Below are 54,368 nucleotides of genomic sequence, written 5' to 3' on the forward strand. Positions count from 1 at the left end.
TGCCGACACCAAGCGCAGCTTCCGCGGGCCCGCCGCCCGGCACGGCTCCTCCGGCGGAGGGGTGCGCGTCAAGGCGGTCTGCGATTGCGGGCGCAATGTGCGGGTGGTCCCGTCCGTACTGGCCCAGGCGCCGATCGTGTGCGGCGGCTGCATGAAGCCGTTCCGCATCCCCGAGGCCGCGGTCCCGGCCCTGGCTTCCTGAGCGGGCCGCACGGACCGGACAGGGAACGGCAGGGCGCCGAGGGGGCGTACGGGCCGCAGGGGCGTGCGGGCATGCCCCTGCTCGCCCTCCCCGCGTGAAGCGCTGCAGGCATGTGGCACAATGGCAAGCTGTACTCGACAGTCGCACAGGACCCCTCTCTCCTCCGGCTGACGCGTCCATCGGGCACCCGAGTACCGCAACCCCACGTGGCATCTCATGTGCCCAACCACGTCAAGTTCAGGAGACACCACTCCAGTGGCAGTCAAGATCAAGCTCAAGCGCCTCGGCAAGATTCGCCAGCCGCACTACCGCATCGTCGTCGCCGACGCCCGCACCCGCCGGGACGGTCGCGCGATCGAGGAGATCGGTATCTACCAGCCGACCTACAACCCGTCGCGCATCGAGGTCAACGCCGAGCGTGCGCAGTACTGGCTGTCCGTCGGCGCCCAGCCCACCGAGGCTGTGCTCGCCATCCTGAAGCTGACCGGTGACTGGCAGGCGCACAAGGGCCTCCCGGCCCCCGCGCCGCTGCTGCAGCCGGCGACGAAGGAAGACAAGCGTCGCTCCTTCGACGAGTTCGCCAAGGCCCTTGAGGGCGTCGGCGAGGGCAAGGGCGAGGCCATCACGCAGAAGAAGAAGGCCGACAAGAAGGCGGACGAGGCTGAGGCCACCGCCGAGTCGACCGAGGCCTGAGCATGCTCGAGGAGGCTCTTGAGCACCTCGTGAAGGGCATTGTGGACAACCCCGACGACGTGCAGGTCGCCTCGCGCAACCTGCGTCGCGGGCAGGTGCTTGAGGTCCGGGTCCACCCCGACGACCTCGGAAAGGTGATCGGCCGCAACGGCCGCACCGCACGTGCCCTGCGTACCGTCGTGGGCGCCATCGGCGGCCGGGGGATCCGCGTCGACCTCGTCGACGTGGACCAGGTCCGCTGAGCAGTTGAATCACCGGCACGGGCCGGGGAGGGCATACGTGCCCGCCCCGGCCCGTCGTCGTCTGAACAGGAGAGACATGCAGCTGGTAGTCGCGCGGATCGGCCGCGCCCACGGGATCAAGGGTGAGGTCACCGTCGAGGTGCGGACCGACGAGCCGGAGCTGCGGCTCGGGCCCGGCGCCGTACTCCAGACCGAGCCGGCTTCGGCGGGACCGCTGACCATCGAGACCGGCCGGGTCCACAGCGGCCGGCTCCTGCTCCGCTTCGAGGGCGTCAAGGACCGCACCGCCGCCGAGGCGCTGCGCAACACCCTGCTCATCGCCGAGGTGGACCCCTCGGAGCTGCCGGAGGAGGAGGACGAGTACTACGACCACCAGCTGATGGACCTGGACGTGGTACTGGAGGACGGCACCGAGATCGGCCGGATCACCGAGATCTCCCACCTCCCCTCGCAGGACCTCTTCATCGTCGAACGGCCGGACGGCACCGAGGTGATGATCCCCTTCGTCGAGGAGATCGTCGCCGAGATCGACCTGGAGGAGCAGCGCTGTGTCATCACCCCGCCGCCGGGGCTGATCGACGACCGTGCCGAGATCGTGTCCACGCGTGACAACGGGGCCGAGGCCGGGGAAGAAGCCTGATGCGTCTCGACGTCGTCACGATCTTCCCCGAGTACCTGGAGCCGCTGGACGTCTCCCTCGTCGGCAAGGCAAGGGCCCGCGGGCAGCTCGACGTACACGTCCACGACCTGCGGGACTGGACCTACGACCGGCACAACACGGTCGACGACACCCCGTACGGCGGCGGGCCCGGCATGGTAATGAAGACCGGGCCCTGGGGCGAGGCCCTCGACGAGGCGCTGGCCGACGGCTACGAGTCCGGCGCGCACGGGCCGGTCATGGTCGTCCCCACGCCCAGCGGCCGCCCGTTCACCCAGGAACTGGCCGTCGAACTCTCCGAGCGGCCCTGGCTCATCTTCACGCCGGCCCGGTACGAGGGCATCGACCGCCGGGTCATGGACGAGTACGCCACGCGGATGCCCGTCTACGAGGTCTCCATCGGCGACTACGTGCTGGCGGGCGGCGAGGCCGCCGTCCTGGTGATCACCGAGGCCGTGGCCCGGCTGCTGCCCGGAGTGCTCGGCAACGCCGATTCGCACCGCGACGACTCCTTCGCGCCCGGCGAGATGGAGAACCTGCTGGAGGGGCCGGTCTACACGAAGCCCCCGGAGTGGCGCGGCCGGGGCATCCCCGAGGTGCTGCTCAGCGGCCACCACGGGAAGATCGCCCGCTGGCGCCGGGACGAGGCCTTTCGCCGGACCGCGCAGAACCGTCCCGACCTGATCGAGCGCTGCGAGGCCTCCGCCTTCGACAAGAAGGACCGGGAGATGCTGAGCATCCTGGGCTGGAAGCCGACCGCCGACGGCCGATTTTGGCGCAGGCCCGACGCCGTGGAAGAATAGGCGGCTGCTGTGTGCTCGCGTACGCCCCTGCCACAGGGGGACCGTCGTACGCGGAGTGGCCCAGCTCCCGAATTCTCTACGGAAATCCGCACCGGCGACCTGTGGCGTCGTGCGAAGAAAGCAGACGAAGAACATGTCTCACCTGCTCGATGGCGTCAACGCCGCCTCGATCCGCTCCGACGTCCCGGCCTTCCGCCCGGGTGACACCGTCAACGTGCACGTCCGCGTGATCGAGGGCAACCGCTCCCGTATCCAGCAGTTCAAGGGCGTTGTCATCCGTCGCCAGGGCTCTGGCGTCTCCGAGACCTTCACCGTTCGCAAGGTCTCCTTCAGCGTCGGCGTGGAGCGCACCTTCCCGGTCAACTCCCCGATCTTCGAGAAGATCGAGCTCGTCACCCGCGGTGACGTGCGTCGCGCCAAGCTGTACTTCCTCCGTGAGCTCCGCGGCAAGGCCGCGAAGATCAAGGAGAAGCGCGACCGCTGATCTCCTCTCCGGTTCCCGGGGTCGGCCGGATAGGCTCGCCCCCGATGGACACCGAAGCAGAGCTCACACAGCGCGGCCACTCCTCTCCCGGCACGGGGGAGGGGCGGCCGCGTTTCGCTTTTTCCGGGCTGCGGGGGTTCATGACCTGGCGGCGGGCCGGCGTGCTCGGCGTCGTCTGCACGGCCTTCTTGCTGTTGTTCAGCAATTTCGTGGTGCAGCCCTTCCTGATCCCCAGCCGGTCGATGGAGCCGACGCTGAAGGTGGGGGACCGGGTGCTCGTGAACAAGCTGGCGTACCGTTTCGGCAGCCAGCCGGCGCGCGGCGACGTGGTGGTCTTCGACGGCACGGGCTCCTTCGTCCCGGAGCGGGCCGGCTCGGGCGCCAACCCGGTCGCCGGGGTCTTGGAGGGCGTGGGTTCGGCCTTCGGGCTCGGCGAGCCCTCGGACACCGACTTCGTGAAGCGGGTCGTGGGCGTCGGCGGCGACGACATCGTCTGCTGTGACGCAGGGGGCCGCATCAAGGTCAACGGGGTGGCGCTGGCCGAGCCGTACCTGTACCCCGGCGACGCCCCCTCGAAAGTGCCCTTCCGGATCGTCGTACCCCTGGGCACGCTGTGGGTGATGGGTGATCATCGTTCCCAGTCCCGGGACTCCCGGGACCACCTGGGGGAGCCGGGCGGGGGGATGGTGCCGGTGGAGAAGGTGATCGGGCGGGCCGACTGGGTCGGCTGGCCGGTCTCGCGCTGGGGTACGACGCGTCAGGGCGCGGCGGCCGCCGCCGGTCTCGGCGGCGGGCATGGGTAGCCGGGGCCGCCCGCGCGGCGGGCGGGAGCCGTTGCCCGAGCCGGAGCCCGAGCCGGTTCCGCCGGTGGCCGCGGTGGAGGGCGGCGGGCGGGCCGAGCGGCGCCGACTGGCCCGCCGGGTGCGGCGGCGCAGGCGTACCCGCCGGGTGGGCGAGGTGCCGCTGCTGGTGGTGGTGGCCCTGTGCATCGCCCTCCTCCTCAAGACCTTCCTGGTGCAGGCCTTCTTCATCCCGTCCGGGTCCATGGAGCAGACGATCCGGATCGGCGACCGGGTGCTGGTGGACAAGCTGACCCCCTGGTTCGGCTCCAAGGTGCAGCGCGGCGACGTGGTCGTGTTCAAGGACCCGGGCGGCTGGCTCAAGGGGGAGGCGGCGCGTCCCGCCTCCGACCCGGTCGGCGTCAAGCAGGTCAAGCAGACGCTGACCTTCATCGGCCTGCTGCCCTCGGCCGACGAACAGGACCTGATCAAGCGGGTCATCGGGGTCGGCGGCGACACCGTCCGGTGCTGCGACGCCAAGGGCCGTGTGACCGTCAACGGCTCGCCGCTGGACGAGCCGTACGTCAATCCCGGCAACTCGCCCTCCGACATCCGCTTCGAGGTGCAGGTGCCGGCCAGGCGGCTGTTCGTCATGGGCGACCACCGGGCCAACTCGGCGGACTCGCGCTTCCACCTCGACGAGCCCTTCCAGGGCACCATCGACGAGAAGGGCGTGGTGGGTCAGGCGGTGGTGATCGCATGGCCGTTCGACCACTGGCGGCGGCTGGATCAGCCCGCGACCTTCCGTACGGTGCCCGATCAGGCACGCAGTGGGCGACGCGGCCGCCGGGCGCGCCGCCGGACCGCGCCGTTCGCATAGTGTGTCCTGGGTCTCCCGCGCCTTAGGGAACTCCCGCTCGTTAGGGGAGGGGAGGGCCCGTGTCCGATCGGCGCGGGCGGCGATTCCGAGTGAGGAGTGGATGTGGGGGATGTGGCGGTAGGCGCGCGATCCGGACGCGACGAAGGCGAGGAGCGGCCGGACGATGCCGTCGAGCGCGAGACCGGGAAGGACGGCGAGGAAGCCGCGGCGCGCCCGCACCGGTCCTTCTGGAAGGAGCTCCCGCTCCTCGTCGGTATCGCCCTGCTGCTGGCCCTGCTGATCAAGACCTTCCTGGTCCAGGCGTTCTCGATCCCGTCCGAGTCGATGCAGAACACCCTGCAGCGCGGCGACCGGGTGCTGGTGGACAAGCTGACCCCGTGGTTCGGCTCGGAGCCCGAGCGCGGTGAGGTCGTGGTCTTCCACGACCCGGCGAACTGGCTGTCCGGTGAGCCCACCCCGGAGCCGAACTTCGCGCAGCAGATCCTCAGCAAGATCGGCCTGATGCCGTCGGCCGACGAGAAGGACCTGATCAAGCGGACCATCGCCATCGGCGGTGACACGGTCGAGTGCAAGAAGGGGGGACCGGTCGTCGTCAACGGCAAGCCGCTCGACGAGCCGTACATCTTCCCCGGCAACACTCCCTGTGACGACGCCCCCTTCGGCCCGATCACCGTCCCCAAGGGCAAGATCTGGGTCATGGGCGACCACCGGCAGAACTCGCAGGACTCCCGCTACCACATGCAGGACTCCACCCAGGGCTTCGTGCCGGTCGACAAGGTGGTCGGGCGGGCCGTGGTGGTCGCGTGGCCGGTCACCCGCTGGGCGACCCTGCCCGTCCCGGAGACCTTCGACCAGCCGGGCATCGGCCACCAGGCCGCGGCCGCGGCCCTCGGCCTGGGGGCCTCGGGCCTGGCTCCGGTCGGGCTCGGTCCTGCCGCACTGGGGCTGACCGGCGCCGTGCCGCTCGTGATGTGGCGCAGGCGGAGGCTGACCTCCGGGCGTACCGGCAGGTAGGGTGCCGCCCAGGTCGTCGATCCCGAAAGTGTGGGGGCGCTGCAATGGGTGGAACGCAAGACAGCGGTACGGAGCACATACGCAGGGCCAAGGGTGGCCGCGGCGGTCTCGGCAACGTGATGTCGGGAGTTGCCGTGGCCATCGGCTTCGTGCTCTTCCTGGGCGGCTTCGTGTGGGGCGCGTTCGTGTACCAGCCGTACACCGTGCCCACCGACTCGATGATGCCGACCGTCAAGCCCGGCGACCGGGTCCTCGCCCAGCGGATCGACGGCGGCGAGGTGCGCCGCGGGGACGTGGTCATCTTTACTGATGCCATGTGGAGTGACTCGCCCATGGTCAAGCGGGTCGTCGGCATCGGCGGGGACACCGTGAAGTGCTGCGGCCAGGGCGGCAGGCTGACGGTCAACGGCAAGGAGCTCGACGAGCCGTACATCGAGCACACGCCGAAGCCGGAGCCTGGGGCCGAGGGTACGGCGGCGGGGATCCCCGGGGCGGCCTCGAACACCCCGTTCGAGGTGACGGTGCCCGAGGGCAACCTGTTCCTGCTGGGCGACCGGCGTTCCGCCTCCCTGGACTCCCGGGCGCACCTGCAGGAGGCCGGCCAGGGGACGGTGGCCCGCTCGACGGTGCATGCCCGCGTCGACGCCCTGGCCTGGCCCTCGATGAGCATGCTCGAACGCCCCGGGACGTACGCCGCCCTGCCCGGCGGGACCTCGCGGCCCGGACCGCTGCGGCTCCAGCTCGCGGCCGTGGCCGCCGGGGCCGCGCTGGTGGTGCTGGGAGCGGCGTACGGCCCCCTCGTACGGGTCCTGGGGCGCGGGCGGCGGGGGGCGCGGGCCGGTGCCCGCTGACCCGGCCGCGGCGGGCGGCCCCCGCAAGGTGTCCCGGGTGATCCTCCTGGACCCCGAGGACCGGATCCTCCTGCTGCACGGCTTCGAACCGGACGACCCGGCCGACACGTGGTGGTTCACCCCGGGCGGAGGGCTGGAGGGCGGGGAGACCCGGGAACAGGCCGCCCTGAGGGAGCTCGCCGAGGAAACCGGGATCACCGAGGTGGAGCTGGGGCCGCTGCTGTGGCGCCGGTACTGCTCCTTCCCCTTCGACGGGCGGCGCTGGGAGCAGGACGAGTGGTACTACCTGGCCAGAACGACCCAGACGCGCACCGAGATGGGCGGGCTGACCGAGCTGGAGAGGCGCAGCATGGCCGGGGCGAGATGGTGGACTTCCGAGGAACTTCTCGCGGCCCGTGAGACGGTGTACCCGACCAGACTCGCCGAGCTGCTCCGGACGCTGCTCGACAACGGCCCTCCTGGTGCGCCGGTGGTCCTGGCCCCGGAAATCGCTTAGGGGCGAACGGGCCTGGCGCACAATAGGGGGACGCACGGCTGAAGGGGAACATGCCATGAGCGCCGAGGACCTCGAAAAGTACGAGACCGAGATGGAGCTGAAGCTCTATCGGGAGTACCGCGACGTCGTCGGGCTGTTCAAGTACGTGATCGAGACGGAACGTCGTTTCTACCTGACGAACGACTACGAGATGCAGGTGCACTCGGTCCAGGGGGAGGTGTTCTTCGAGGTCACCATGGCCGACGCCTGGGTGTGGGACATGTACCGGCCGGCCCGCTTCGTCAAGCAGGTGCGGGTGCTGACCTTCAAGGACGTGAACATCGAGGAGCTCAACAAGACCGATCTGGAGCTCCCGGGCAGCTGATCCGCGGCGCGCGGCCGCTCACCCCAGGGGTCCGTCCCCCGCAGGAGTGAGCGGGTTGTCCACAATGGCCCGGCTGTCCACCAAGATCCACTCGGTGGACGGCCGCGCGGCATCGTCGGTGCCGGAGGTGGTGCCGGATGAACGCGAAGGGCGTGGCACAGCAGGCATTGGGGCGGTACGGCGAGGAGCTCGCGGCCCGGCGGCTCACCGAGGCCGGGATGACGGTGATCGCCAGGAACTGGCGGTGCCGCAGCGGGGAGATCGACATCGTCGCGCGGGACGGGGACGCCCTCGTCGTGTGCGAGGTCAAGACCCGCCGGGCGGGTGACTTCGAGCACCCCATGGCCGCCGTCCGCCCGGGCAAGGCCGAGCGGTTACGCCGACTCGCCGGCCGCTGGCTCGCCGACCACGGCGGGCCGCCCGCGGGCGGGGTGCGCATCGACCTGGTGGGGGTCCTGCTGCCGCGGCGCGGTGCGCCCGTGGTGGAGCACGTCAGGGGGGTGGCCTGATGGGGTTCGCGCGGGCCTGCTCGGTGGCCCTGGTGGGCGTCGACGGCGTGGTGGTCGAGGTCCAGGCCGATCTGGAGCCCGGGGTCGCCGCTTTCACCCTGGTGGGACTGCCCGACAAGACCCTGGTCGAGAGCCGGGACCGGGTGCGGGCCGCCATCGTGAACTCGGGGGCGGCGTGGCCGCAGAAGAAGCTGACGGTCGGGCTCAGCCCCGCCTCCGTGCCGAAAGCGGGTGCGGGCTTCGATCTGGCGGTGGCGGTGGCCGTGCTGGGCGCCGCCGAGGTGCTCGACCCCGGGGTGATCGCCGACCTGGTGCTCATCGGGGAGCTGGGGCTGGACGGCCGGGTGCGTCCGGTGCGGGGCATCCTCCCGGCGGTTCTCGCCGCCGCCGACGCGGGGTACCGCCATGTGGTCGTGCCCCAGCAGTGCGCCGCCGAGGCCATGCTCGTCCCGGACGTCTCCGTGCTCGGGGTGCGCAGCCTGCGCCAGCTGATCGCGGTCCTGACCGACACGGCCGTACCGGAGGAGGATCCGCCGGAGCCGCCGGGGCGCCCGGACCCGATGCTGGCGGGCCTGGTGGTCCCGGGTGCGGGACTCGGGACGGGGATCACCCGCGAGCGGGCCGCGGGCGGGGGCGCGCCGGACTTCCCCGACCTCGCGGACGTCGCCGGTCAGTACGGCGCCCGCAGGGCCCTGGAGGTGGCCGCTTCAGGGGGCCACCACCTCTTCCTCAGCGGGCCCCCGGGCGCGGGCAAGACGATGCTGGCCGAGCGGATCCCCTGGGTCATGCCGCCGCTCACCCGCCAGGACTCCCTGGAGGTCACGGCCGTCCACTCGGTCGCGGGAATCCTGCCGCCCGGCGAACCCCTCGTCGCGCGGCCCCCGTACTGCGCGCCCCACCACTCGGCCACCATGCAGTCCCTGGTCGGCGGCGGGGCCGGGGTGCCGAGGCCGGGGGCGGTCTCCCTGGCTCACCGGGGGGTGCTCTTCCTCGACGAGGCCGCGGAGTTCAGTGCCAAAGCGCTGGACGCGCTGCGCCAGCCCCTCGAATCGGGGCACGTGGTCATCGCCCGGGCCGCCGGGGTGGTGCGGCTGCCGGCCGCCTTCCTGCTGGTGCTCGCGGCGAACCCCTGCCCGTGCGTGCGGCACACCCTGCACGGCACCGGATGCGACTGCCCGCCCTCGGTGGTCCGGCGCTACCAGGCCAGGCTGTCGGGCCCGCTGCTCGACCGGGTCGACCTGCGGGTGGCGGTCGAGCCCGTCACCCGCGCCGACCTGCTCGGACGCGGCGGGCGGGGGGAGGACACCGCCGCCGTCGCCGAGCGGGTGCGGGAGGCGCGTGACCGGGCCGCCTCCCGGCTCGCCGACACTCCCTGGCGGCTCAACGCCGAGGTGCCCGGGCACGAGCTGCGGACCCGCTGGCAGGCCGCCCCGGGCGCGCTGGCCCAGGCCGAGCGGGACATGGAGCGCGGGCTGCTCACCGCCCGCGGCCTGGACCGGGTCCTCCGGGTCGCCTGGACGGTGGCCGACCTGCGCGGGCGGGACCGGCCCGACGCGCTGGACGTGGCGGTCGCCCTGGAACTGCGGACCGGTGTGGCCCGCGGGGCGGCCCTGGCCACGGGACCCGGGTCATGACCGGCCGCAGCCCCGGCCGGCGCGCGGCTGCCCCGGGCGGTCCCGGGCCCGGGGGAGGGCAGCCGCTCGGAGCGCCCGGGATGCCGGTCGGTTCGGGCGGTGCGCGGGCCGCGGCCGGGCCGGGCGCCGCTGCGGAGGACGAGAGGGAGGCCCGGGCCGCGCTGACCCGGGTGCTGGAGCCCGGCGAGGAACACGGCGGGCGCTGGCTGCGCGAGCACGGCGCCGTCGGGCTGATACGGCTGCTGACCGGCCCCGAACCGGAGGTGCTGACCGGGGTGGGCAGGCAGCGGCTCGCGGGATACCGCAGACGGGCGGCGCTGGCGGACCCCGGCCGGGACCTCGCGTCCGCCGCCGAGTGGGGCGGCCGGTTCATCTGCCCCGGCTCCCCGCAGTGGCCGTCCCAGCTGGACGACCTCGGCGACGCCCGGCCCGTCGGCCTCTGGGTGCGGGGCCGCCCCGACCTGCGGACCTGGGCGCTGCGCTCGGTCGCCCTCGTCGGGGCCCGCGCGTGCACGCCGTACGGGGCGCACATGGCCCAGACCCTGGCCGCGGGCCTCGCCGAGCGGGGCTGGGTGGTGGTGTCCGGGGCGGCGTACGGGATCGACGCCGCCGCCCACCGCGGGGCGCTCGCCTCCGGCGGAGCCACCGCCGCGGTGCTGGCCTGCGGGGTGGACGTGGCCTACCCCCGCGGGCACACCGAGCTCCTCGGCCGGATCGCCGGGCAGGGGCTGGTGCTCGGGGAGCTGCCGCCGGGCAGCCACCCGACCCCCAGCCGGTTCGTCCTGCGCAACCGGGTCATCGCCGCCCTCACCCGGGGCACCGTCGTGGTGGAGGCGGCGCACCGCAGCGGGTCCCTGGTCACCGCCCGGCGGGCCGCGCAGCTCGGCCGCTTCACCATGGGCGTGCCCGGGCCGGCCACCAGCGGGCTCTCCGCGGGGGTGCACGAGCTGCTGCGCGGGGAGGCGGTGCTCATCACGGACGCCGCCGAGGTGGTCGAACTGGTGGGCGGCATGGGCGAGCTGGCCCCCGAGCGGCGCGGCCCCGTCCTCGCGCGCGACCTGCTGCACCGGGACACCGCGCGCGTACTGGAGGCGCTGCCGGCCGGCCGCCCCGCGCAGCTGGAGGAGCTCGCCCTCGCCGCGGGCACCGACACCGATGAAGTCATCGGCAGACTGTACGAACTTCACTCTCTGGGGTTCGTCGAACGGCAGGGCGACGGGTGGCGGTTGACCCCGCGCCCGCACGAGGCAGGCACACGAACCGGTGGCATCCGGCGAGGCGGTCATTGACCTGGGGTGTTCCGGTGAAAGAGTGAAGCCGATGAGAGACGCGGTCTTCCAGGTGGCAGCCGCCGGGACCGAGCGCCAGGCGCCGGTCCCGGGCCGCCCGCGCGAGCCGGACGGCCCGGTGGGCCCCGTGCGATCCCGTACTCTTCGCGCACCGCGACACTTCCGTCACGCTACGCTCCCAAGGAATCCGGCTCCGGCAAAGGCGAAGCATGCCCCAGCACACCTCAGGGTCTGACCGCGCAGCGGTGCCCCCCGCTGCCCGCGGCAGCGTGCGGTCCACCGCGCTCTCGTCCCTGGAGGCGCTGTGGCGCTCGTACAAGGACACGGGCGACGAACGGCTGCGGGAGCAGCTGATCCTGCACTACTCGCCGCTCGTGAAGTACGTGGCCGGCCGCGTCAGCGTGGGGCTGCCGCCCAACGTGGAGCAGGCCGACTTCGTCTCCTCCGGGGTGTTCGGACTGATCGACGCCATCGAGAAGTTCGACATCGACCGGTCCATCAAGTTCGAGACGTACGCGATCACCCGGATCCGCGGGGCGATGATCGACGAGCTGCGGGCGCTGGACTGGATCCCCCGCTCGGTCCGGCAGAAGGCCCGGGCCGTGGAGCGGGCGTACGCCACGCTCGAAGCCCAGTTGAGGCGCACCCCGACCGAGCACGAGGTCGCGGGCGAGATGGGCATCGGGGTGGAGGAACTCCACACGATCTTCAGCCAGTTGTCGCTGGCGAACGTGGTCGCCCTTGAGGAGCTGCTGCACGTAGGCGGAGAGGGCGGCGACCGCCTGTCGCTGATGGACACCCTGGAGGACACCGCCGCCGACGACCCGGTGGAAATCGCCGAGGACCGCGAGCTGCGCCGGCTGCTGGCCCGGGCCATCAACACGCTGCCCGAGCGGGAGAAGACCGTCGTGACCCTCTACTACTACGAGGGCCTGACGCTCGCCGAGATCGGCAATGTCCTCGGTGTGACCGAGAGCCGCGTCAGCCAGATCCACACCAAGTCGGTGCTCCAACTCCGCGCGAAACTGGCGGATGTCGGGCGGTGACCTTGCGGGACATCCGTAGAGTGGACGCGTGCCCAGGATTCGAGCGGCCTCCGTGGCCGAGCACCGGTCGATGCAGCGCGGCGCCCTGCTGGACGCCGCGCGCGCCCTGCTGTCCGAAGGCGGGACGGAAGCGCTGACCTTCCCCGCCCTGGCGGAGCGGACGGGCCTGGCCCGCTCCTCCGTGTACGAGTACTTCCGCTCCCGTGCCGCCGTGGTCGAAGAGCTGTGCGCGGTGGACTTCCCCGTCTGGGCCGCCGAGATCGAGGCCGCCATGGCGGCGGCGCCGACGCCGGAGGCGAAGATCGAGGCGTACGTGCGCAGCCAGCTGGAACTGGTGGGGGACCGGCGCCACCGGGCGGTGGTGGCCATCTCGGCCAGCGAGCTGGACGCGGGCGCCCGGCAGAAGATCCGCGCCGCGCACGGGCAGCTGGTGGAGATGATCGTGGAGGCTCTCGCGGCCCTCGGCCAGCAGCAGCCCCGGCTTGCCGCGATGCTGCTCCAGGGCGTGGTCGACGCGGCGGTGCGGCGGATCGAACGGGGCGCCGCCGAGAACCCGGACCAAGTGGCGGAGGCGGCGGTCTCCATGGCCCTGCGGGGCGTCCGGGGCTAACCCCGGCCCGCCGCCGGCAGCAGTCTCGGCGTCGGGCGGGGCAGGAGGGACAACGGGTTCAGGTAGGCCTCGCCCGACAGCAGGCCCCAGTGCAGGCACGGCTCCCCGCAGTGGGAGCCCTCCGTCAGTACGGCCACCACCTGGCCCGCCGTGACCTGCTCGCCCTCCGACACGAGCGGCCGGACCGGTTCGTACGTCGTGCGCAGGCCGCCCGGGAGGGTCAGAGACAGCACCCCGCGCCCGGCGACCAGCCCCGCGTAGTGGACCCGGCCCGGGCCCACCGCGCGGAGCTCCGCCCCCACCGGGGCGGCCAGATCCACCCCGCGGTGGCCCGCCGCGTACGGGGTCGGCGGCGGGTCCCACCAGCGGGCCACCACCAGTGGGGGCGGCAGCGGGCGGGCCCCCGGCGCGAGCGCCTGTGCCAAGGTCAGCAGCAGCGTGAGCAACAGAGTCGTCATGGTCCGAAGCATCCCGCGCACCTGCGCGGCGGGGCCCGGGGCTGTGGACGGAAGGCCGGGTGTGGACAACGGCGTCACCTGGCATACCGCCCGGTCCCGTACACTTCTTGTGGCGATCCGGGTCACCGGGTCGACTTCGCACGCCCCAGCACCAGCCGCTCAGGCAGGGTGCGAGCGCCTCTCGGTCCCCTTTCGGGGGCAGGGCGCGTCGGGGCGTCAGGAACCAGAACCGAGAAAACCAAGGAGATGGCCATGGCCGTCGTAACGATGCGGGAGCTGCTGGAGAGCGGCGTCCACTTCGGTCACCAGACCCGTCGCTGGAACCCGAAGATGAAGCGCTTCATCTTCACCGAGCGCAACGGCATCTACATCATCGACCTGCTCCAGTCGCTGTCGTACATCGACCGCGCCTACGAGTTCGTCAAGGAGACCGTTGCCCACGGCGGCTCCATCATGTTCGTCGGTACGAAGAAGCAGGCCCAGGAGGCCATCGCCGAGCAGGCGACGCGCGTCGGCATGCCGTACGTCAACCAGCGCTGGCTGGGTGGCATGCTCACCAACTTCTCCACCGTCTACAAGCGCCTCCAGCGTCTGAAGGAGCTTGAGGCGATCGACTTCGAGGACGTCGCCGCCTCGGGTCTCACCAAGAAGGAGCTCCTGGTCCTCTCCCGCGAGAAGGCCAAGCTGGAGAAGACCCTCGGTGGTATCCGCGAGATGTCGAAGGTCCCCAGCGCCGTCTGGATCGTCGACACCAAGAAGGAGCACATCGCCGTCGGTGAGGCGCGCAAGCTCCACATCCCGGTCGTCGCGATCCTCGACACCAACTGCGACCCCGACGAGGTCGACTACAAGATCCCGGGCAACGACGACGCGATCCGCTCCGTCACCCTGCTCACCCGCGTGATCGCCGACGCCGTCGCCGAGGGCCTCATCGCCCGCTCCGGCGCTGCGACCGGTGACTCGAAGCCGGGCGAGAAGGCCGCCGCCGAGCCGCTCGCCGAGTGGGAGCGCGACCTGCTTGAGGGCGAGAAGAAGGCCGACGCCGAGGCCGCCCCGGCCGAGGCTGCTGCCGAGGCTTCCGCTGCCGAGGCTTCCGCTGCCGAGGCTCCCGCCGCCGAGGCGCCGGCCGCCGACGCCGAGCAGGCCTGACCCACTGAGAGCGCCCGGCGTTCACGCGCCGGGCACTCGCAGCACGGACGATGACGGCGGGGGAGCCGCGCCACGAGCGCGCCTCCTCCGCCGTTCACCCGTAGATCTACGACTTCGAGAGAGAATCACAGACTCATGGCGAACTACACCGCCGCTGACGTCAAGAAGCTCCGCGAGCTCACCGGCGCCGGCATGCTGGACTGCAAGAACGCGCTGGTCGAGGCCGACGGTGACGTCGAGAAGGCCCAGGAAGCCCTCCGCATCAAGGGTCAGAAGGGCGTCGCCAAGCGCGAGGGCCGTTCTGCCGAGAACGGTGCCGTCGTCTCCCTGATCGCCGACGACAACACCTCCGGTGTCATCGTCGAGCTGAAGTGCGAGACGGACTTCGTCGCCAAGGGCGAGAAGTTCCTGGCCGTCGCCAACCAGCTGGCCGCGCACGTCGCCGCCACCTCCCCGGCCGACATCGAGGCGCTGCTCGCCTCCGAGATCGAGCCCGGCAAGACCGTCACCGCCTTCGTCGACGAGGCGAACGCCAACCTCGGCGAGAAGATCGTCCTGGACCGCTTCGCGCAGTTCACCGGCGGTTACGTCACGGCGTACATGCACCGCACCATGCCCGACCTGCCGTTCCAGATCGGTGTCCTGGTCGAGCTCGACAAGGAGAACGCCGAGGTCGCCCGCGGCGTCGCGCAGCACATCGCCGCGTTCGCCCCGCAGTGGCTCTCCGCCGAGGACGTCCCGGCCGAGAAGGTCGAGTCCGAGCGCCGCATCGCCGAAGAGGTCACCCGCGCGGAGGGCAAGCCCGAGGCTGCCATCGCCAAGATCGTCGAGGGTCGCGTCAACGGCTTCTTCAAGGAGGCCACCCTCCTCGGCCAGCCGTACGCCCTGGACAACAAGAAGTCCGTCCAGAAGGTCCTGGACGAGGCCGGCGTCACCCTGAAGCGCTTCTCGCGCATCAAGGTCGGCATCTGAGTCCGTCCGTACAACGACGGACACCGGACCCCGGTAGGGTCTGAAGCAGTCGTCCGCGTGCGCGCGGAACGACCGCAGATCTGACGAGGAGGCCATTGCCGCAGAGGGAACCGCGAGGACCCACCGGCAATGGCCTTCTTCGTATGTGCACGAGGAGATCTCCATGAATCAGGGCGTGGACCCCCACACCGCTTCCGACGACAAGAGCGACCACGACAAGAAGGGCCGCCGCTTCATGCTGAAGCTGTCCGGCGAGGCCTTCTCCGGCGGCGGAGGACTGGGCGTCGACCCCGACGTCGTCCATGCCATCGCCCGCGAGATCGCCGCGGTGGTCCGCGACGGCGCGGAGATCGCCGTCGTGATCGGCGGCGGCAACTTCTTCCGCGGCGCCGAACTCCAGCAGCGCGGCATGGACCGCGCCCGGTCCGACTACATGGGCATGCTCGGCACCGTCATGAACTGCCTCGCCCTCCAGGACTTCCTGGAGAAGGAAGGCATCGACTCCCGTGTGCAGACGGCCATCACCATGGGCCAGGTCGCGGAGCCGTACATCCCGCTGCGCGCCGTGCGCCACCTGGAGAAGGGCCGCGTCGTCATCTTCGGCGCCGGTATGGGCATGCCGTACTTCTCCACCGACACCACGGCTGCCCAGCGCGCCCTGGAGATCGACGCCGAGGCCCTGCTCATGGGCAAGAACGGCGTCGACGGCGTTTACGACTCCGACCCCAAGAAGAACCCCGACGCGGTGAAGTTCGACGCGCTGGAGTACAGCGAGGTGCTCTCCCGCGACCTCAAGGTCGCCGACGCCACCGCGATCACGCTGTGCCGTGACAACAAGCTGCCGATCCTCGTCTTCGAACTGCTCGCCGAGGGCAATATCGCCCGCGCCGTCAAGGGTGAGAAGATCGGCACGCTCGTCAGCGACCAGGGAACCCGGGCCTGAGCAGTCCGCCGCCGGGCCCGGCCCTGCGCGGCCGGGCCCGCCCCGCCCGCCTGAACCATCCATTCAAGACATGCAGGAGCACGTGGTGATCGAAGAAATCCTCCTCGAAGCCGAGGAGAAGATGGAGAAGGCCGTCGTCGTCGCCAAGGAAGACTTCGCCGCGATCCGCACCGGTCGTGCGCACCCGGCGATGTTCAACAAGATCGTGGCGGACTACTACGGCGCCATCACCCCCATCAACCAGCTCGCGTCCTTCTCGGTGCCCGAGCCGCGCATGGCCGTGGTCACCCCGTTCGACAAGAGCGCCCTGCGCAACATCGAGCAGGCCATCCGCGACTCCGACCTGGGGGTCAACCCCAGCAACGACGGCAACATCATCCGGGTGACCTTCCCCGAGCTGACGCAGGACCGCCGCAAGGAGTACATCAAGGTCGCGCGGACCAAGGCCGAGGACTCCAAGGTCTCCATCCGCTCCATCCGCCGCAAGGCGAAGGACGCCCTCGACAAGCTCGTCAAGGACAAGGAGTCCGGCGAGGACGAGGTGCGCCGCGCGGAGAAGGAGCTCGACGACACCACCGCGAAGTACGTCGCGCAGGTGGACGAGCTGCTGAAGCACAAGGAAGCCGAGCTCCTCGAAGTCTGATGAACGACTCTCCCTGGGCCACGGAGCCGGTTCCGGCGGGTCCCGCATACGATGCGCTGGTGGGCCAGCACACTCGGCCCATGCCCATCGTTCCCGATGCCGCCGGCCGTGACTTCGACGACCGGGAAGCACGCGACCGGGGGGCCGCCGCCGACGGCGGCCCCCCGTTCCGCGCCGAGACGCCGCCGCAGGAGCCCATGCCCAGCCCCCCGCCTCCGCCTTCGCAGGCACCGCACAGTGACTCCCCGCCGCCGAAGAAGCGGGCGGGGCGGGATCTGCGTGCCGCCATAGGGGTCGGCGTCGGCCTCGGCGCGGTGATCGCCGCTTCGCTGTTCATCGTCAAGGCCGTCTTCGTCGGCGTCATCGTCGTGGCGGTCGTCGTGGGCCTGTGGGAGCTCACCTCCCGGCTCCAGGAGAAGAAGGGCATCAAGGCGCCGCTCGTCCCGCTGGCCATCGGCGGCGCCGCCATGGTCATCGCCGGGTACGTCCGCGGGGCCGAGGGCGCCTGGGTGGCCATGGCCCTGACCGCGCTGGCGGTCCTGGTCTGGCGGATGACGGAGCCGCCGGAGGACTACCTCAAGGACGTCACGGCGGGCGTCTTCGCGGCGTTCTACGTGCCGTTCCTGGCCACCTTCGTCGCGATGCTCCTCACCGCGGAGGACGGCCCGCAGCGGGTGATCACCTTCCTGCTGCTGACCGTGGTCAGCGACACCGGGGCCTACGCGGTGGGCTGGCGCTTCGGCAAGACCAAGCTCGCGCCGCGCATCAGCCCCGGGAAGACCCGCGAGGGTCTGTTCGGCGCGGTGACCTTCGCGATGGCGGCCGGCGCCCTGTGCATGGAGTTCCTGATCGACGGCGGCGCCTGGTGGCAGGGCCTGCTGCTGGGGCTCGCCGTCGCGGTGAGCGCCACCCTCGGCGACCTCGGCGAGTCGATGATCAAGCGGGACCTGGGCATCAAGGACATGGGCACCCTGCTGCCGGGCCACGGAGGCATCATGGACCGGCTCGACTCCCTGCTGCCGACCGCCCCGGTGGTGTGGCTGCTGCTGGCGGCCTTCGTCGGCACCGGCTGAACCCCGGCGGGGCGGTTACCCTTGAAAGGCGCGCTGCTTCTGCGGCGCGCCTTTCGTCTTACGAGGAGTACCTGCCATGGCCCGCCCCGTCCCGGGAGAGCTCACCTTCGTCGCCCCCCGTGGAGCCAAGAAGCCGCCCCGGCATCTCGCCGACCTCACCCCCGAGGAGCGGCGCGAGGCGGTCGCCGCGATCGGTGAGAAGCCGTTCCGGGCCAAGCAGCTCTCGCAGCACTACTTCGCCCGCTACGCGCACGACCCGGCGCAGTGGACGGACATCCCCGCGGGTTCCCGCGAGAAGCTCCAGCAGGAGCTGCTGCCCGAGCTGATGAACGTGGTGCGGCACATCTCGTGCGACGACGACACCACCCGCAAGACCCTGTGGAAGCTGCACGACGGCACGCTCGTCGAGTCGGTGCTGATGCGCTACCCCGACCGGGTCACCATGTGCATCTCCTCGCAGGCCGGCTGCGGTATGAACTGCCCGTTCTGCGCCACCGGCCAGGCCGGCCTGGACCGCAACCTCTCCACCGCGGAGATCGTCCACCAGATCGTCGACGGCATGCGCGCCCTGCGCGACGGGGAGGTCCCCGGTGGCCCGGCCCGGCTGTCGAACATCGTCTTCATGGGCATGGGCGAGCCGCTGGCCAACTACAAGCGGGTCGTCGGCGCCATCCGCCGCCTGACCGACCCGGAGCCCGACGGCCTGGGCCTGTCGCAGCGCGGCATCACCGTCTCCACCGTCGGCCTGGTCCCGGCGATGCTCCGCTTCGCCGACGAGGGCTTCAAGTGCCGCCTCGCGGTCTCGTTGCACGCCCCGGACGACGAGCTGCGCGACACCCTCGTCCCGGTGAACACCCGCTGGAAGGTCCGCGAGGTCCTCGACGCGGCCTGGGAGTACGCCGAGAAGTCGGGCCGCCGGATCTCGATCGAGTACGCCCTCATCCGCGACATCAACGACCAGGCCTGGCGGGGCGACCTGCTCGGCCGGCTGCTCAAGGGCAAGCGCGTCCACGTCAACCTGATCCCGCTGAACCCGACGCCCGGCTCGAAGTGGACGGCCTCCCGTCCCGAGGACGAGAAGGCCTTCGTGGAGGCCATCGCCCGCCACGGCGTGCCGGTGACCGTCCGTGACACCCGCGGTCAGGAGATCGACGGCGCCTGCGGCCAGCTCGCGGCCTCGGAGCGCTGACCGGACCGGAGCTGACCGGAGCCTTGCGTTCCGGCTCCGGTCGCCCGGAATCGGCCACGGGGTACCCTGTGGCCGAACCAATTGCATATTCCGACAGGGGAGCGCCACAGCGCTGAGAGTGCGGTAACCGTCATCCGCAGACCCTCTGAACCTCGCCCCGGTCATTCGGGGTAGGAAGTTCGGTCATCACTCAAGCTGTTGCGCCCTGCCCGGCGTCCGCTCGACAGAGCGCCGGGCAGGGCCGCGTCTTCTCCTGGTCATCCCAGGAGGAATACACCAGTGAGCACCACCAGGAAGATCGCGGGCACCGTGCTCGCGGCCGCGCTCGGCGTCACGGCGCTCAGCGCCTGCGGCAGCGACGCGAAGGACGAGCCGGCGGCCGGCGGCACGAGCAGCGCGCCGAAGTCCAAGACCGTCACCCTCGTCTCGCACGACTCCTTCAACGTGACCGAAGCGGTCCTCAAGGAGTTCGAGCAGCAGAGCGGCTACACCGTGAAGGTCCTGAAGTCGGGGGACGCGGGCGCGGCGCTCAACCAGGAGATCCTGACCAAGGGCTCCCCGCGCGGCGACGTCTTCTTCGGCGTCGACAACACGCTGCTCTCGCGGGCGCTCGACAACGGCATCTTCACCCCGTACGAGGCCAGGGGCCTGGGCGAGGTCAAGCCGGAGTACGTGCTCGACAAGGAGCACCGGGTCACCCCGGTGGACTCCGGCGACATCTGCGTCAATTACGACAAGGCGTACTTCGCCGACAAGAAGATCGCCCCGCCGCAGACGCTGGACGACCTGGTCAAGCCGGAGTACAAGAACCTGCTGGTCACCGAGAACGCGGCGACCTCCTCGCCCGGGCTCGGCTTCCTGCTCGCCTCCGTCGGCAAGTACGGCGAAGACGGCTGGAAGGACTACTGGAGCAAGCTCAAGGCCAACGGCGTCGAGGTCGTCGACGGCTGGGAGCAGGCCTACAACGAGCGCTTCTCGGGCTCCGCGGGCGGCAAGAAGGCCAAGGGCGACCGCCCGCTGGTCGTCTCCTACGCCTCCAGCCCGCCGGTCGAGGTCCTCTACTCCGACCCGCAGCCGGCCGAGGCCCCGACGGGCGTGGCGACCGGCACCTGCTTCCGCCAGGTCGAGTTCGCCGGCCTGCTGAAGGGAGCGAAGAACGAGGAGGGCGGCAAGGCGCTCATCGACTTCCTCGTCGGCAAGAAGTTCCAGGAGGACATGCCGCTCCAGATGTTCGTGAACCCGGTGGTCAAGGACGCGAAGCTGCCGGAGCTGTTCACGAAGCACGGCGTGGTGGTCGAGAAGCCGGAGAACGTCGCTCCGGACACCATCGCCAAGAACCGTGAGCAGTGGGTCAGGACATGGTCCTCGCTGGTCGTGAAGTAGGGCGCGAGAGCGCTCCTGCACAGGAGGGCGTACGCGGTACGGCCGTCAGGCTCGCCCTGATGGCCGTGCCCCTCGTCTTCTTCGGCCTGTTCTTCGCCTATCCCGTGGTCGCGATCGTCGGCCGCGGGATCAAGACCGACGAGGGCTGGCAGTTCGGCCGGATCGGCGAGGTGCTGGCCCGGCCCGACATCGCCGACGTGCTCTGGTTCACCACCTGGCAGGCGCTCGCGTCCACGGCCCTCACGCTGCTGGTCGCGCTCCCCGGCGCGTACGTCTTCGCACGCTTCGAGTTCCCCGGCAAACAGCTGCTGCGGGCGCTGGTCACCGTCCCGTTCGTGCTGCCGACCGTGGTCGTCGGCACGGCCTTCCTGGCGCTGGTCGGGCGGGGCGGGCTGCTGGACGAACTGTGGGGCGTCCGGCTGGACACCACGGTCTGGGCGATCCTGCTCGCCCACGTCTTCTTCAACTACGCCGTCGTCGTCCGGACGGTGGGCGGGCTGTGGGCGCAGCTCGACCCGCGCCAGGAGGAGGCCGCCCGGGTGCTGGGCGCCGGCCGGTTCACGGCCTGGCGGCAGGTGACGCTGCCCGCGCTGGGGCCCGCCGTGGCCGCCGCCGCGCTCATGGTCTTCCTGTTCACCTTCACCTCCTTCGGCGTCGTGCAGATCCTGGGCGGCCCCTCGTACTCCACGCTGGAGGTGGAGGTCTACCGGCAGACGGCGCAGCTGCTGGACCTGCCCACGGCCGCCGTCCTGACGATGGTGCAGTTCGCGGCGGTCGGGGCCGTCCTCGCCGTGCACGCCTGGACCGTGCGCAGACGGGAGACGGCCCTGCGGATGGTGGACCCGGCGCGGACCGCGCACCGCCCCCGCGGCCTGGCGCAGCGGGCGCTGCTGGGCGCCGTGCTGGCGACGGTGGCGCTGCTGATCGTGCTGCCGCTGGGCGTGCTGGTCGAGCGGTCCTTCGACGCGCCCGGCGGGTACGGGACGGGCTTCTACCGGGCGCTGCAGGACGCGAGCGGCGGCACCTTCCTCGTCCCGCCGCTGGAGGCGATCGGGAACTCCCTCCAGTACGCGCTGGCCGCCACCGCCATCGCCGTGCTGATCGGGGGGCTCGCGGCGGCGGCGCTCACCCGGCGCGGAGGCCGGTTCGTGCGCGGGTTCGACGCGCTGCTGATGCTGCCCCTCGGGGTGTCCGCGGTGACGGTGGGCTTCGGGTTCCTGATCACCTTGGACGAGCCGCCGCTCGATCTGCGGACCTCGTGGATCCTGGTGCCGCTCGCGCAGGCGCTGGTGGGGGTGCCGTTCGTCGTACGGACCATGCTGCCCGTGCTGCGTGCCGTGGACGTGCGGCTGCGCGAGGCCGCCGCCGTGCTCGGGGCGTCCCCGCTGCGGGCCTGGCGGGAGGTGGACCTGCCGCTGGTGCGGCGGGCGCTGCTGATCGCGGCCGGGTTCGCCTTCGCGGTCTCGCTGGGGGAGTTCGGGGCGACCGTGTTCATCGCCCGGCCGGACCGTCCGACCCTGCCGGTGGCCGTGGCGCGGCTGCTGGGGCGCGCCGGTGAGCTGAACTACGGGCAGGCGATGGCCCTGAGCACGATTCTGATGCTGGTGTGTGCGGTGTCGCTGCTGGTGCTGGAGCGGCTGCGACCCGACAAGACCTCGACCGCAGGGGAGTTCTGATGACGTTGCTCGAACTGGCCGGGGTCACGGTCCGCTTCGGCGAGCGCGCCGTCGTCGACTCCGTGGACCTCCAGGTCGCCGAGCACGAGACCGTGTGCGTGCTGGGGCCGAGCGGCAGCGGCAAGTCCACGCTGCTGCGGGTCGTCGCCGGGCTCCAGCCGGTATCGGCCGGTCGGGTCCTGCTCGGCGGAACGGACCAGGAGCGGGTGCCGGTGCACCGGCGCGGGGTCGGGCTCATGTTCCAGGACCACCAGTTGTTCCCCCACCGCGACGTCGCCGGGAACGTGGCGTTCGGCCTGCGGATGCGGGGCTCGGCACGCGCCGCCGCATACGGGGACCGGGTCGCCGAGCTGCTGGAGCTGGTCGGCCTGCCCGGAGCCCAGCGCCGGTCGGTGTCCTCGCTGTCGGGCGGTGAGCAGCAGCGGGTCGCCCTGGCACGGGCGCTGGCCCCCTCGCCGCGGCTGCTGATGCTGGACGAACCGCTGGGGCAGCTGGACCGGGGGCTGCGCGAGCGGCTGGTGGTGGAGCTGCGGGAGCTGTTCTCCCGGCTGGGGACCACGGTGCTGGCCGTCACACACGACCAGGGGGAGGCGTTCGCCCTGGCCGACCGGGTGGTGGTGATGCGGGACGGGCGGATCGCCCAGGCGGGGACCCCGCTGGAGGTCTGGCAGCGGCCGGCTTCGGAGTTCGTGGCCCGGTTCCTGGGCTTCGAGAACGTGGTCCCGGCGACGGTGTCGGGCGGCGCCGCGGATACCGCCTGGGGCAAGGTCCCGGTTCCGGCGGGAGCCCCCGAGGGGGAGCGGCGACTTCTGGTCCGCCCGGCCGGGGTCGTCCTCGTCAGCGACGGCCTGCCCTGCGAGGTGCTGTCCCGCACCTTCCGCGGCACCCACGTCGCGCTGCGCCTGCGGCCGGAGTCGGGCCCGGAGCTGGAGGCCGAGTGCGGGCTGGACGGCGCCCCGGCGGTGGGTGAGCGGGTGGCGGTGTCCTTCACCCCGTCCGAGGTGGTCGTCCTCCCGCCGCCGTAGCCGCGGGGGCGGGTCGGCGGCGCAGGGCTCCCAGGTAGACCCCGGCGAGGATCAGCGGGGTTCCCAGCAGCAGCGTGGGCGTGAGCGGTTCGTCGTCCAGCCAGGCCGAGGCCACGATCGTGACGACCGGGACCACCACGAAGGCGTACGCGGCCCGTGAGGCGCCCCAGCGCTGGATCACCAGCAGGTAGCTCACGAACACCAGGATCGAGCCCGCCACCACCAGATAGGCCAGCGACCACCAGGTGGTGGCCCGCTCCGGCAGCACCCAGCGGTCGCCCGCGAGGCGGGAGCCCGCGAACAGGGCGACGGCGCCCGCCGCCATTCCGACGGCGTTCATCGACACCGGATGGACCTTCGGGAGCCGCTCCACCAGGACGGCCGCCTCGGCGAAGCACAGCACGGCGCCGAGCAGGGCCAGGAACGCGGACGGCGGAGCCGAGCCCTGAAGCGGAGCCCGGGAGATCACCGCGACCCCGGCGACGGCGCACAGCGTGCCGAAGAGTGCCACCGCGCGCAGCCGCTCCTGCCCCTGCAGTACGGAGAGCAGCAGGGTGACCAGCGGCACCAGGGCGAGCACCGTCTGGCCCAGCCCCGCGTGGATGTCCTCCAGGGCGTAGTAGGTCAGCGCGAAGGTGAGGCCGAAGTTCAGCAGCCCGAAGAGCACCGCCCCGGCCAGTGCCCTCCCGCGCGGCCACGGGAGGCGCCGCGCGGTCATGACCAGGGCCAGCAGCAGGGCCGCCGCGCCGAACCGCAGGGCGGCGCTCCACAGGGCGTCGAGCTCGCGGACGCAGAGCCGGATGCCGACGGCGTTGCCCCCGGCGAGCACGGAGCCCGCCACGAAGCAGACCGTCGGCACCCGGTCGCGGCGGGAGTCCATGCCCCCACCGTAGGCGGCCCCGCGGGGGCCCGCCGCGCGGCGCCCGCCGACCGGAAAACGGTGAGGGGGCTAGCGGACGGACACCGGCTCGGGCGCCGGGGCGGCCTCGGGGGCTTCGTGGTTCCCGTACCAGGCCACGGCGACGGCCCCGGCCACGGCGAGGACGAAGCCGAGTACGGCCAGCCAGGCGAGGCCCGGCCGGGAGGCGTCGCCCAGCCAGAGGACGCCGATCGCGCCCGGCAGGACGGTCTCGCCGACGACCAGTGCGGCCGTTGCCCCGTTCACCGAGCCGATCTGCAGGGCCACCGTGTGCAGGTACATGCCGCCGACACCGGCCAGCAGGATGGCGTAGAGGGCCGGGTCCGCGAGCAGGGTGCCGAGGTCGAAGGGGTCGATGCCGTCCAGGATCCGGACCCCGACGCCCAGTGCGCCGAATGCCAGGCCCGACAGCAGACCCGCCAGGATGGCGGCCCGGCCGCCCAGCAGCCGCACGGCCACCGTACCGCCCGCGATGATCAGCAGGGTCACGGCGAACAGCCACCAGTGCGTGGCCGCGGGGGCGTGGTGTCCGCCCTCGTGGCCCGCCGCCGTCGCCAGCAGCACCAGCGCCGCGCACACCGTCCCGATCGAGGCCCACTCCTTGCGGGTGAGCCGGATGCCCAGCATCCTGACGCTGAGCACGGCCGTGATCACCAGGTTGGCGCTGATCACCGTCTGGGAGAGGAACAGCGGCAGCAGCCGGGCCGCCAGGGCGCCCAGCCCGAAGCCCACGAAGTCCAAGACGGTGCCGACGATGAACTCCCAGGTCAGCGCGGCCTTCGCGGTGGAGGACAGGTTCGGGCCGCCGTGCGCGGTCATCCCGGCGTCGGCCGGGGTCGCCCGGGCGGCCCTGCGCGAGCCCACGGCTTGCAGGACGGATCCCGTGCCGTAGCAGATGGACGCCGCGACAGCGGTCAGCAGGCCTATGAGCACCGGGGGCTCCGTTCACGTCTGGTAATGCGTTACCTCTGCCAGACGCGAGAACGACGCCGGACGTTGCCTGGAGATGCCGGCGTATTGCCCGCAGGTGCGTCAGCCCATGGCGGCGAGCGCCGCCGGGACCTCGTCCACCGAGTCGACCAGCGCGATCCGCGACTCCATCGCACGGCCGCGCGCCAGCGCCCGGAGCAGGGGCCAGGCGGGCAGGTGCTCGGTCCAGTGCGTCCGTCCGACCAGCACCATCGGGGTCGGCTCGCCGCGCGAGGCGTAGTAGTTCGGCGTCGCGTCGTCGAAGATCTCCTGCACGGTGCCGGCCGCGCCCGGCAGGAAGACCACGCCCGCCGTGGACCGGGCGAGCAGCCCGTCCTCCCGGGTGGCGTTCGCGAAGTACTTGGCGATGTGGCCCGCGAAGGCGTTCGGCGGCTCGTGCCCGTAGAACCAGGTCGGGATCCCCACCGAGTCGCCGCCCGCCGGCCAGCGCTCGCGTACCGCGAACGCCGCCCGCGCCCAGTCGGAGACGGAGGGCGCGAAGGAGGGCGCCTTGGACAGCAGCTCCAGTGCCTCGGGCAGGGCGTCGTCCGGGGCGGGGGCCAGGTACGCGCCGAGGTTGGCCGCCTCCATCGCGCCCGGGCCGCCGCCGGTGGCCACCGTGAGCCCGGAGCGGGACAGCGCCCGGCCCAACTCTGCCGCGCCCCGGTACTCGGCGCCGCCGCGGGCCATGGCGTGGCCGCCCATGACACCGACGACCCGGACGCCGGCGAGGTGCTCGTCGAGGGCGTCGGAGATGGCGTCGTCGTGCACCGAGCGCAGCATCGAGGAGAAGACGTCGCCGTCCGCCTTGGTCTCCTGGAACCAGGCGTACGTCTGGGCGTCCGACGTGGCCTCGTAGCCGGCGGAGAGCCCGGCGAACAGCTCGTCGGCCGTGTAGAGCAGTCCCCGGTACGGGTTGAACGGCAGGTCCGGGACCGGCGGGAAGACCAGGGCGCCGTCCGCACGCACCTTCACCGCGGCGTCGGGCTCCATCGCGCAGCCCAGGAAGACGGCGGCGGAGGTGTCGGCCGACAGCAGGGCGAAGGTGCGCTCCAGCAGGTTGACCGACTGGATCCGGAAGCCGCTGAGCGAGCCGCGGGCCACGACCTGGTCGAATTCGGCGAGCGTCTCGATCTCGATGTCTGCGTTGACCATTCGGCCCACCCTAAGGGCTGGCCGGGTCAGCGGGTCAGCGCCAGCGACGTCAGCTCCGCCACACCCCAGCTGAACGGCACGCACACGGCCAGCAGCGCCGACGCCCGCAACACGGCCGCCGTACGCAGGAGTCCGCCTGCCGTCCCCAGGTCGAGGAGGGCCGCCCGGGTGGCGGCCCGGGCCTCGCGCACGTCCACCGCCGCTGTGAGGAGAGTCGCAGCCGCGCACAGCACCACCAGCGCCGCGGCGGCCCCGGTCAGCGGACCGAGCGGGGCGGGGCCGTCGCCCGCCGCGCGCAGGGCCGAGGCGGTGAGGGCGCCCGCCCCCACCGCGCACAGCACCCCGAGGGGACGGCCGATCCGGGACGCCTCCTCCTGGAGGGCCCGCCCGGCCAGCAGCCGCAGCGCCCCCGGGCGGACGGCCTGGAGGGCGGTCCCGCAGGCGTAGGCCAGACCGGGTCCGGCGAAGGCGAGCCCGACGGCGGTCAGTGCCCAGCCGGCCGCCATGCCGAGACCGCCCGGGCCCGCGTACGCCTCGACGGCGAGCCCGCAGGCGGTGAGGGCGATGCCCCACGGCAGCCCGCTCTGCGGGGGCTGCGGGGTGCGCGGGCGCAGGGCCAGGACGGTGGCGGCCGCAGTGGTCAGGGGGACCAGGGCCAGCAGGGTGAGGGCACCGGCCAGCGGCAGCGGCTGCCCGGCGTGCAGCAGCCGGGCTCCGGCCCCGTCGAAGGGAAGCCCGGCGAGCTCGCCCCGCAGGTGCAGGAAGACGGCCAGGGCCAGGGCGCTGCCGAGCGTCCCGGAGACGGCGGTGGAGACGGCCGCGACGAGGGTGAGCCGTACGGGTCCCAGTCCGACGGCGTCCATGCCCTCCCGGGGCCGCGTGGCCGGGTCGGCCTTGGCGACGGCGACCGCGAACTGCACGGTGACGGCGAGCGGCACCAGGGCCCACACCAGCCGCGGGAACGATCCGGCGGGCCGGTCGACGGCTTCGGCGAGCACGTACAGCAGCAGGAAGCCGACACCGGCGCAGGCGCCCGCCACCAGCAGCCTGCGCAGCTGGACGAGCGGGCGGGAGCCGCGGGCTAGGCGGAGAGCGAGCACGCGGCCTGGCCCTCCGAGGTGTCGTCGGGCGGGCCGCCGAGGCCCGTGAGGGCGCTGACGGCGGCCGCAGTCCCCGCGGAGCGTCCGTCGAGGAGGGCGATGCGGCGGTCGGCGACGGCCGCGGTCTCCTCGTCGTGGGTGGCCAGCAGGACGGTGATGTCGTGGGAGCGGGCCGCGGTGGTGAGCGTACGCAGCAGCAGGGCGCGCTCGGCCCGGTGCAGCGGGGCGGTCGGCTCGTCGGCGAAGACCACCGCCGGCTCGTTGACCAGGGCCCGGGCGAGGGCGACCCTCTGGGACTCGGCGCGGGTGAGCGCGCCGGGGCGCCTGCGGGCCAGACCACTGATGTCCAGGCGGTCCAGCCAGGCGCAGGCGGCGCGTTTGGCGGTGCGGTGCGAGGCCCCGGTCAGCAGCAGGGGCAGGGCCGCGTTCTCCCACACGGTGAGCTCCGGCAGCAGCCGGGGCTCGGGGCCGATCCATCCGAAGCGGTCGCGGCGCAGCCGTTCGCGGGCCAGGGCCCCCATGGTGTGGATGGGCACGCTGTTGAACCAGACCTCGCCCTGCTCGGGCACCAGCTGCCCTGTCAGACACCTCAGCAAGGTCGTCTTCCCGCTGCCGCGCGGACCGGTCAGGGCCAGGATCTCGCCCTGGCGGACGCCGACCGAGACCCCGATGAGGCCCGGAGAACCTCCCCCAGACTTCGTCCGGGGGGACCCTCTGTGGGAGTAGTGAACGGACCGGGCCCAGAGGACGTCGTTGTCCGGTGGGGCGTTGTCCGGTGGAGCCACCATGGCGTACACCTCCGTCCGGGGGAACGAAGCGGAGCCCGCTGAAGTCACTGGGGCCGCACTGAGATGTAAAGAGACAAACGTCCCGGAGGCGGACGGCGCGCGGCCCGGACCCCTCGTTCTCACCTGAACGGAGGATCCGGGCCACGTGGTGGGGCGATTGCAGCGGCGGACGCTTTAGAGCTTGGTCCACGCCTCGGTGAGCACCGAGCGCAGGATGCCTTCGATCTCGTCGAAGGTGCCCTGGTCCGCGATCAGCGGCGGGGCCAGCTGGATGACCGGGTCGCCTCGGTCGTCGGCCCGGCAGTACAGGCCGTTGTCGAAGAGCGCCTTGGACAGGAAGCCGTAGAGCACGCGCTCGGTCTCCTCGTCCGTGAAGGACTCCTTGGTGACCTTGTCCTTGACGAGCTCGATGCCGTAGAAGAAGCCGTTGCCGCGGACGTCGCCGACGATCGGCAGGTCGTGCAGCTTCTGCAGCGTCTTGAAGAAGGCGTCCTCGTTGTCCAGCACGTGCTGGTTGAGGCCTTCCTTGTCGAAGATGTCGAGGTTGGCGATCGCCACCGCGGAGGACACCGGGTGTCCGCCGAAGGTGTAGCCGTGCAGGAAGGTGTTGTCGCCCTTGTAGAACGGCTCGGCGATGCGGTCCGAGACGATGCAGGCACCGATCGGGGAATAGCCCGAGGTCATGCCCTTGGCGCAGGTGATCATGTCCGGGACGTAGCCGAACTTGTCACAGGCGAACATCGTGCCGAGGCGGCCGAAGGCGCAGATCGTCTCGTCGGAGACGAGGAGCACGTCGTACTCGTCGCAGATCTCGCGGACCCGCTGGAAGTACCCGGGCGGCGGCGGGAAGCAGCCGCCGGCGTTCTGCACCGGCTCCAGGAAGACGGCGGCGACGGTGTCGGCGCCCTCGAAGAGGATCTGCTGCTCGATCTGGTCGGCGCACCAGCGGCCGAAGGCCTCGGGGTCGTCGCCGTGGATCGGGGCGCGGTAGATGTTGGTGTTCGGCACCTTGTGCGCGCCGGGGACCAGCGGCTCGAAGGGGGCCTTCAGAGCCGGCAGGCCGGTGATGGACAGGGCACCCTGCGGGGTGCCGTGGTAGGCGACCGCCCGCGAGATGACCTTGTACTTGGTGTGCTTGCCCTGCAGCTTGAAGTACTGCTTGGCGAGCTTCCACGCGGTCTCCACGGCCTCGCCGCCGCCGGTGGTGAAGAAGACCTTGTTCAGGTCACCGGGGGCGTAGTCGGCGAGGCGCTCGGCCAGCTCGACGGCCTTGGGGTGCGCGTACGACCACACGGGGAAGAACGCGAGCTCCTGGGCCTGCTTGTAGGCGACCTCGGCCAGTTCCTTACGGCCGTGACCTGCGTTGACCACGAACAGTCCGGCGAGACCGTCCAGGTAGCGCTTGCCCTTGTCGTCGAAGATGTAGGTGCCCTCGCCCCGCACGATGGTGGGGACGGGGGAGTTCTCGTACGACGACATGCGGGTGAAGTGCATCCACAGGTGGTCGTACGCGGTCTTGGAGAGGTCCTGGCTCACGGGCTATCGAGTTCCCCACATGTAGGTCTGCTTCTTCAGCTTCAGGTAAACGAAGCTTTCGGTGGATCGCACGCCGGGGAGCGCGCGGATCTTCTTGTTGATCGTCTCCAGCAGGTGGTCGTCGTCCTCGCAGACGATCTCCACCATCAGGTCGAACGAGCCCGCGGTCATGACCACGTACTCGCATTCGGCCATCTGGGTCAGTGCGTCGGCCACCGGATCGAGGTCTCCCTCGACGTTGATGCCGACCATGGCCTGGCGTCGCAGGCCCACGGTGAGCGGGTCGGTGACGGCGACGATCTGCATGACGCCCTGGTCGAGCAGCTTCTGCACGCGCTGGCGCACTGCTGCTTCCGACAGGCCCACGGCCTTGCCGATCGCCGCGTAGGGACGGCGCCCGTCCTCCTGCAGTTGCTCGATGATCGCCAGGGACACAGCATCGACCGAAGGGGACGGTTGTCTGTTCCTGGAATCTGCGCTTCGACTGACCACGACTTCACTGTGCACGAGGAGTCGTCTGTTCCGCAAGACGGAATCGATGAAATCCGTTGTCTGGACATGTGGATCTCACTGATTTCGTAGTTCGTGGCGTCTGGCCCTGTCGAAAGCGTCCGCCGAGAGGCTAGGCTTGGGATTCGTCTCAATCGTTGGACATGTGATCAGGAGTGTGGCTGTAGTGACCACCGAACTGCGTCGTCTGCGCAACTACATCGGCGGAGAGTTCAAGGACGCCGCCGACGGGCGGACCACCGAGGTGGTCAACCCCGCCACCGGCGAGGTGTACGCCACCGCCCCGCTCTCCGGCCAGGCAGACGTCGACGCCGCCATGGCGGCGGCAGCGGCGGCCTTCCCGGGCTGGCGCGACACCACCCCGGCCGAGCGGCAGAAGGCCCTGCTGAAGATCGCGGACGCCTTCGAGGCGCGCGCGGACGAGCTCGTGGCCGCCGAGTCGGAGAACACGGGCAAGCCGCTGGGCCTGACGGCCAGCGAGGAGCTGCCCCCGATGGTGGACCAGATCCGCTTCTTCGCCGGTGCGGCCCGCCTCCTGGAGGGCCGCTCGGCCGGCGAGTACATGGACGGGATGACCTCGATCATCCGCCGTGAGCCGGTCGGCGTATGCGCCCAGGTGGCGCCGTGGAACTACCCGATGATGATGGCCGTGTGGAAGTTCGCCCCCGCCATCGCCGCGGGCAACACCGTGGTGCTCAAGCCCTCGGACACCACCCCGGCCTCCACCGTCCTGATGGCGGAGATCATCGACTCGATCCTGCCCAAGGGCGTCTTCAACGTCATCTGCGGTGACCGCGAGACCGGCAAGGCCATGGTCGAGCACCGCACCCCGGCGATGGCCTCCATCACCGGCTCCGTGCGCGCGGGCATGCAGGTCGCCGAGAGCGCCTCGAAGGACGTCAAGCGCGTCCACCTGGAGCTCGGCGGCAAGGCCCCCGTCGTGGTCTTCGAGGACGCCGACATCGCCAAGGCCGTCGAGGACATCGCGGTTGCGGGCTACTTCAACGCCGGCCAGGACTGCACCGCCGCAACCCGCGTGCTCGTGCACGAGTCCATCCACGACGAGTTCGTCTCCGCGCTCGCCAAGGCCGCCGCGGACACCAAGACGGGCCAGCCGGACGACGAGGACGTGCTGTACGGCCCGCTGAACAACCCGAACCAGCTCAAGCAGGTCGCGGGCTTCATCGAGCGCCTCCCCGCGCACGCCAAGGTCGAGGCGGGCGGCCACCAGGTCGGCGAGAAGGGCTACTTCTACGCCCCGACCGTGGTCTCCGGCCTGAAGCAGGACGACGAGATCATCCAGAACGAGGTCTTCGGCCCCGTCATCACCGTCCAGTCCTTCGCCGACGAGGCCCAGGCCCTGGAGTACGCGAACGGCGTCGAGTTCGCCCTCGCCTCCTCCGTGTGGACCAAGGACCACGGCCGCGCGATGCGCATGTCCAAGAACCTCGACTTCGGCTGCGTGTGGATCAACACCCACATTCCGCTCGTCGCCGAGATGCCCCACGGCGGCTTCAAGAAGTCCGGCTACGGCAAGGACCTCTCCGCCTACGGCTTCGAGGACTACACCCGCATCAAGCACGTGATGACCTCGCTCGACGGCTGATCCCCCTCCCGGGCGGCCGCACCGGGCGCCCGAGGATCTTGAAGGGGCGGGCAGTAGACACTGTGTCTGTTGCCCGTCCCTTCGTGTGTACCCGAGGCTCTCCCCATGCCTGAACTCGCCTTTTCCCGCCGCGCGGTGCTGCGCGGCCTCGGTGTCGCGGGCCTGACGGCCGCATCCCTCACCGGCTGCGGTGTGCCCGCCGCCTATGTCCCCGAGGGCCGACGGGGAGGGCCGGACCGCTCCGACCGGGAGCGGAGCGTCTCCTTCTCCAACTGGCCGCTCTACATCGACACCGACGAGGAGGACGAGCAGCGCCGCCCGACGCTGGCCGCCTTCACGGAACGCACCGGGATCGAGGTCCGGTACACCGAGGAGATCAACGACAACGACGAGTTCTTCGGCAAGGTCAGCCCGGCGCTGATGAACCACCAGGACACCGGCCACGACCTGGTGGTGGTCAGCGACTGGATGGCCGCCCGCTTCGTGCACCTCGGCTGGGCGCAGAAGATGGACCGTGCGGCACAGCCGAACGTGGCCGAGCACCTCGACCCGCAGCTGCGCGCGCCCGCCTTCGACGAGGGCCGCGTGCACACCGTGCCCTGGCAGTCCGGGATCACCGGGATCGCCTACAACCGCAAGGCCCTGGGCCGGGAGATCAAGTCGGTGGGCGACCTGTGGCATCCGGACCTGGCCGGCAAGGTCACGCTGTTCTCCGGTCTCGACGAGTCCTTCGCCCTGCTGATGCAGGGCAACGGCGTGGACGTCACCCGGTGGACCGAGTCCGACTTCCACAAGATGTGCGACCAGGTGGAGCGCATGGTGAAGAAGAAGCACATCCGCCGCTTCACCGGCAACGACTACACCTCCGATCTGAGCAAGGGTGACGTGCTGGCCTGCCAGGCCTACTCCGGTGACGCCGTCCAGCTCCAGGCCGACAACCCCGACATAGAGTTCGTCGTTCCCGAGGAGGGCGGCGAGCTGTGGGCGGAGAGTCTGCTCGTCCCCAACCTCGCCCGGCACAAGGCCAATGCCGAGGCTCTGATCGACCACTACTACGCCCCGGAGGTGGCCGCGGAGCTCGCCGCCTCCGTCAACTACGTCTGCCCGGTGCCGGCCGCCCGCGAGATCCTGGCCGCCTCCGCCGACAAGAAGACCGCCGAACTGGCCGAGAACCCCCTGATCTTCCCCGACGAGGAGATGCGCAGGCGCCTCGCGGTGGCCCGGGACATCTCCTCGGCCGAACGCCGCTCCCTCGCCGCGCGCTGGAACGCCCTCGTCGGGGTGTGACCACCACCATGCCACGGATCTGAACATGTTCAGGATTTTGGCTGAACGCGTTCAGAAATGGGCGTAGGCTCCTTCCATGAGCGAGAGAAGCGCCCTCGAACGGCGGATCCGTGCCTGGCTGGTCCTCTTCACCGTCTGCCTGGCCCTCAGCGGGCTCACGGCCTTCCCTCTCGTCAGTGAGCTGCACTGGGCCAACTCCCTGCTGTCGAACGAGTGGCTGCGGCGCGTGGGAGCCGGCCTCGACCAGGCCGATGCGGACTACCCCTTCCTCCTCTACGGAACCGACTGGCTCGCCTTCGCCCACCTCGTGATCGCGGTGTTCTTCTACGGAGTCCACCGCGACCCCGTCCGCAACATCTGGATCGTCGAAGCCGGCATGATCGCCTGCGTCGGGGTGATCCCGCTGGCCCTGATCTGCGGCCCGATCCGCGGCATCCCCTTCGGCTGGAGCCTGATCGACATGTCGTTCGGCGTGTTCGGAATCCTCCCCCTGCTGGTCCTGCGCCGCATGATCAAGCGCCTTGAGGCCATGCCTGTTTCGTGAAGGCGGCCATCACGATGTCGAACGCCACCTTGTTCATCTCCTGGCCCTTGGCATCCGTGGAGTTCACCGAGTAGACCAGCGTGCGGGAGAGGTCGCGCGTCCCGCCGATCACCGTGCTGTAGCCGTACCGCGAGCCCGTCTTGCCGTACGTCACCGTGCCGTCGGTCAGCACGAGCCGCTTCAGACCCGCCGTCTGCACCGCGTCCTCCCCGCTCTCGAAGTCCTTCACCGCGGGCACCGTGAACATCTCCTCCAGCTGCGCCTTCGGCACCAGCCGGCCCGAGAACAGCGCCACGGTGAACTTCTCCAGATCCGCCGTGGTCGATATCAGGTCCCCCGCGGCCCAGTTGGACCAGGAATTCCACTCGGTGACATCGACCAGCGAGGCGGGGCCGCCGGACTGTCCCACCGCTTGGTAGCCGTGGTTGTACGGGCCCGGTATGCGGTTCTGCGCCGGGGACGGGAACGAGGTGTGGTGCAGGCCCAGCGGTTCGAGGATCCGGGCGGACACGGCCTTCTCGTACGTGGTCCCCGTCAGCTTCTCGATCAGCACGCCCAGGACCGTGTAGTCGATGTTGAGGTAGTGCTGCTTCTCGCCCGGCCGGAACTCCGGCCCCTTGGCCACCGCATCGGCGATCAGCGTGTGCGGGTCGACCATGTCGAAGCGGTGGGCGTACTGCGCCTCGAACGAGTCCCCCGGGCCGTCGGCCGGCCGGATCCCGCTCGTGTAGTTCAGCAACTGCCGGACGGAGACGGGCTGGAAGCCGCCCGGGCCCGGCGGCAGCAGCCCCGGCAGGTACCGCTGCACCGGCTGGTCGAGGTCGACCTTCCCCTCGGCGGCCAACTGGAGGACCACCGCCGCCGTGAACGTCTTGGTCACCGAACCCGCCCGGAACCGGGCCTGTGCCGACGCCGCCCGTCCCGTGCGGATGTCGGCGACCCCGGAACTGCCCTGCCAGCTCCCGCTCGTACCCCCCACCCGGACCAGCGCCGCCGTGGCGTCCTCGCTGCCCGCTCCGGCGCCGGCGAGCGCCTTCCGCAGCGCGGCCGCGTCCGGCGGCGACCGGAACACCGGCGGCGCGGCTCCGGCGGACACCGGGACGGGCGGCGCGGCGGACGCCGGCGCGGCACGGGCGACGGCCGGACCGGCCGCTACACCCAGCACCAGAGCGGTGGCGATCAGCGTGCGCATCCTGACCTTCATGATCCCCCCTGTGGGCCATCCGGAGCCCCTGCGGCCCCCGATGACTCAATGCTGCAGGTCACAGCCCCAGCCGCGGATCACCAGCGAGAGGGATCTTCACCAGTACGACAACTCACCGGCGCGAGGGATCCGACCGCCCCCACCTCACTCCCCAGAGGGAGATACCTCCGGGCCACCACCGCCCCCGCCGCTATCAGGCCCGTCTCGTACGCGCAGATCACCGCCTGGATCCGGTCCCGCAGCCCCAGCTTCGCCAGCACGTTCCCCACGTGCGACTTCACCGTGTGCTCGCTGACCACCAGCGCCGCCGCGATCTCCGCGTTCGACAACCCCCGCCCCAGGTGCAGCAGCGTCTCCCGCTCCCGTGCAGTCAGCACCTCCAGCCGCTGCGCCGACAGCCCCGCCGCCGCGGCCGGCCGCGCCGTCACCGCCGTGTACTCCTCGATGAGCCGCCGGGCCACCGAAGGCGCCAGCAGCGAATCGCCCGCCGCCACCACCCGTACCGCATGGACCAGATCGTCCCGCCGCACGTCCTTCAGCAGGAACCCGCTCGCCCCCGCGTGCAGCGCCTCGTACACGTACGCGTCCGAGTCGAAGGTCGTCAGCATCACCGTCCGGCAGGCGGTCCCCGCCGTGATCGTCCGGCACGCCTCGATCCCGTCCAGCACCGGCATCCGGATGTCCAGCAGCGCCACGTCCGGAGCCAGCTCCCGCACCGCCGCCACCGCCGCGGCGCCGTCGCCCGCCTCCGCGACGACCTCGATGTCGTCCTGCGCGTCCAGGATCATCGCGAACCCGCTGCGCACCAGCTCCTGGTCGTCCGCCACCACCACACGGATCGTCAACACCCCACCTCCTCCGGCGAGGTTACAAGCGCGAGCTCCACCTGGAAGCCGCGCCCGTCCGGCCCCGGACCGCAGACCGCCCTGCCGCCGTGCGCCGCCGCCCGCTCCCGGATCCCGACCAGACCGTGCCCGCCGCAGAGACCTCCGGCACCCGGGCCTCCCCGCCCGTCGTCCGCCACCGTCAGCCTCAACTCCCGCGGCCCGTACTCCAGCCGCACGGATACCCGCGATGCCCGGGCGTGCTTCACCACGTTCGTCAGCGCTTCCTGCACCACCCGGTGCACCGTCGCCTCCAGCGCCGCCGGCAGCCCGCGCACCGCCCCCGTCCGCTCGTACACCACCTCCAGTCCGCTGCCCCGGACCCGCTCCAGCAGTCCCGGCAGCTCCGCGATGCCGGGCTGCGGCGCGCGCGGGGCCGCCGCCTCCTCGGTGCGCAGCACCCCCAGCATCGTGCGCAGCTGTGCCATCGCGTCCCGCCCGGTCTCGGCGATCGCGTCGAAGGCGGCCTCCGCCCGCTCGGGGGCCCGCCGAACCGCCACCGGACCGGCCTCCGCCTGCACGATCATGATGCTGACCGCGTGCGAGAGGACATCGTGCATCTCCCGGGCGATCCTGGCCCGTTCGCGCGCCGCGGCCTGCTCCGCCTCGATCCGGTTCGCCCGCTCCAGCTGGGCCGCCCGGTCCTCCACCGCCGCCGTGTACGCCAGCCGCGTGGCCTGCAGCCGCCCGAGCACGGCGGCCGCCCCGAACACGAACAGCGCGAACAGCAGCTCCTTGGCGGTCTGGGTGTGGAGGGCGACCGAACCGAAGATGACCACGGTCACCACCCCGGCCATGACGCGGCGCACCCGCGCCGTGCACAGCAGTGCGATCGTGTAGACGGCGATCAGCGCGGCGTACGGCAGCGGCTGCCCCGGACCGTCCAGGGACAGCCGGTAGAGCGAGCCCGCCGCGATCACCGCGAAGGCCACTGCCACCGGCGCCCGCCGCCGCCACACCAGCGGCACGTTCATCAGCGTCGTCAGCAGGTACGCCGCCCAGGTGGCCGGGGACTCGCGCGGATCGCGCGGCACGACGAACGGGATCGTCGTCGCGCCCTGCACCAGCAGCGTCAGCCCCAGGTCCTGCCAGCGCGGATCGGCGCGCCGGATCCGTTCCCCGAGGGCGCGTATCACCGGCCGAGCTCGGCCCGTACGGCGGACAGCGCGTCGATGCGGTTCGTGGTCACGGAGTCCGCCCCGGCCTCGATGACCGTACGCATCGACCGCTTCGTGTCCGCCGTCCAGGCCGACACCAGCAGGCCGTCCCGGTGGAGGGCGTCCGTCAGTTCCCGACTGACCAGCCCGAAGCGGTAGTTGAGCCACCGCGGAGCCACCGCGTCGATCAGCACCCGGCGCGGCGGGGACAGCGTGGTCCAGGTCAGCGCGATCTCCGCACCCGGATCGGCGGCGCGTACGGCCAGCATGCTGACCGGGCCCGCACAGTAGTACGTGCGCTCGCGGGCCCCGCACTCGCGGACCTGCCCGACGACCGTCCGCACGGACTCGTACGTCGCGCCCGGCAGGTCGATCAGCACCCGCCCCTCGCCGGCCACCGCCAAGGCCTCGCGCAGGGTCGGGACCCCACCCTGCGTCAACTCCTTGAGCTGCGGGGCCGTGACGGTGTCGAGGCGCACGTCATGGCCCCACAGCCGCTGGAGCGTGTCGTCGTGGAGGAGCACGGCCTCGCCGTCGCGGGTCAGCCGTACGTCGATCTCGACCGCGTCCGCTCCGCGGGCGAAGGCCGAGCGGATCGAGTTCAGGGTGTTCTCGCGGACACGGTAGGGATCACCGCGGTGGGCGACGGCAGTCAGGGTGCGCATGGGCCCATTCTGCGCAGGCGTCAGCGCGCCGACCAGGCAGCGGTGTACGTGTCGATCTCCTCCTTGATCCTGGCCTTTCCGGCCTCGTCCAGGAAGGAGGCTTCGACCGCGTTCTTCGCCAGCTGCGCGAGGCCGCGCTCGTCGAGGTCGAGGAGCCGGGCGGCGACCGCGTACTCGTTGTTGAGGTCGGAGCCGAACATCGGCGGGTCGTCGCTGTTGATGGTGACGAGCACGCCCGCCTGCACCATCTCCTTGACGGGGTGTCGGTCCAGGTCGGTCACCGCGCGGGTCGCGATGTTCGAGGTGGGGCAGACCTCCAGCGCGATGCGGTGCTCGGCGAGGTACGCGAGGAGAGCGGGGTCCTGGACGGCACTCGTACCGTGGCCGATGCGCTCGGCGCCGAGCTCGCGGATGGCGTCCCAGATCGTCTCCGGGCCGGTGGTCTCGCCGGCGTGCGGCACGCTGTGCAGGCCCGCGGCCCGGGCGGCGTCGAAGTACGGCTTGAACTGCGGCCGCGGGACCCCGATCTCGGGGCCGCCGAGGCCGAAGGAGACCAGGCCGTCGGGGCGCAGGTCCACGGCGAGGCGGGCGGTTTCGGCGGCGGCTTCCAGTCCTGCCTCGCCGGGGATGTCGAAGCACCAGCGCAGGATGACGCCGAGCTCGGCCTCGGCGGCCTTGCGGGCGTCCTCGATGGCCTCCATGAAGGCGTTCTCGTCGATGCCGCGACGGGTGGACGAGTAGGGGGTGATGGTCAGCTCGGCGTAGCGGATGTTCTGCCGGGCCATGTCGCGGGCGACTTCGAAGGTGAGCGTGCGGACGTCGTCGGGGGTGCGGACCAGGTCCACGACGGACAGGTACACCTCGATGAAGTGCGCGAAGTCGGTGAAGGTGAAGTAGTCCGCGAGCGCCTCGGGGTCGGTGGGGACCTTCGAGTCGGGGTGGCGGGCGGCCAGTTCGGCCACGATGCGCGGGGAGGCCGAGCCGACGTGGTGGACGTGGAGTTCCGCCTTGGGCAGCCCCGCGATGAAGGGGGTCAGGTCGGACATGGGGAAGCCTCCGGAAGGGCGCGCGGTGCGGACAGATCGGGCTTCATCGTAGGCAGCCCCGGGATTGTCCCAGGCAGCGCATAGCATGGCCGTACGAGAAGGGGGAGCCGCATGACCGACCAGAGCCCCGAGGCGAGGGATCCGTGGGCGCCGCCGGAGCGGCCGGCGGCGCAGCCGGGGAGGCCGCAGGCCGCCCCGGGTACGCCGGGCCCGCCGAGCGTGCACGACCAGGCCACGATCGCGGGGATGCCCGGCGCCGAAATGCCGCCCGGAGCGATACCCGCGCCCGCGCCGATATCCGCGCCGGCTTCGGCGCAGCAGCCGCCCACGTACGGATACCCGGCCCAGCCGGACCCCGCGGGCTACGCGTATCCGGGGCCGCCGCCGGCCCCGCAGGGCTACGTCGGGTATCCGGGCTATCCGGGATACCCGGGCTATCCCTACCCGCAGCAGAAGAGCAACGGGTTCGGGATCACCGCCCTTGTCCTCGGCATCATCGGCGTGGTCACCTGCTACCTGGGTCTCCTGTTCGGCGTCCCGGCGGTCATCTTCGGCGTCCTGGGCCGCGGCAAGGCCCGGCGCGGCGAAGCCGACAACGAGGGCATGGCCCTGGCCGGCATCATCCTCGGCGCGGTCGGCATCTTCGTCAGCATCCTGATGATCGTGCTCGTGATCGCCGGTGTCCTGCTCAGTGACTCCTCGGGAAGCGGCTTCGACCACGACAGCCCGTACGGGAACTCCAGGGTCCGCGAGCGGATCTGAGCCGAGGGCGCCCCGGCCCCGCGTACTGCCGCCCTGCGCGCCGCGCCGGGTCGGGGTCTTCCCGCCCGCCCGCGGCCGGAGGCACCCAGGCGCCCGGCCCGGGCCGGGCGCCAAGGATCTACGACGCTGCCCGCAGCCGGTCCCTGGCCTCCATCAGGGCGAAGCCCAGCAGGTTCAGGCCGCGCCAGCGGGCCGGGTCCAGGGCGCGCTCGTCGTCGGCCGCCAGCCCGATCCCCCAGATGCGGTCCAGCGGGCTGGCCTCCACGAGCACCCGGTTCCCGGTGGACAGCAGGTAGGAGCGCAGCGCCGGCGTCGAGCCGAACTTGTGCACGCTGCCCTCCACCACCAGGGCGAACCGCTCACGCTCCCAGACCGTCTCGTCGAAGCCGCGCACCAGCCGCCCGGCCTTCTTGGCCTCGGCCGGACTCGCGGCCCCCACGGCGGCCCGCTCGGCCTGAGCATCCCCGAACAGCCGTGCCTTGCCGGCCATCATCCAGTGCTCGGCCGTGTCATAACGGACATCACCCACAGTGAAGGGCGAGGGCCACCACTGGCTCATACAGCTCGGCCCCAGTGTCCCGTCCGGCCGCGGACGGTGCCCCCAGAACGGCAGGTACTTCACCCGCTCACCGCGGCTGACCTGCTCGATCAACTTGTCGATCATCTCCATGCACGCGAGTCTTGCAGTCGCCACGGACACTTCGTACGGGTTTTGAGGTGTCCCTCGACACATGGTCGACCGATTCCGTCGCGTAATCAAAAGGCAACAACGGAATCACTTGGCGGTGGGGAACACCTCTGCCAGGATCGGCACTCAATTCGAGCTGAAGCTACGGAGAGCGTGAGAGCGTCATGGGTAACCGCTTCCAGGTCAAGGACCGCTTCGCAGACGGCGCGCAGTACATCGACGGGCAGCTGAGGCCCGGCACCTCCGGAGGGTCGCACACCATCGTCGACCCGGCCACGGGCGCGCAGGTGCTCACCTACGAGCTCGCCTCCACCGCCGATGTGGACGAGGCCGTCGCCGCCGCCAAGCGGGCCTTCCCCGCCTGGTCCGCGGCCACCCCGGGCGAGCGCTCGGACGCCCTGCACCGGCTGGCCGCCGTATTGGCCGAACAGGCCGAGGACTTCGCCCACGCCGAATCGCTCCAGTGCGGCAAGCCGATCAAGCTGTCCACGGAGTTCGACGTCCCCGGCACCATCGACAACACCGCCTTCTTCGCGGGCGCGGCCCGCCACCTCCAGGGCCAGGCGGCCGCCGAGTACTCCGGCGACCACACCTCCTACGTCCGACGCGAGGCGATCGGGGTCGTCGGCTCCATCGCCCCGTGGAACTATCCGCTCCAGATGGCGGCCTGGAAGATCCTCCCGGCCATCGCCGCGGGGAATACCATCGTCCTCAAGCCCGCCGAGCTCACCCCCCTCACCTCGCTGATGTTCGCCCAGGCGGCCAAGGAGGCGGGTCTGCCCGACGGCGTGATCAACATCGTCACGGGCGCAGGCCGGGACGCGGGCGAGCACCTCGTCGGGCACCCGGACGTGGTCATGACCTCCTTCACCGGTTCCACCGCCGTCGGCAAGCGCGTCGCCGAGATCGCGACCGCCACCGTCAAGCGGCTCCACCTGGAGCTCGGCGGCAAGGCGCCCTTCCTCGTCTTCGACGACGCCGACCTGGAGGCCGCCGCGCACGGCGCCGTCGCCGCCTCCCTCATCAACACCGGCCAGGACTGCACCGCCGCCACCCGCGCCTACGTCCAGCGGCCCCTGCACGACGCCTTCGTCGCCCGCGTCGCCGCTCTCATGGAGAGCGTCCGCCTCGGCGACCCCTTCGACACGGCCACCGACCTCGGCCCGCTGGTCTCGCACGCCCAGCGCGACCGGGTCGCCGGCTTCGTGGAGCGCGCCCGGGCGTACGCCACCGTGGTCACCGGCGGCGAGGTCCCCGGTGGCGAGCTGGAGGAGGGGGCGTACTACCGGCCTACCCTGATCACCGGCGCCGCCCAGGACAGCGAGGTCGTCCAGTCCGAGATCTTCGGTCCGGTCCTGGTCGTCCTGCCCTTCGACACCGACGAAGAGGGCCTCGCGCTGGCCAACGACACCCCGTACGGACTGGCCGCCTCCGCCTGGAGCCGGGACGTCTACCGGGCGAACCGCGCCACCCGCGAGATCAAGGCGGGCTGCGTCTGGGTCAACGACCACATCCCGATCATCAGCGAGATGCCCCACGGGGGCTACAAAGCCAGCGGCTTCGGAAAGGACATGAGCGCCTACTCCTTCGAGGAGTACACGCAGGTCAAGCACGTCATGTACGACAACACGGCGGTCGCCGCGAAGGACTGGCACCGCACGATCTTCGGGGACCGATAGCCACCACCGCCGTTCGACCAGCGGCCGACCTCCCGAAAGGGCACAGCGCATGGAGCAGTTCGAGCCCGACCGCCTCTCGGCGGCGCAACTCGCCGCGATGCGGCGCAGCCTCACCAGCGGGCGCGGCGCCCTCACCCGCCGCTCACTGCTGCGCGCCTCCGGCGCCGGAGCGCTCACCCTCGGTGGCCTCGCCTCCCTGTCCGCCTGCGGCATCCCGCCGGCCAAGCGCGCGGGGGACACGGCGGCGGCCTCCGACGACCACTCGGCCCAGGAGAAGGAGGTCAACTTCTCCAACTGGACCGAGTACATGGACATCAGCGACGACGAGAAGACCCACCCCACGCTGGACGAGTTCACCAAGCGGACCGGGATCAAGGTCAACTACACCGAGGACATCAACGACAACGTCGAGTTCTTCGGCAAGATCCGTCCGCAGCTCGCGGCCGGCCAGGACACCGGCCGCGACCTGATCGTCGTCACCGACTGGCTCGCCGCCCGCATCATCCGGCTCGGCTGGGCCCAGAAACTGGACCCCTCCCACCTCCCGCACGCCTTCGCCAACCTGATCCCGCAGTTCCGCAACCCGGACTGGGACCCGGGCCGCGCCTACAGCTACCCGTGGACCGGCATCGACACCGTCATCGCCTACAACGCCAAGGCCACTGGCGGCAAGAAGGTCGACTCCGTCACGCAGCTGCTCGACGACCCCACCCTCAAGGGCCGGGTCGGCTTCCTCACCGAGATGCGCGACACCGTCGGCATGACCCTGCTCGACCAGGGCAAGGACCCGGCCACCTTCACCACCGCCGACTTCGACGCGGCCATCGGCCGGCTCCAGAAGGGCGTGGACACCAAGCAGATCCGGCGCTTCACCGGCAACGACTACACCTCGGACCTCGACAAGGGCGACCTCGCGGCCTGCCTGGCCTGGGCCGGTGACGTGATCCAGCTCCAGGCCGGCAACCCGGACATCAAGTACGCCATCCCCGCGCCCGGTTACATCACTTCCAGCGACAACCTCCTGGTCCCCGCCAAGGCCCGGCACAAGGCCAACGCCGAGAAGCTCATCGACTTCTACTACGAGCCGCCGATCGCCGCCCAGCTGGCCGCCTTCATCAGCTACGTCTGCCCGGTCGAGGGGGTCAAGGAAGACCTTGCCAAGATCGATCCCGAGCTCGCGGACAATCCCCTGATCATTCCGGACAAGGCGATGTCCGACAAGGCGCACGCCTTCCGCTCCCTCACCAGCGAGGAGGAGACCGCGTACGAGGAGAAGTTCGCCAAGCTCATCGGAGCATGACGAACGGCCCCGTACCGGCACCCGCGCTCCGCCCCTTGTGACGACACCACCACCGAAGGCCCAGGTCCATGACTGACAAGACCGCGGGCGGCGACGTCCGCCTCGCCGGGATCAGCAAGCACTACGGCACGTTCACCGCCGTGCACCCGCTGGATCTCACCATCCCCCAGGGTTCCTTCTTCGCCCTGCTCGGCGCCTCGGGCTGCGGGAAGACCACCACCCTGCGCATGATCGCCGGCCTGGAGGAGCCCTCCACCGGCACCGTCCACCTCGGCGAGCGCGAGGTCACCCACCTGCCGCCCTACAAGCGCCCGGTCAACACGGTCTTCCAGAGCTACGCGCTGTTCCCGCACCTGAACATCTACGAGAACGTGGCCTTCGGACTGCGCCGCCGCGGCATCAAGTCCGTCAAGAAGCAGGTCGAGGACATGCTCGAACTGGTCGAGCTCGGCCAGTTCTCCCTGCGCAAGCCACACCAGCTCTCCGGCGGCCAGCAGCAGCGCGTGGCCGTCGCCCGCGCGCTCATCAACCACCCGCAGGTGCTCCTGCTCGACGAGCCCCTCGGCGCCCTCGACCTCAAGCTGCGCCGCCAGATGCAGCTGGAGCTCAAGCGGATCCAGACGGAGGTCGGCATCACCTTCGTCCACGTCACCCACGACCAGGAGGAGGCCATGACCATGGCCGACACGGTCGCCGTGATGAACGGCGGCCGCGTCGAGCAGCTGGGCGCCCCCGCCGAGCTGTACGAGAACCCGCGCACCACCTTCGTCGCCAACTTCCTCGGCACCTCGAACCTCATCGAGGCCGAGGTGGTGGAGGCCGCGGGCGCCGACATCACCGTCTCCAGCGCCGGCACGAAGCTGCGGCTGCCGGCGGCCCGGTGTTCGACCACGCCCAAGGCCGGCGGAAAACTGCTGGTCGGGGTGCGTCCCGAGAAGATCTCCCTGGTTCCCGCGGCCGAGGAGGGCGCCATCGCCACCGGCCGCAACAAGGTTCACGGCCGGATCGCCGACTCCTCCTTCATCGGGGTCTCCACGCAGTACGTCATCGACAGCCCGGTCTGCCCCGAGCTGGAGGTCTACGTCCAGAACATCGAGCGCGACGCCCGCCTGACCCCCGGCGCCCAGGTGGTCCTGCACTGGAACCCGGAGCACACCTTCGGCCTCGACGCCGCGCAGTCCATCGACGCGGGCATCGAGACGGTCGAGGAGAGCGCATGACCGCCCCCGCCGCGCTGCCCGAGGTCGCCGCCGCGGGCGAACCCCCGGTCCACAGGCCCTCCCGGCGCAAGCGGCTCGTCCCGTACTGGCTGCTGCTCCCCGGCATCGTGTGGCTGCTGGTCTTCTTCGTGCTCCCGATGGTCTACCAGGCCTCCACCTCGGTGCAGACCGGCTCCCTCGAAGAGGGCTTCGAGGTCACCTGGCACTTCCGGACCTACTGGGACGCCCTGACCGAGTACTACCCGCAGTTCCTGCGCTCCCTGGTGTACGCCGGCACCGCGACCGTGCTGTGCCTGCTGCTCGGCTACCCGCTGGCCTACCTGATCGCCTTCAAGGCGGGCCGCTGGCGCAACCTGCTGCTCGTGCTGGTCGTGGCGCCGTTCTTCACCAGCTTCCTGATCCGCACCCTGGCCTGGAAGACGATCCTGGCCGACGGCGGACCCGTCGTCGCCGTCCTGAACAAGATCGGCTTCCTGGACGTCACCGCCTGGCTCGGCATCACCCAGGGCGACCGGGTGCTGGCCACGCCGCTGGCCGTGGTCTGCGGTCTGACGTACAACTTCCTCCCCTTCATGATCCTGCCGCTCTACACCTCGCTGGAGCGCATCGACACCCGCCTCCACGAGGCGGCCGGGGACCTGTACGCCACGCCCGCCACCACCTTCCGCAAGGTGACCTTCCCGCTCTCCATGCCCGGCGTGGTCTCCGGGACCCTGCTCACCTTCATCCCGGCGAGCGGCGACTACGTCAACGCCGAGCTGCTCGGCTCGACGGACACCCGGATGATCGGCAACGTCATCCAGTCGCAGTACCTGCGGATCCTCGACTACCCGACGGCCGCCGCGCTGTCGTTCATCCTCATGGCCATCGTGCTGATCATGGTCACCATCTACATCCGCCGCGCGGGGACGGAGGACCTGGTCTGATGCGTACGCTCACCGGCTGGCTGCGCCGCCGTCTCGTCGTCGTCCTGGGGCTGTGCACGCTCGCGTACATGATCCTGCCGAACGTCGTGGTGACGGTCTTCTCCTTCAACAACCCCACCGGGCGCTTCAACTACGCCTGGCAGGAGTTCTCGCTCGACGCCTGGAAGGACCCCTGCGGGGTGGCCGACCTGTGCGGCTCCCTGTCCCTCTCGCTCCAGATCGCGCTGTGGGCCACCCTCGGCGCGACCGTCCTCGGCACGGCCATCGCCTTCGCGCTGGTCCGCTACCGCTTCCGGGCGCGGGGCGCGGTCAACTCCCTGATCTTCCTGCCGATGGCCATGCCCGAGATCGTGATGGCGGCCTCGCTGCTCGCCCTGTTCCTCAACATGGGCATCCAGCTGGGCTTCTGGACGATCCTGATCGCCCACATCATGTTCTGCCTCAGCTTCGTCGTCGCCGCCGTCAAGGCGCGCGTGCTGTCCATGGACCCGCGGCTGGAGGAGGCCGCCCGCGACCTCTACGCGGGCCCGGTGCAGACCTTCGTACGGGTCACCCTGCCCATCGCGGCACCCGGTATCGCGGCGGGAGCGCTGCTGTCCTTCGCGCTCTCGTTCGACGACTTCATCATCACCAACTTCAACTCGGGCAACACCGTCACCTTCCCGATGTTCGTGTGGGGATCGGCCCAGCGCGGTACGCCCGTGCAGATCAACGTCATCGGCACGGCGATGTTCGTCATCGCGGTGCTGGTGGTCTTCGCCGCCCAGCTGGTCGGCAACCGCCGCAAGAAGGCACAAGCCAAGTAACCCCGTAGGGAGTTGGAAGACATGGCCCCAGTTGCCATGCGAAGCGTTGCGCAATCCCTTTCCGAAGCACTGCCGGTCTCGTACTGGCTCGACGACCCCGGCAAGCCCGCCGCGCAGCCGGCGCTGACCTCGGACGAGGCCTGCGACCTGCTGGTCATCGGCGGCGGGTACAGCGGGCTGTGGACCGCCCTGATCGCCAAGGAGCGTGATCCCGCACGCGACGTGGTCCTGATCGAGAGCAAGGAGGCGGGCTGGGCCGCCTCCGGGCGCAACGGCGGATTCTGTGCGGCCTCCCTCACCCACGGCCTCGCCAACGGGCTGGCCCGCTGGCCCGGGGAGCTCGCCAAGCTGGAGGAGCTGGGCGCCCGCAACCTCGACGAGATCGAGGCGGCCATCGCCCGCTACGGGATCGACTGCGACTTCGAGCGCACCGGCGAGATCGACGTCGCCACCGAGCCCCACCAGGTCGGCGAGCTGCGCGAACTGTACGAAGAGGCCCAGAAGCTGGGCCTGGCGGCCGGCTCCCGCTGGCTGGAGCGCGACGAGCTGCGCGCCGAGATCGACTCCCCGACCTTCCTCGCGGGTCTGTGGGACACCGACGGCGTGGCCATGCTCAACCCGGCCCGGCTCGCCTGGGGCCTGAAGCAGGCCTGCCTGGACCTCGGGGTGCGGATCTACGAGAACACCCGCGGCCTCTCGCTGGCCGCCTCCGGCGCCGGGATGGCGGTCCGCACCCCCTACGGGCGGATCTTCGCCCGCCGGGTGGCCCTCGGCACCAACATCTTCCCCTCGCTGGTGAAACGGATCCGCCCGTTCACGGTCCCCGTCTACGACTACGCGCTGATGACCGAGCCGCTGACCGCCGAGCAGCTGGGGGCCATCGGGTGGAAGAACCGCCAGGGCCTGGGCGACAGCGCCAACCAGTTCCACTACTTCCGCATCACCCCCGACCACCGCATCCTGTGGGGCGGCTACGACGCCGTCTACCCCTACCGCGGCAAGCTGGACTCCGAGTACGACCACCGCCCCGAGACGTACCTCAAGCTGGCGCAGCACTTCTTCACGGCCTTCCCGCAGCTGGAGGGCATCAAGTTCAGCCACGCCTGGGGCGGGGCCATCGACACCTGCTCGCGCTTCTCCGCCTTCTTCGGCACGGCGCACTCCGGCAGGGTCGCCTACGCCGCCGGCTACACCGGGCTCGGTGTCGGCGCCACCCGCTTCGGCGCCGAGGTGATGCTCGACCTGCTGGACGGCGCGCGCACCGAGCGGACCGAGCTGGAGATGGTGAAGTCCCGGCCGATGCCGTTCCCGCCGGAGCCGTTCGCCTGGACCGGCATCACCCTCACCAAGTGGTCCCTGGCCCGTGCGGACGCCCGCGGAGGCCGCCGCAACCTCTGGCTGAAGGTCCTGGACCGCCTCGGTCTCGGCTTCGACAGCTGAGTGCGCGGGCGTGCGCCGCCCCTCCCCGAGCCGTTTCACCTCCATGGAGGAGGAAAACCCGCGTCACGACCGTGCCCGGCCCCGCCCTCCCCGGGTGAGGACCCCTCACCTACAGGGAACGGAGGCCGGGCGATGCCGGGCTCGGAGTTCAAGACCGCGGTGGACTGGCTCGCCTCTGCGGCGCCGTATCCCGACGCCTGCCGGCGGCGGTGGAAGCGCAGCCCCCTCGGGGTCGCCCTGCTGCCGGCCGGCACGGGGACGTGCTGGTCCTGGCCGGGCAGCTGGGGCGGGCCACCCTCGACGTGCTGCTGCTCCTGCGGGAGAGGCCCGGCCCGGTGCTCGCCGACTCCGGCGACGCGCGGCTGGGCTTCTTCGTGCCCCCGGGGACGGCGTCCCGCTGGATCGGAACCGGCGTACGGGGAGCGGGGCCCTGAGCTGGGTGGCGGTGCCGTGTCCCGGCCGGACGGCGGGCGCGGGGCGCTGGCGGGTGGTCCCGGACGGGAGCGGGACGCTCACGGACCCCGCGGTGCTGCGCGAGCCGCGGTGCGGGCGACGGCCAGGAGGAGCGGTGCGCAGAGGAAGAGACTGGCCAGGACGTCGAGCGGCCAGTGCCAGCCGCGCAGGACCAGCCCGGCGGCCGTCGCGCCCGTCAGGGCGAGGGCGAGGGGCAGCGGCCAGCCGCGGCGGGCGTACGGGCGGACCAGCAGGGCAGCGCCGACGTACGCGACCGCCGCGGTGGCGGTGTGGCCCGAGGGGTAGTAGCCGGCCGCCCAGGGCTCCAGCGGCCCCGGCCGGGCGGTCCACTCCTTCAGCGGCACGATCACGGCCGGCACCAGCGCCATGGCCGCACCGGCCGTCAGCGCTCCGATGCGGTTGCCGCGCCAGGCGGCGTACGCCATCGCCAGGGCCAGGACAGGTACGGCGACCGGGATGTTTCCGAGGTCGCTGAGGCGCTCGGTGACCGCGTCGGGAACCGTGCGCACCACCGCGCGGCTGAGGCTCTCGTCCGGCGCGAGCAGTGGACCCGCCGCCAGGACCTGCCAGGTCGTCAGGACCAGGCCGAGCAGGGAGAGAAGGAGGAGAGTGGCCGGCCACCCCGGAACAGGGGGGATGGTTCCGGGGCGGCCGCCCTGACCGGGTTGCCGTGCGCCCCGGGGGGTTTGGGGCGGACGGCCGTCCGATCGGAGGTGAGTGTGCGCGAACGCATGCCCAGTGCGGCGCTGGGGAAGCCCGGTACTGGAGTCGCCCCCGGTTTCCCGGGAACGGGGTGTCTCACTCATCTGCAGAAACCGTACGGCAGCAGAAAGGGGACCGACAGCAGGATCGCGGTCCTGCCATCGGCCCCCCACATCTTCTTCACAGTGCCCGACCGTTACCGGCGGTACCGGTGGGTCCCTGTGTTCGGACGTTCGCTCAGATGCCCGCGAACGCGGCCTCGATGATGTCCAGGCCCTCGTTCAGCAGGTCCTCGCCGATGACGATCGGCGGCAGGAAGCGGAGCACGTTGCCGTAGGTGCCGCAGGTGAGGACGAGCAGGCCCTCGGCGTGGCAGGCCTTGGCGAGCGCGCCGGCCGCCTCCGGGAAGGGGGTCTTGGAGACCGGGTCCTTGACGAGCTCGATCGCGACCATGGCGCCGCGGCCGCGGATGTCGCCGATGATCTCGTACTTCTCCTGCATGGCCGTCAGGCGGGCCTTCATGACGGACTCGATCTTCTTCGCCGCGGCGTTGAGGTCGAGCTCCTTCATGGTCTCGATGGAGCCGAGCGCACCGGCGCAGGCCACCGGGTTGCCGCCGTAGGTGCCGCCCAGGCCGCCCGCGTGCGCGGCGTCCATGATCTCGGCGCGGCCGGTCACGGCGGCGAGCGGCAGACCGCCCGCGATGCCCTTGGCGGTGGTGATCAGGTCCGGGACGATGCCCTCGTCCTCGCACGCGAACCACTGGCCGGTGCGGCAGAAGCCGGACTGGATCTCGTCGGCGACGAAGACGATGCCGTTGTCGTTGGCGAACTTCACGAGGGCCGGCAGGAAGCCCTTGGCCGGCTCGATGAAGCCGCCCTCGCCGAGGACCGGCTCGATGATGATCGCGGCGACGTTGTCGGCGCCGATCTGCTTGGTGATCTGGTCGATCGCCTGGGCGGCGGCCTCGGGGCCGCAGTTCTCGGCACCGGTGGGCCAGCGGTAGCCGTAGGCGACCGGGACGCGGTAGACCTCGGGGGCGAACGGGCCGAAGCCGTTCTTGTACGGCATGTTCTTCGAGGTCAGCGCCATCGTCAGGTTCGTACGGCCGTGGTAGCCGTGGTCGAAGACGACTACGGCCTGGCGCTTGGTGTACGAACGGGCGATCTTGACGGCGTTCTCGACGGCCTCGGCGCCCGAGTTGAACAGCGCGGACTTCTTCGCGTGGTCACCGGGGGTCAGCTCGGCGAGGGCCTCGCAGACCTCCACGTAGCCCTCGTACGGGGTGACCATGAAACAGGTGTGGGTGAAGTCGGCGAGCTGCGCGGACGCGCGGCGCACGACGGCCTCGGCGGAGGCGCCGACCGAGGTCACGGCGATACCGGAACCGAAGTCGATCAGACGGTTGCCGTCGACGTCCTCGATGATGCCGCCACCCGCACGGGCCGTGAAGACGGGCAGCACGGAGCCCACGCCGCCGGCCACCGTCTCCAGACGGCGGGCCTGCAGCTCCTGCGACTTGGGGCCGGGGATCGCGGTGACGAGCTTGCGCTCCTGCGGGACAGCGGTCATGGAGGGCTCCTGGGGGGTGTTTTCGGACGCACTTGTGTCTTTGTCCGCAGGCTAGGCCCGCCGGAGGGGGTACTGCATGCTCCGTTCGGGAGTGGTACCCGCGTGTCCTTGTCCGCGACGGCCATAGGAAGGACCTCGCGGCTGTCTTGTGGACGCTGCCGCGGTACGGGCCCATCGCCGCCGCGGGGCCACTACATTGATCTCCGCGTGACGCAGCGCAGGCACGGGCAGGGGGCAGGGGTTTCATGGACACCGACGGCACGCACGGCACCGATGAGAAGCGGCCGCCGCGCACCGGGCACGTCCCCCGGCCGGCGTCGCCGCCGGGACTTCCGCCGAGGCCCGCCCAGCCCCCGGCCGCCGGCCCCGGCCTGACCGAGTGGCTGCGCACGGCCCGCCCGGCCGCCGAGCCCGGCGTCTGGCGCTACGGCCACACCCCCCGCGCCGCCCAGGAGTCCCCGGAGGTACCCGACCGGGCGCTGCTGAGCGGCGCAGTCATCTCCTTCCTCGCCTGCGTCCTCGTCTGGTCGCTGATGCGCAACGGCTACCTGCCCTACTGGGACGCGCCGGTGAAGCTGTTCACCCCCAACGCCTGGTGGCAGGGGAACGGGGAACCCGTCCCCGGGTCGGGGGGCCAGCGGGCCAAACCCGTCTACGAGTGCCTCTTCGACGCCGCCCTGCTCTACGGCTTCGGCCGGCTGGGCAGCTGGCGGCCGGCGTGGAACCGCCTCGTCGCGGCCCGCGGCCCCTGGTGGCAGGCCGCCGCCGCGGTCCCCCCGGCTTACCTGGCGATCCTGCTCGTCGGCCACTACCAGCTGCCGCTGCGCGACCTCGTCTACTCCTTCCTGCCCTTCGGCACCGACCAGGTGGCCAACCAGGAACTCGTCACCGCCGCGGACACCGCCGTCGACGTGGCCGTCGTCCTGGCCTTCGCCTGGATCGGCGGGGTGCCCGGCCTGCTCCGGAGACTGCGTCCCCGCCCCGCCGGGACGGCAGCCCCCGGCGGCGCCCCCGTCCCGGCCCCCTCCCACCCGGCGGAGGACCCCGCCGGCTGGCCCGAGGTGCGCGCCGCCGGGCTCCCGGAGGTCGCCGACCGGCTCGGCGCCGAAGCCGGGGCCGGGCGGATGAACGACGTCGACTACACGCGGATCCGGCGCGCCTGGGACTCCGTACGGGCCGACCCCTCGCGGGCGGCGGCCTTCGCCGACGCGGTGCGGGCCCAGGGCGCCGCCGCCTGCCTGCACCCCTCCAAGGCCCGGGACCTGCCCGTCCGGGCCGCCCGGCACGACCTGCTGACCCGGCAGGTCCTGCTCGGCGCGGTCGACGACGGCGAGCGCACCCCGTACGCCCGGCGCGGGACCCGACTCGCCCTCGACCCCGGCGTGCTCGGCACCTCGCTGCTCGCCGTCGGCCCCTCCGGCGCCGGCAAGACCCGCCACCTCGTCCGACCCGTCGTCGAATCGCTCGCCCTCCAGGCGCTGGCCGGGCAGGCCGCCGTCGTCGCCGTCGCCTCGGCCGGCACCCAGCTCGGACCGGACACCGCCTACGACGTCGTGGTCCGCGTCGGCGACCCCGACTCCGTCTACGACCTGGACCTCTACGGGGGTGCCACCGACCCGGACGAGGCCGCCGGCCTGCTCGCCGAGGCCTTCGTCGGCGATGTCCCCGGCCTGGACGTACGCCGGGCCGCGACCGCCCTCGCCCAGCTGCTCGGGCCGTTCCGGACGGCCTACGGCCGGTTCCCCGCGGTGCCGGAGCTGCGCGAGCTGCTCGACCAGGTGCCCGCCACCCTCGACCCGCTGCGCACCGCCCTGGAGGCCGCCGGGCAGCAGCCGATGCTGCGCGAGCTCGACGCCCGCGCCCGGCAGTACGGGTCCCAGGGCGACCCCGGGCCGCTGCTCGCCGACCGGGTGGCCCTGCTCGACCGGCCCGCCTTCACCGGCTTCTTCGACACCACCGGCGAGGGCCGCCCTTTCTCCCTGCGCACCCTGGAACACCCGCTGCGGGTCCGCGTCGACCTCCCCGAGCGCGCCCACGCCGATGCCTCCCGGATGCTGGCCCGCCTCCTGCTCGCCCAGTTCAACGCCGCGGCGGCAGCCCGCGCCGACCGCTCCCTCTTCGCCTTCCTGGCCCTCGACGACGCCTCGCACACCCTGACCCCCGAGACCGTGCGCGGCGTCCAGCGGCTGCGTTCGGCGAACGCGGGCGTACTGCTGACCCTGCGCACGCTGGACGACGTACCCGAGGCGCTGCGGACACCGCTGCTCGGGGCCGTCGGCTGCCGGATGGCCTTCTCCGGGGTCACCACCTGGGACGGCAAGCGCTTCGCCGAGGCCTGGGGCACCGAGTGGGTGGAAACCCGGGACGTCACCCACCGCACCGTCTTCGCCGACCAGCCGCTCACCCGGGCCATCCACGCCTTCCGCAAGCTCGTCACCGGCAAGGCCGTCACCACCGACGCCGTGACCGTGCGCCAGGTGGAACGGGAGCGGTGGTCGGCCTCCGAGCTGGCGCACGCCGTGCCGCCGGGACACGCGGTGCTCTCCCTGACCTCGGTCCGGGGCGAACGGGCGGCCCCGCTGCTGGTCCGGCTGGCGGACACCGGCTGAGCCGACCCGTACGGGGTGGCAGAATCGAGGAAGGCCGTTCATACGACACGGCGAAATCCCTCTCCCCGCTAAGGCCACCCCTCACCGATGCCGCTCACCCTCGCCTCACTCGTCCAGCACTCGGCGCTCAAGCTCAGCGTCCGGGCGGGGGAGGGCCGCCTCGACACCCCCGTGCGCTGGGCCCACGTCAGCGAGCTCGCGGACCCCGTCCCCTACATGGAGGGCGGAGAACTGCTCCTGATCACTGCGATGAAGCTGGACGCGGAGGATCCGGACGAGATGCGCCGCTACGTACGCCGCCTCGCAGCGGCCGGAGTCGTCGGGATCGGCTTCGCCGTCGGGGTCAACTACGAGTCCATCCCCGAAGCACTGCTCGAAGCCGCCCGCGAGGAAGACCTGCCGCTGCTGGAAGTACCCCGCCGCACCCCCTTCCTCGCCATCAGCAAGGCCGTCTCCGCGGCGCTCGCCGCCGACCAGTACCGGGCCGTGACCGCCGGCTTCGAAGCGCAGCGCGAACTGACCCGGGCCGCCCTGTCCGCCGACGGCCCCGCCGAACTGCTGGCGAAGCTCGCGGCGCACGTACACGGCTGGGCCGCGCTCTACGACACCTCCGGCGCCGTGGTCGCCGCCGCCCCCGAATGGGCGGCACGCCGCGCGGCCCGGCTCACCCCCGACGTGGAACGGCTGCGCGAACGCCCCGCCCCGGCGAGCGCCGTGGTGGGCGGCTCCGAGGACCGGGTCGAACTCCAGTCGCTCGGCACCGGGCGGCGGGCCCGCGGAGCGCTGGCCGTCGGAACCGGCGCCCCCCTGGGCACCGCCGAGCGGTACGCCGTGCACTCCGCAGTCGCCCTGCTGACCCTCACCACCGAACGCTCGCGGTCGCTGCACGACGCCGAATCCCGGCTCGGCGCCGCCGTACTGCGGATGCTGCTCGCCGGGGAGGCCGAGCACGCGCAGGAGGTCGCCGGCGACCTGTACGGGGCGCTGCTGGAGGCGCCGTTCCGGCTGATCGTCGCCGAGCCGGCGCTGCCGGGAACGGCCCAGCCGGAAGGGCTGGCCCTGCTGGCCGACACGGTCGAGTCCGCGGCCGCCCGCGCCGGTGAAGCACTGCTCTTGGTGCCCGAACCGGGCCGGCTGGTGGTCCTCGCGGCCGACGGCGGCTCCGCGGTGCAGGCCTGCGCGGACCACGCCGAGGCGCTGGAATCGCGGCGGGGCCGCGACACCGTGGGACCGGAGCCGGACGAACTGGTCGTCGGCCTGTCCGCCCCCGCCGGGCCCGCCGGGGTGGCGGCGGCGTACAAACAGGCCGACCAGGCCCTCGCCGTGGCCCGGCGCCGCGGCCGCCCCATGGTGGAACACGAGGACCTCGCGGCGGGCTCGGTCCTTCCGCTGCTCGCCGACGAGGCGGTACGGGCCTTCGCCGACGGGACGCTGCGGGCCCTGCGCGAACACGACGAGAAGGGCCGCGGAGACCTCGTGGCCTCTCTGCACGCCTGGCTCTCCCGGCACGGCCAGTGGGACGCCGCCGCGGCCGACCTCGGCGTCCACCGGCACACCCTGCGCTACCGCATGCGGCGCGTCGAGGAGATCCTCGGCCGCTCCCTCGACGACCCGGACGTCCGCATGGAACTCTGGCTCGCCCTCAAGGCCACCGGCACCCCCGCCTAGTGCTGTGACCGGAAAGGTCCACCGGGTCGCGCCGCCCGGCACGGCACCTCGCTGCGTTGTCGGACCGCGCAAGTACGTCCAGTACGA

The 54,368-nt window shown here is 71.7% G+C and carries 54 protein-coding genes and 1 pseudogene (1 of these 55 only partly in view); 39 read left to right on the forward strand and 16 right to left on the reverse strand.

From position 1 onward, the window contains the following. The 17 genes from AC0666_RS29380 to AC0666_RS29460 all read left to right on the forward strand — a co-directional run. Positions 1-202 carry the final stretch of a hypothetical protein gene (locus tag AC0666_RS29380; RefSeq protein ID WP_468581205.1) on the forward strand. The gene continues 398 nt to the left of window position 1, outside the view, so only the last 202 of its 600 coding nucleotides appear in the window; its start codon lies beyond the left edge, outside the window; its stop codon occupies positions 200-202. A 255-nt stretch (positions 203-457) separates the two neighbouring features. After that, the gene (rpsP, locus tag AC0666_RS29385) at positions 458-895 is read left to right on the forward strand and encodes a 30S ribosomal protein S16 (RefSeq protein WP_361724703.1); all 438 of its coding nucleotides are present in this window, start codon (positions 458-460) and stop codon (positions 893-895) included. A 2-nt stretch (positions 896-897) separates the two neighbouring features. After that, the gene (locus AC0666_RS29390; protein WP_007266827.1) at positions 898-1,137 is read left to right on the forward strand and encodes an RNA-binding protein; all 240 of its coding nucleotides are present in this window, start codon (positions 898-900) and stop codon (positions 1,135-1,137) included. A 76-nt stretch (positions 1,138-1,213) separates the two neighbouring features. Next, positions 1,214-1,777 (forward strand): ribosome maturation factor RimM, encoded by a 564-nt coding sequence (gene rimM, locus AC0666_RS29395; protein ID WP_468963434.1) that lies wholly within the window; start codon positions 1,214-1,216, stop codon positions 1,775-1,777. After that, positions 1,777-2,598, forward strand: a complete 822-nt coding sequence (gene trmD / locus AC0666_RS29400; protein ID WP_468963435.1) for a tRNA (guanosine(37)-N1)-methyltransferase TrmD — start codon at positions 1,777-1,779, stop codon at positions 2,596-2,598. Before rimM ends, trmD begins: the two co-directional genes overlap by 1 nt. Positions 2,599-2,731: 133 nt before the next feature. After that, a complete protein-coding gene (gene rplS, locus AC0666_RS29405) occupies positions 2,732-3,082 on the forward strand; it encodes a 50S ribosomal protein L19 (RefSeq protein WP_356847732.1) in 351 nt (116 codons plus the stop codon). A gap of 44 nt (positions 3,083-3,126) precedes the next feature. After that, a complete protein-coding gene (gene lepB / locus AC0666_RS29410; RefSeq protein ID WP_468963437.1) occupies positions 3,127-3,885 on the forward strand; it encodes a signal peptidase I in 759 nt (252 codons plus the stop codon). 31 nt (positions 3,886-3,916) lie between these two features. Next, positions 3,917-4,741, forward strand: a complete 825-nt coding sequence (gene lepB / locus AC0666_RS29415; RefSeq protein WP_478708667.1) for a signal peptidase I — start codon at positions 3,917-3,919, stop codon at positions 4,739-4,741. Positions 4,742-4,852: 111 nt separating this feature from the next. After that, entirely contained in the window at positions 4,853-5,755 is a 903-nt protein-coding gene (lepB, locus tag AC0666_RS29420; RefSeq protein ID WP_468963439.1) for a signal peptidase I, read from the forward strand. Positions 5,756-5,799: 44 nt separating this feature from the next. After that, positions 5,800-6,606, forward strand: coding sequence for a signal peptidase I (gene lepB / locus AC0666_RS29425; RefSeq protein WP_468963440.1), 807 nt, complete (start codon positions 5,800-5,802; stop codon positions 6,604-6,606). Then, a complete protein-coding gene (locus AC0666_RS29430; protein WP_468581197.1) occupies positions 6,596-7,102 on the forward strand; it encodes an NUDIX hydrolase in 507 nt (168 codons plus the stop codon). Before lepB (AC0666_RS29425) ends, AC0666_RS29430 begins: the two co-directional genes overlap by 11 nt. Positions 7,103-7,157: 55 nt before the next feature. Further along, complete coding sequence (locus tag AC0666_RS29435; protein ID WP_179178094.1) at positions 7,158-7,466, forward strand: DUF2469 domain-containing protein; 309 nt, start codon at positions 7,158-7,160, stop codon at positions 7,464-7,466. Positions 7,467-7,603: 137 nt separating this feature from the next. Continuing rightward, positions 7,604-7,975 carry a YraN family protein gene (locus tag AC0666_RS29440; protein WP_361724724.1) on the forward strand — a complete coding sequence of 124 codons (372 nt, stop codon included), beginning with the start codon at positions 7,604-7,606 and terminating at the stop codon, positions 7,973-7,975. Further along, on the forward strand, positions 7,975-9,609 hold the full coding sequence (locus tag AC0666_RS29445) for a YifB family Mg chelatase-like AAA ATPase (protein WP_478708668.1): 1,635 nt from the start codon (positions 7,975-7,977) through the stop codon (positions 9,607-9,609). The genes AC0666_RS29440 and AC0666_RS29445 overlap by 1 nt, the downstream gene beginning before the upstream one ends. A gap of 80 nt (positions 9,610-9,689) precedes the next feature. Beyond that, a complete protein-coding gene (gene dprA / locus AC0666_RS29450; protein ID WP_468963442.1) occupies positions 9,690-10,898 on the forward strand; it encodes a DNA-processing protein DprA in 1,209 nt (402 codons plus the stop codon). Positions 10,899-11,107: 209 nt separating this feature from the next. Beyond that, positions 11,108-11,944, forward strand: coding sequence for an RNA polymerase sigma factor WhiG (whiG, locus tag AC0666_RS29455; RefSeq protein WP_468581194.1), 837 nt, complete (start codon positions 11,108-11,110; stop codon positions 11,942-11,944). Positions 11,945-11,996: 52 nt separating this feature from the next. Then, on the forward strand, positions 11,997-12,554 hold the full coding sequence (locus tag AC0666_RS29460) for a TetR/AcrR family transcriptional regulator (protein ID WP_478708679.1): 558 nt from the start codon (positions 11,997-11,999) through the stop codon (positions 12,552-12,554). On the opposite strand, the gene AC0666_RS29465 is transcribed toward AC0666_RS29460, so the two are convergent. After that, a complete protein-coding gene (locus AC0666_RS29465; RefSeq protein ID WP_468963443.1) occupies positions 12,551-13,012 on the reverse strand; it encodes a M23 family metallopeptidase in 462 nt (153 codons plus the stop codon). The two genes, AC0666_RS29460 and AC0666_RS29465, sit on opposite strands and share 4 nt — an antisense overlap. 252 nt (positions 13,013-13,264) lie before the next feature. On the opposite strand from AC0666_RS29465, the gene rpsB reads away from it, so the two are divergent. The 9 genes from rpsB (at position 13,265) to AC0666_RS29510 (ending at position 23,065) form a co-directional block, all read left to right on the forward strand. Next, positions 13,265-14,161, forward strand: a complete 897-nt coding sequence (gene rpsB, locus AC0666_RS29470; RefSeq protein ID WP_478708669.1) for a 30S ribosomal protein S2 — start codon at positions 13,265-13,267, stop codon at positions 14,159-14,161. A 135-nt stretch (positions 14,162-14,296) separates the two neighbouring features. Continuing rightward, positions 14,297-15,133, forward strand: coding sequence for a translation elongation factor Ts (gene tsf, locus AC0666_RS29475; RefSeq protein ID WP_356847748.1), 837 nt, complete (start codon positions 14,297-14,299; stop codon positions 15,131-15,133). 163 nt (positions 15,134-15,296) lie between these two features. Then, positions 15,297-16,076: a UMP kinase gene (gene pyrH / locus AC0666_RS29480; protein WP_030162523.1), complete on the forward strand. Its 780-nt coding sequence runs from the start codon at positions 15,297-15,299 to the stop codon at positions 16,074-16,076. Between the two features lie 85 nt (positions 16,077-16,161). Next, on the forward strand, positions 16,162-16,719 hold the full coding sequence (frr, locus tag AC0666_RS29485; protein WP_356847852.1) for a ribosome recycling factor: 558 nt from the start codon (positions 16,162-16,164) through the stop codon (positions 16,717-16,719). Further along, positions 16,719-17,792, forward strand: coding sequence for a phosphatidate cytidylyltransferase (locus AC0666_RS29490; protein WP_478708670.1), 1,074 nt, complete (start codon positions 16,719-16,721; stop codon positions 17,790-17,792). Before frr ends, AC0666_RS29490 begins: the two co-directional genes overlap by 1 nt. Before the next feature lie 76 nt (positions 17,793-17,868). Further along, on the forward strand, positions 17,869-18,981 hold the full coding sequence (gene rlmN, locus AC0666_RS29495) for a dual-specificity RNA methyltransferase RlmN (RefSeq protein ID WP_356847750.1): 1,113 nt from the start codon (positions 17,869-17,871) through the stop codon (positions 18,979-18,981). 279 nt (positions 18,982-19,260) lie between these two features. Further along, positions 19,261-20,364 (forward strand): thiamine ABC transporter substrate-binding protein, encoded by a 1,104-nt coding sequence (locus AC0666_RS29500; RefSeq protein WP_468963446.1) that lies wholly within the window; start codon positions 19,261-19,263, stop codon positions 20,362-20,364. Between the two features lie 59 nt (positions 20,365-20,423). Next, entirely contained in the window at positions 20,424-22,040 is a 1,617-nt protein-coding gene (locus AC0666_RS29505; protein ID WP_468963447.1) for an ABC transporter permease, read from the forward strand. Continuing rightward, on the forward strand, positions 22,040-23,065 hold the full coding sequence (locus tag AC0666_RS29510) for an ABC transporter ATP-binding protein (protein ID WP_478708671.1): 1,026 nt from the start codon (positions 22,040-22,042) through the stop codon (positions 23,063-23,065). Before AC0666_RS29505 ends, AC0666_RS29510 begins: the two co-directional genes overlap by 1 nt. Here AC0666_RS29510 and AC0666_RS29515 read toward each other — a convergent pair. From AC0666_RS29515 to AC0666_RS29545, 7 genes are all read right to left on the reverse strand, one after another. Then, a complete protein-coding gene (locus AC0666_RS29515) occupies positions 23,028-23,945 on the reverse strand; it encodes a DMT family transporter (RefSeq protein ID WP_478708672.1) in 918 nt (305 codons plus the stop codon). The genes AC0666_RS29510 and AC0666_RS29515 overlap by 38 nt on opposite strands. 69 nt (positions 23,946-24,014) lie before the next feature. Continuing rightward, a complete protein-coding gene (locus AC0666_RS29520; RefSeq protein WP_478708673.1) occupies positions 24,015-24,917 on the reverse strand; it encodes a DMT family protein in 903 nt (300 codons plus the stop codon). A 99-nt stretch (positions 24,918-25,016) separates the two neighbouring features. Continuing rightward, positions 25,017-26,108, reverse strand: coding sequence for an LOG family protein (locus AC0666_RS29525; RefSeq protein WP_468963451.1), 1,092 nt, complete (start codon positions 26,106-26,108; stop codon positions 25,017-25,019). A gap of 26 nt (positions 26,109-26,134) precedes the next feature. Next, the gene (locus tag AC0666_RS29530) at positions 26,135-27,208 is read right to left on the reverse strand and encodes a hypothetical protein (protein WP_468963452.1); all 1,074 of its coding nucleotides are present in this window, start codon (positions 27,206-27,208) and stop codon (positions 26,135-26,137) included. Beyond that, complete coding sequence (locus AC0666_RS29535; protein ID WP_468963453.1) at positions 27,190-27,996, reverse strand: ABC transporter ATP-binding protein; 807 nt, start codon at positions 27,994-27,996, stop codon at positions 27,190-27,192. Before AC0666_RS29535 ends, AC0666_RS29530 begins: the two co-directional genes overlap by 19 nt. A gap of 174 nt (positions 27,997-28,170) precedes the next feature. Beyond that, entirely contained in the window at positions 28,171-29,532 is a 1,362-nt protein-coding gene (locus AC0666_RS29540) for an aspartate aminotransferase family protein (RefSeq protein ID WP_468581176.1), read from the reverse strand. A gap of 3 nt (positions 29,533-29,535) precedes the next feature. Beyond that, on the reverse strand, positions 29,536-30,039 hold the full coding sequence (locus AC0666_RS29545) for an Lrp/AsnC family transcriptional regulator (RefSeq protein WP_030298396.1): 504 nt from the start codon (positions 30,037-30,039) through the stop codon (positions 29,536-29,538). Positions 30,040-30,208: 169 nt separating this feature from the next. Between AC0666_RS29545 and AC0666_RS29550 the strand changes: the two genes are divergently transcribed. The 3 genes from AC0666_RS29550 (at position 30,209) to AC0666_RS29560 (ending at position 33,479) form a co-directional block, all read left to right on the forward strand. Further along, positions 30,209-31,648, forward strand: coding sequence for a gamma-aminobutyraldehyde dehydrogenase (locus tag AC0666_RS29550; protein WP_468963454.1), 1,440 nt, complete (start codon positions 30,209-30,211; stop codon positions 31,646-31,648). Positions 31,649-31,753: 105 nt separating this feature from the next. Then, positions 31,754-32,935, forward strand: a complete 1,182-nt coding sequence (locus AC0666_RS29555) for an ABC transporter substrate-binding protein (protein ID WP_468963455.1) — start codon at positions 31,754-31,756, stop codon at positions 32,933-32,935. Between the two features lie 76 nt (positions 32,936-33,011). After that, positions 33,012-33,479 carry a hypothetical protein gene (locus tag AC0666_RS29560; RefSeq protein WP_468963456.1) on the forward strand — a complete coding sequence of 156 codons (468 nt, stop codon included), beginning with the start codon at positions 33,012-33,014 and terminating at the stop codon, positions 33,477-33,479. On the opposite strand, the gene AC0666_RS29565 is transcribed toward AC0666_RS29560, so the two are convergent. From AC0666_RS29565 to AC0666_RS29585, 5 genes are all read right to left on the reverse strand, one after another. Further along, on the reverse strand, positions 33,448-34,683 hold the full coding sequence (locus AC0666_RS29565) for a serine hydrolase domain-containing protein (RefSeq protein ID WP_468963457.1): 1,236 nt from the start codon (positions 34,681-34,683) through the stop codon (positions 33,448-33,450). The two genes, AC0666_RS29560 and AC0666_RS29565, sit on opposite strands and share 32 nt — an antisense overlap. Positions 34,684-34,760: 77 nt before the next feature. Beyond that, positions 34,761-35,528: a response regulator gene (locus AC0666_RS29570; protein WP_468963534.1), complete on the reverse strand. Its 768-nt coding sequence runs from the start codon at positions 35,526-35,528 to the stop codon at positions 34,761-34,763. Beyond that, complete coding sequence (locus tag AC0666_RS29575; RefSeq protein ID WP_478708674.1) at positions 35,525-36,703, reverse strand: sensor histidine kinase; 1,179 nt, start codon at positions 36,701-36,703, stop codon at positions 35,525-35,527. Before AC0666_RS29575 ends, AC0666_RS29570 begins: the two co-directional genes overlap by 4 nt. Next, on the reverse strand, positions 36,700-37,389 hold the full coding sequence (locus AC0666_RS29580) for a glycerophosphodiester phosphodiesterase (RefSeq protein ID WP_468963459.1): 690 nt from the start codon (positions 37,387-37,389) through the stop codon (positions 36,700-36,702). The genes AC0666_RS29575 and AC0666_RS29580 overlap by 4 nt, the downstream gene beginning before the upstream one ends. A gap of 20 nt (positions 37,390-37,409) precedes the next feature. Further along, on the reverse strand, positions 37,410-38,435 hold the full coding sequence (locus AC0666_RS29585) for an adenosine deaminase (protein WP_468581165.1): 1,026 nt from the start codon (positions 38,433-38,435) through the stop codon (positions 37,410-37,412). Positions 38,436-38,546: 111 nt separating this feature from the next. Between AC0666_RS29585 and AC0666_RS29590 the strand changes: the two genes are divergently transcribed. Continuing rightward, positions 38,547-39,197, forward strand: coding sequence for a DUF4190 domain-containing protein (locus AC0666_RS29590; protein WP_478708675.1), 651 nt, complete (start codon positions 38,547-38,549; stop codon positions 39,195-39,197). A gap of 118 nt (positions 39,198-39,315) precedes the next feature. Here AC0666_RS29590 and AC0666_RS29595 read toward each other — a convergent pair whose 3' ends face one another. Continuing rightward, the gene (locus AC0666_RS29595; RefSeq protein WP_468963461.1) at positions 39,316-39,867 is read right to left on the reverse strand and encodes an NADAR family protein; all 552 of its coding nucleotides are present in this window, start codon (positions 39,865-39,867) and stop codon (positions 39,316-39,318) included. Positions 39,868-40,049: 182 nt separating this feature from the next. Between AC0666_RS29595 and AC0666_RS29600 the strand changes: the two genes are divergently transcribed. The 7 genes and pseudogenes from AC0666_RS29600 to AC0666_RS29630 form a co-directional block, all read left to right on the forward strand. Next, a complete protein-coding gene (locus AC0666_RS29600; protein WP_468963462.1) occupies positions 40,050-41,564 on the forward strand; it encodes a gamma-aminobutyraldehyde dehydrogenase in 1,515 nt (504 codons plus the stop codon). Positions 41,565-41,613: 49 nt separating this feature from the next. Next, on the forward strand, positions 41,614-42,864 hold the full coding sequence (locus AC0666_RS29605) for a polyamine ABC transporter substrate-binding protein (RefSeq protein ID WP_468963463.1): 1,251 nt from the start codon (positions 41,614-41,616) through the stop codon (positions 42,862-42,864). A gap of 68 nt (positions 42,865-42,932) precedes the next feature. Then, positions 42,933-44,084 carry an ABC transporter ATP-binding protein gene (locus AC0666_RS29610; protein WP_468963464.1) on the forward strand — a complete coding sequence of 384 codons (1,152 nt, stop codon included), beginning with the start codon at positions 42,933-42,935 and terminating at the stop codon, positions 44,082-44,084. Further along, positions 44,081-45,010: an ABC transporter permease gene (locus AC0666_RS29615; protein ID WP_468581159.1), complete on the forward strand. Its 930-nt coding sequence runs from the start codon at positions 44,081-44,083 to the stop codon at positions 45,008-45,010. The genes AC0666_RS29610 and AC0666_RS29615 overlap by 4 nt, the downstream gene beginning before the upstream one ends. Then, positions 45,010-45,816: an ABC transporter permease gene (locus AC0666_RS29620; RefSeq protein ID WP_468581158.1), complete on the forward strand. Its 807-nt coding sequence runs from the start codon at positions 45,010-45,012 to the stop codon at positions 45,814-45,816. Before AC0666_RS29615 ends, AC0666_RS29620 begins: the two co-directional genes overlap by 1 nt. 21 nt (positions 45,817-45,837) lie before the next feature. Then, the gene (locus tag AC0666_RS29625) at positions 45,838-47,256 is read left to right on the forward strand and encodes an NAD(P)/FAD-dependent oxidoreductase (RefSeq protein ID WP_478708676.1); all 1,419 of its coding nucleotides are present in this window, start codon (positions 45,838-45,840) and stop codon (positions 47,254-47,256) included. 132 nt (positions 47,257-47,388) lie between these two features. Further along, a pseudogene (locus AC0666_RS29630) lies at positions 47,389-47,788 on the forward strand (hypothetical protein); the annotation flags it as partial. On the opposite strand, the gene AC0666_RS29635 reads toward AC0666_RS29630, so the two are convergent. Together AC0666_RS29635 and gabT are read right to left on the reverse strand one after the other, a co-directional pair. After that, positions 47,769-48,536, reverse strand: coding sequence for a phosphatase PAP2 family protein (locus AC0666_RS29635; protein ID WP_468963466.1), 768 nt, complete (start codon positions 48,534-48,536; stop codon positions 47,769-47,771). The pseudogene AC0666_RS29630 and the gene AC0666_RS29635 overlap by 20 nt on opposite strands. A gap of 133 nt (positions 48,537-48,669) precedes the next feature. Beyond that, positions 48,670-50,004: a 4-aminobutyrate--2-oxoglutarate transaminase gene (gene gabT, locus AC0666_RS29640; protein WP_468963467.1), complete on the reverse strand. Its 1,335-nt coding sequence runs from the start codon at positions 50,002-50,004 to the stop codon at positions 48,670-48,672. Positions 50,005-50,249: 245 nt separating this feature from the next. Here gabT and AC0666_RS29645 point away from each other — a divergent pair, with 245 nt between their 5' ends. Next, positions 50,250-52,613 (forward strand): ATP/GTP-binding protein, encoded by a 2,364-nt coding sequence (locus tag AC0666_RS29645; RefSeq protein ID WP_478708677.1) that lies wholly within the window; start codon positions 50,250-50,252, stop codon positions 52,611-52,613. 87 nt (positions 52,614-52,700) lie between these two features. After that, a complete protein-coding gene (locus AC0666_RS29650; protein WP_468963469.1) occupies positions 52,701-54,281 on the forward strand; it encodes a PucR family transcriptional regulator in 1,581 nt (526 codons plus the stop codon). Positions 54,282-54,368 lie beyond the last annotated feature (87 nt).

This window comes from Streptomyces sp. NPDC043680 (assembly GCF_056436685.1).

Bases quoted from the DNA above. Each gene is read 5' to 3' on its own strand.
- AC0666_RS29390 (WP_007266827.1), top strand. From the start codon at position 898: ATGCTCGAGGAGGCTCTTGAGCACCTCGTGAAGGGCATTGTGGACAAC.
- rimM (WP_468963434.1), top strand. From the start codon at position 1,214: ATGCAGCTGGTAGTCGCGCGGATCGGCCGCGCCCACGGGATCAAGGGT.
- trmD (WP_468963435.1), top strand. From the start codon at position 1,777: ATGCGTCTCGACGTCGTCACGATCTTCCCCGAGTACCTGGAGCCGCTG.
- rplS (WP_356847732.1), top strand. From the start codon at position 2,732: ATGTCTCACCTGCTCGATGGCGTCAACGCCGCCTCGATCCGCTCCGAC.
- lepB (WP_468963437.1), top strand. From the start codon at position 3,127: ATGGACACCGAAGCAGAGCTCACACAGCGCGGCCACTCCTCTCCCGGC.
- lepB (WP_468963440.1), top strand. From the start codon at position 5,800: ATGGGTGGAACGCAAGACAGCGGTACGGAGCACATACGCAGGGCCAAG.
- AC0666_RS29435 (WP_179178094.1), top strand. From the start codon at position 7,158: ATGAGCGCCGAGGACCTCGAAAAGTACGAGACCGAGATGGAGCTGAAG.
- AC0666_RS29440 (WP_361724724.1), top strand. From the start codon at position 7,604: ATGAACGCGAAGGGCGTGGCACAGCAGGCATTGGGGCGGTACGGCGAG.
- AC0666_RS29445 (WP_478708668.1), top strand. From the start codon at position 7,975: ATGGGGTTCGCGCGGGCCTGCTCGGTGGCCCTGGTGGGCGTCGACGGC.
- dprA (WP_468963442.1), top strand. From the start codon at position 9,690: ATGCCGGTCGGTTCGGGCGGTGCGCGGGCCGCGGCCGGGCCGGGCGCC.
- whiG (WP_468581194.1), top strand. From the start codon at position 11,108: ATGCCCCAGCACACCTCAGGGTCTGACCGCGCAGCGGTGCCCCCCGCT.
- AC0666_RS29465 (WP_468963443.1), bottom strand. From the start codon at position 13,012: ATGACGACTCTGTTGCTCACGCTGCTGCTGACCTTGGCACAGGCGCTC.
- rpsB (WP_478708669.1), top strand. From the start codon at position 13,265: ATGGCCGTCGTAACGATGCGGGAGCTGCTGGAGAGCGGCGTCCACTTC.
- tsf (WP_356847748.1), top strand. From the start codon at position 14,297: ATGGCGAACTACACCGCCGCTGACGTCAAGAAGCTCCGCGAGCTCACC.
- pyrH (WP_030162523.1), top strand. From the start codon at position 15,297: ATGAATCAGGGCGTGGACCCCCACACCGCTTCCGACGACAAGAGCGAC.
- AC0666_RS29490 (WP_478708670.1), top strand. From the start codon at position 16,719: ATGAACGACTCTCCCTGGGCCACGGAGCCGGTTCCGGCGGGTCCCGCA.
- rlmN (WP_356847750.1), top strand. From the start codon at position 17,869: ATGGCCCGCCCCGTCCCGGGAGAGCTCACCTTCGTCGCCCCCCGTGGA.
- AC0666_RS29505 (WP_468963447.1), top strand. From the start codon at position 20,424: ATGGCCGTGCCCCTCGTCTTCTTCGGCCTGTTCTTCGCCTATCCCGTG.
- AC0666_RS29510 (WP_478708671.1), top strand. From the start codon at position 22,040: ATGACGTTGCTCGAACTGGCCGGGGTCACGGTCCGCTTCGGCGAGCGC.
- AC0666_RS29515 (WP_478708672.1), bottom strand. From the start codon at position 23,945: ATGGACTCCCGCCGCGACCGGGTGCCGACGGTCTGCTTCGTGGCGGGC.
- AC0666_RS29525 (WP_468963451.1), bottom strand. From the start codon at position 26,108: ATGGTCAACGCAGACATCGAGATCGAGACGCTCGCCGAATTCGACCAG.
- AC0666_RS29535 (WP_468963453.1), bottom strand. From the start codon at position 27,996: ATGGTGGCTCCACCGGACAACGCCCCACCGGACAACGACGTCCTCTGG.
- AC0666_RS29555 (WP_468963455.1), top strand. From the start codon at position 31,754: ATGCCTGAACTCGCCTTTTCCCGCCGCGCGGTGCTGCGCGGCCTCGGT.
- AC0666_RS29560 (WP_468963456.1), top strand. From the start codon at position 33,012: ATGAGCGAGAGAAGCGCCCTCGAACGGCGGATCCGTGCCTGGCTGGTC.
- AC0666_RS29565 (WP_468963457.1), bottom strand. From the start codon at position 34,683: ATGAAGGTCAGGATGCGCACGCTGATCGCCACCGCTCTGGTGCTGGGT.
- AC0666_RS29580 (WP_468963459.1), bottom strand. From the start codon at position 37,389: ATGCGCACCCTGACTGCCGTCGCCCACCGCGGTGATCCCTACCGTGTC.
- AC0666_RS29585 (WP_468581165.1), bottom strand. From the start codon at position 38,435: ATGTCCGACCTGACCCCCTTCATCGCGGGGCTGCCCAAGGCGGAACTC.
- AC0666_RS29590 (WP_478708675.1), top strand. From the start codon at position 38,547: ATGACCGACCAGAGCCCCGAGGCGAGGGATCCGTGGGCGCCGCCGGAG.
- AC0666_RS29595 (WP_468963461.1), bottom strand. From the start codon at position 39,867: ATGGAGATGATCGACAAGTTGATCGAGCAGGTCAGCCGCGGTGAGCGG.
- AC0666_RS29600 (WP_468963462.1), top strand. From the start codon at position 40,050: ATGGGTAACCGCTTCCAGGTCAAGGACCGCTTCGCAGACGGCGCGCAG.
- AC0666_RS29605 (WP_468963463.1), top strand. From the start codon at position 41,614: ATGGAGCAGTTCGAGCCCGACCGCCTCTCGGCGGCGCAACTCGCCGCG.
- AC0666_RS29610 (WP_468963464.1), top strand. From the start codon at position 42,933: ATGACTGACAAGACCGCGGGCGGCGACGTCCGCCTCGCCGGGATCAGC.
- AC0666_RS29615 (WP_468581159.1), top strand. From the start codon at position 44,081: ATGACCGCCCCCGCCGCGCTGCCCGAGGTCGCCGCCGCGGGCGAACCC.
- AC0666_RS29620 (WP_468581158.1), top strand. From the start codon at position 45,010: ATGCGTACGCTCACCGGCTGGCTGCGCCGCCGTCTCGTCGTCGTCCTG.
- AC0666_RS29625 (WP_478708676.1), top strand. From the start codon at position 45,838: ATGGCCCCAGTTGCCATGCGAAGCGTTGCGCAATCCCTTTCCGAAGCA.
- AC0666_RS29635 (WP_468963466.1), bottom strand. From the start codon at position 48,536: ATGAGTGAGACACCCCGTTCCCGGGAAACCGGGGGCGACTCCAGTACC.
- gabT (WP_468963467.1), bottom strand. From the start codon at position 50,004: ATGACCGCTGTCCCGCAGGAGCGCAAGCTCGTCACCGCGATCCCCGGC.
- AC0666_RS29645 (WP_478708677.1), top strand. From the start codon at position 50,250: ATGGACACCGACGGCACGCACGGCACCGATGAGAAGCGGCCGCCGCGC.
- AC0666_RS29650 (WP_468963469.1), top strand. From the start codon at position 52,701: ATGCCGCTCACCCTCGCCTCACTCGTCCAGCACTCGGCGCTCAAGCTC.